The 57,671-nt window shown below is 66.2% G+C and carries 50 protein-coding genes (1 of these 50 running past the window's edge); 27 read left to right on the top strand and 23 right to left on the bottom strand.

The features are described from left to right. From FB600_RS06330 to FB600_RS06255, 16 genes are all read right to left on the bottom strand, one after another. A protein-coding gene (locus FB600_RS06330; protein WP_145756388.1) for an Ig-like domain-containing protein crosses the window boundary here: on the bottom strand, window positions 1-994 show its 5' portion. The gene continues 5,555 nt to the left of window position 1, outside the view; only the first 994 of its 6,549 coding nucleotides appear in the window; its start codon is at window positions 992-994; its stop codon lies off the left edge, out of view. A 104-nt stretch (window positions 995-1,098) separates the two neighbouring features. Beyond that, window positions 1,099-10,779 (bottom strand): Ig-like domain-containing protein, encoded by a 9,681-nt coding sequence (locus FB600_RS06325; RefSeq protein ID WP_145756387.1) that lies wholly within the window; start codon window positions 10,777-10,779, stop codon window positions 1,099-1,101. 342 nt (window positions 10,780-11,121) lie between these two features. After that, window positions 11,122-12,309: a tetratricopeptide repeat protein gene (locus tag FB600_RS06320; RefSeq protein WP_230676383.1), complete on the bottom strand. Its 1,188-nt coding sequence runs from the start codon at window positions 12,307-12,309 to the stop codon at window positions 11,122-11,124. A 219-nt stretch (window positions 12,310-12,528) separates the two neighbouring features. Continuing rightward, a complete protein-coding gene (locus FB600_RS06315; protein WP_244102685.1) occupies window positions 12,529-13,098 on the bottom strand; it encodes a lytic transglycosylase domain-containing protein in 570 nt (189 codons plus the stop codon). A 122-nt stretch (window positions 13,099-13,220) separates the two neighbouring features. Continuing rightward, entirely contained in the window at window positions 13,221-13,994 is a 774-nt protein-coding gene (locus FB600_RS06310; RefSeq protein WP_096752183.1) for a TadE family protein, read from the bottom strand. Then, window positions 13,991-14,341 carry a DUF192 domain-containing protein gene (locus tag FB600_RS06305; RefSeq protein WP_096752182.1) on the bottom strand — a complete coding sequence of 117 codons (351 nt, stop codon included), beginning with the start codon at window positions 14,339-14,341 and terminating at the stop codon, window positions 13,991-13,993. Before FB600_RS06305 ends, FB600_RS06310 begins: the two co-directional genes overlap by 4 nt. Beyond that, a complete protein-coding gene (locus FB600_RS06300) occupies window positions 14,338-15,219 on the bottom strand; it encodes a type II secretion system F family protein (RefSeq protein WP_096752181.1) in 882 nt (293 codons plus the stop codon). Before FB600_RS06300 ends, FB600_RS06305 begins: the two co-directional genes overlap by 4 nt. A 31-nt stretch (window positions 15,220-15,250) precedes the next feature. Next, the gene (locus FB600_RS06295) at window positions 15,251-16,099 is read right to left on the bottom strand and encodes a type II secretion system F family protein (RefSeq protein WP_096752180.1); all 849 of its coding nucleotides are present in this window, start codon (window positions 16,097-16,099) and stop codon (window positions 15,251-15,253) included. Then, a complete protein-coding gene (locus FB600_RS06290) occupies window positions 16,096-17,889 on the bottom strand; it encodes an ATPase, T2SS/T4P/T4SS family (protein ID WP_098151465.1) in 1,794 nt (597 codons plus the stop codon). The genes FB600_RS06295 and FB600_RS06290 overlap by 4 nt, the downstream gene beginning before the upstream one ends. A gap of 22 nt (window positions 17,890-17,911) precedes the next feature. Next, window positions 17,912-19,606 carry a type II and III secretion system protein family protein gene (locus tag FB600_RS06285; protein ID WP_098182350.1) on the bottom strand — a complete coding sequence of 565 codons (1,695 nt, stop codon included), beginning with the start codon at window positions 19,604-19,606 and terminating at the stop codon, window positions 17,912-17,914. A 25-nt stretch (window positions 19,607-19,631) separates the two neighbouring features. Next, window positions 19,632-20,624, bottom strand: coding sequence for a Flp pilus assembly protein CpaB (gene cpaB, locus FB600_RS06280; protein WP_244125081.1), 993 nt, complete (start codon window positions 20,622-20,624; stop codon window positions 19,632-19,634). Window positions 20,625-20,702: 78 nt separating this feature from the next. Then, complete coding sequence (locus FB600_RS06275; protein WP_096752176.1) at window positions 20,703-20,885, bottom strand: hypothetical protein; 183 nt, start codon at window positions 20,883-20,885, stop codon at window positions 20,703-20,705. Between the two features lies 1 nt (window position 20,886). Further along, window positions 20,887-21,591: a hypothetical protein gene (locus FB600_RS06270; protein ID WP_096752175.1), complete on the bottom strand. Its 705-nt coding sequence runs from the start codon at window positions 21,589-21,591 to the stop codon at window positions 20,887-20,889. After that, the gene (locus tag FB600_RS06265; RefSeq protein WP_145756385.1) at window positions 21,588-22,451 is read right to left on the bottom strand and encodes a hypothetical protein; all 864 of its coding nucleotides are present in this window, start codon (window positions 22,449-22,451) and stop codon (window positions 21,588-21,590) included. The genes FB600_RS06270 and FB600_RS06265 overlap by 4 nt, the downstream gene beginning before the upstream one ends. Before the next feature lie 11 nt (window positions 22,452-22,462). Then, complete coding sequence (locus FB600_RS06260) at window positions 22,463-24,031, bottom strand: hypothetical protein (protein WP_145756384.1); 1,569 nt, start codon at window positions 24,029-24,031, stop codon at window positions 22,463-22,465. 22 nt (window positions 24,032-24,053) lie between these two features. Further along, window positions 24,054-24,329, bottom strand: coding sequence for a hypothetical protein (locus FB600_RS06255; RefSeq protein WP_046581146.1), 276 nt, complete (start codon window positions 24,327-24,329; stop codon window positions 24,054-24,056). Window positions 24,330-24,743: 414 nt separating this feature from the next. On the opposite strand from FB600_RS06255, the gene FB600_RS06250 reads away from it, so the two are divergent. From FB600_RS06250 to FB600_RS06235, 4 genes are all read left to right on the top strand, one after another. Next, window positions 24,744-25,478 carry a prepilin peptidase gene (locus tag FB600_RS06250; RefSeq protein ID WP_052747508.1) on the top strand — a complete coding sequence of 245 codons (735 nt, stop codon included), beginning with the start codon at window positions 24,744-24,746 and terminating at the stop codon, window positions 25,476-25,478. Next, complete coding sequence (locus FB600_RS06245) at window positions 25,475-25,792, top strand: hypothetical protein (protein WP_126240135.1); 318 nt, start codon at window positions 25,475-25,477, stop codon at window positions 25,790-25,792. The genes FB600_RS06250 and FB600_RS06245 overlap by 4 nt, the downstream gene beginning before the upstream one ends. Further along, entirely contained in the window at window positions 25,789-27,174 is a 1,386-nt protein-coding gene (locus tag FB600_RS06240; RefSeq protein WP_046581147.1) for a hypothetical protein, read from the top strand. The genes FB600_RS06245 and FB600_RS06240 overlap by 4 nt, the downstream gene beginning before the upstream one ends. 407 nt (window positions 27,175-27,581) lie before the next feature. Continuing rightward, a complete protein-coding gene (locus FB600_RS06235) occupies window positions 27,582-29,972 on the top strand; it encodes a glycosyl hydrolase family 95 catalytic domain-containing protein (RefSeq protein ID WP_145756383.1) in 2,391 nt (796 codons plus the stop codon). A gap of 88 nt (window positions 29,973-30,060) precedes the next feature. On the opposite strand, the gene FB600_RS06230 is transcribed toward FB600_RS06235, so the two are convergent. After that, window positions 30,061-31,143, bottom strand: coding sequence for a porin (locus FB600_RS06230; RefSeq protein WP_145756382.1), 1,083 nt, complete (start codon window positions 31,141-31,143; stop codon window positions 30,061-30,063). 503 nt (window positions 31,144-31,646) lie between these two features. Here FB600_RS06230 and andR point away from each other — a divergent pair. The 12 genes from andR to FB600_RS06170 all read left to right on the top strand — a co-directional run bounded on the left by andR (window position 31,647) and on the right by FB600_RS06170 (window position 43,161). Next, window positions 31,647-32,630, top strand: a complete 984-nt coding sequence (andR, locus tag FB600_RS06225) for an anthranilate 1,2-dioxygenase regulatory protein AndR (RefSeq protein ID WP_025099751.1) — start codon at window positions 31,647-31,649, stop codon at window positions 32,628-32,630. A 105-nt stretch (window positions 32,631-32,735) separates the two neighbouring features. Further along, window positions 32,736-33,689, top strand: a complete 954-nt coding sequence (locus FB600_RS06220) for a PDR/VanB family oxidoreductase (protein WP_046581150.1) — start codon at window positions 32,736-32,738, stop codon at window positions 33,687-33,689. Window positions 33,690-33,712: 23 nt separating this feature from the next. After that, window positions 33,713-35,065: an aromatic ring-hydroxylating dioxygenase subunit alpha gene (locus FB600_RS06215; RefSeq protein WP_145756381.1), complete on the top strand. Its 1,353-nt coding sequence runs from the start codon at window positions 33,713-33,715 to the stop codon at window positions 35,063-35,065. Then, window positions 35,065-35,595 carry an aromatic-ring-hydroxylating dioxygenase subunit beta gene (locus tag FB600_RS06210; protein WP_145756380.1) on the top strand — a complete coding sequence of 177 codons (531 nt, stop codon included), beginning with the start codon at window positions 35,065-35,067 and terminating at the stop codon, window positions 35,593-35,595. The genes FB600_RS06215 and FB600_RS06210 overlap by 1 nt, the downstream gene beginning before the upstream one ends. After that, window positions 35,595-36,230 (top strand): cysteine hydrolase family protein, encoded by a 636-nt coding sequence (locus FB600_RS06205; protein ID WP_145756379.1) that lies wholly within the window; start codon window positions 35,595-35,597, stop codon window positions 36,228-36,230. The genes FB600_RS06210 and FB600_RS06205 overlap by 1 nt, the downstream gene beginning before the upstream one ends. Continuing rightward, on the top strand, window positions 36,227-37,036 hold the full coding sequence (locus tag FB600_RS06200; protein WP_096752165.1) for a glucose 1-dehydrogenase: 810 nt from the start codon (window positions 36,227-36,229) through the stop codon (window positions 37,034-37,036). The genes FB600_RS06205 and FB600_RS06200 overlap by 4 nt, the downstream gene beginning before the upstream one ends. Window positions 37,037-37,089: 53 nt before the next feature. Then, entirely contained in the window at window positions 37,090-38,313 is a 1,224-nt protein-coding gene (locus tag FB600_RS06195) for a dienelactone hydrolase family protein (RefSeq protein WP_096752952.1), read from the top strand. 60 nt (window positions 38,314-38,373) lie between these two features. After that, window positions 38,374-39,177, top strand: a complete 804-nt coding sequence (locus tag FB600_RS06190; protein ID WP_096752164.1) for an alpha/beta hydrolase — start codon at window positions 38,374-38,376, stop codon at window positions 39,175-39,177. A gap of 136 nt (window positions 39,178-39,313) precedes the next feature. Beyond that, the gene (locus tag FB600_RS06185) at window positions 39,314-40,786 is read left to right on the top strand and encodes an aldehyde dehydrogenase family protein (RefSeq protein WP_096752163.1); all 1,473 of its coding nucleotides are present in this window, start codon (window positions 39,314-39,316) and stop codon (window positions 40,784-40,786) included. A 223-nt stretch (window positions 40,787-41,009) separates the two neighbouring features. Then, window positions 41,010-41,342: an IS110 family transposase gene (locus FB600_RS37640; protein ID WP_244102691.1), complete on the top strand. Its 333-nt coding sequence runs from the start codon at window positions 41,010-41,012 to the stop codon at window positions 41,340-41,342. Window positions 41,343-42,014: 672 nt separating this feature from the next. After that, complete coding sequence (locus FB600_RS06175; RefSeq protein ID WP_036055151.1) at window positions 42,015-42,734, top strand: Crp/Fnr family transcriptional regulator; 720 nt, start codon at window positions 42,015-42,017, stop codon at window positions 42,732-42,734. Between the two features lie 247 nt (window positions 42,735-42,981). Then, complete coding sequence (locus FB600_RS06170) at window positions 42,982-43,161, top strand: hypothetical protein (RefSeq protein WP_096752162.1); 180 nt, start codon at window positions 42,982-42,984, stop codon at window positions 43,159-43,161. Between the two features lie 699 nt (window positions 43,162-43,860). Here FB600_RS06170 and FB600_RS06165 read toward each other — a convergent pair. After that, the gene (locus FB600_RS06165) at window positions 43,861-44,313 is read right to left on the bottom strand and encodes a type II toxin-antitoxin system HicB family antitoxin (protein WP_098151450.1); all 453 of its coding nucleotides are present in this window, start codon (window positions 44,311-44,313) and stop codon (window positions 43,861-43,863) included. Between the two features lie 207 nt (window positions 44,314-44,520). Here FB600_RS06165 and FB600_RS06160 point away from each other — a divergent pair, with 207 nt between their 5' ends. From FB600_RS06160 to FB600_RS06150, 3 genes are all read left to right on the top strand, one after another. After that, a complete protein-coding gene (locus FB600_RS06160; RefSeq protein ID WP_036055157.1) occupies window positions 44,521-44,757 on the top strand; it encodes a hypothetical protein in 237 nt (78 codons plus the stop codon). A gap of 109 nt (window positions 44,758-44,866) precedes the next feature. Beyond that, window positions 44,867-45,670, top strand: coding sequence for a transglutaminase-like domain-containing protein (locus FB600_RS06155; RefSeq protein ID WP_036055160.1), 804 nt, complete (start codon window positions 44,867-44,869; stop codon window positions 45,668-45,670). 393 nt (window positions 45,671-46,063) lie between these two features. Further along, the gene (locus tag FB600_RS06150; RefSeq protein WP_013688848.1) at window positions 46,064-46,267 is read left to right on the top strand and encodes a cold-shock protein; all 204 of its coding nucleotides are present in this window, start codon (window positions 46,064-46,066) and stop codon (window positions 46,265-46,267) included. A gap of 1,270 nt (window positions 46,268-47,537) precedes the next feature. Here FB600_RS06150 and FB600_RS37485 read toward each other — a convergent pair. Continuing rightward, on the bottom strand, window positions 47,538-47,744 hold the full coding sequence (locus FB600_RS37485) for a hypothetical protein (RefSeq protein ID WP_124076838.1): 207 nt from the start codon (window positions 47,742-47,744) through the stop codon (window positions 47,538-47,540). A gap of 1,020 nt (window positions 47,745-48,764) precedes the next feature. On the opposite strand from FB600_RS37485, the gene FB600_RS06145 reads away from it, so the two are divergent. The 3 genes from FB600_RS06145 (at window position 48,765) to FB600_RS06135 (ending at window position 50,829) form a co-directional block, all read left to right on the top strand. Next, complete coding sequence (locus FB600_RS06145) at window positions 48,765-49,412, top strand: PadR family transcriptional regulator (RefSeq protein ID WP_098153134.1); 648 nt, start codon at window positions 48,765-48,767, stop codon at window positions 49,410-49,412. A 31-nt stretch (window positions 49,413-49,443) separates the two neighbouring features. After that, window positions 49,444-50,271 carry a siderophore-interacting protein gene (locus tag FB600_RS06140; protein WP_096752158.1) on the top strand — a complete coding sequence of 276 codons (828 nt, stop codon included), beginning with the start codon at window positions 49,444-49,446 and terminating at the stop codon, window positions 50,269-50,271. Window positions 50,272-50,589: 318 nt separating this feature from the next. Further along, window positions 50,590-50,829 (top strand): hypothetical protein, encoded by a 240-nt coding sequence (locus FB600_RS06135; RefSeq protein WP_096752157.1) that lies wholly within the window; start codon window positions 50,590-50,592, stop codon window positions 50,827-50,829. Window positions 50,830-50,850: 21 nt separating this feature from the next. Here the strand turns inward: FB600_RS06135 and FB600_RS06130 are convergent, their stop codons facing one another. Further along, complete coding sequence (locus FB600_RS06130; RefSeq protein WP_098182345.1) at window positions 50,851-51,432, bottom strand: undecaprenyl-diphosphatase; 582 nt, start codon at window positions 51,430-51,432, stop codon at window positions 50,851-50,853. A gap of 90 nt (window positions 51,433-51,522) precedes the next feature. Here FB600_RS06130 and FB600_RS06125 point away from each other — a divergent pair, with 90 nt between their 5' ends. The 5 genes from FB600_RS06125 (at window position 51,523) to FB600_RS06105 (ending at window position 55,191) form a co-directional block, all read left to right on the top strand. Continuing rightward, window positions 51,523-51,771, top strand: coding sequence for a hypothetical protein (locus tag FB600_RS06125; RefSeq protein WP_127837727.1), 249 nt, complete (start codon window positions 51,523-51,525; stop codon window positions 51,769-51,771). A gap of 97 nt (window positions 51,772-51,868) precedes the next feature. Continuing rightward, on the top strand, window positions 51,869-52,609 hold the full coding sequence (locus tag FB600_RS06120; protein ID WP_145756378.1) for an acetoacetate decarboxylase: 741 nt from the start codon (window positions 51,869-51,871) through the stop codon (window positions 52,607-52,609). 48 nt (window positions 52,610-52,657) lie between these two features. After that, entirely contained in the window at window positions 52,658-53,443 is a 786-nt protein-coding gene (locus tag FB600_RS06115; RefSeq protein WP_096752154.1) for a 3-hydroxybutyrate dehydrogenase, read from the top strand. Next, the gene (locus FB600_RS06110; protein ID WP_164467697.1) at window positions 53,440-54,651 is read left to right on the top strand and encodes a patatin-like phospholipase family protein; all 1,212 of its coding nucleotides are present in this window, start codon (window positions 53,440-53,442) and stop codon (window positions 54,649-54,651) included. Before FB600_RS06115 ends, FB600_RS06110 begins: the two co-directional genes overlap by 4 nt. 75 nt (window positions 54,652-54,726) lie before the next feature. Next, window positions 54,727-55,191 (top strand): hypothetical protein, encoded by a 465-nt coding sequence (locus FB600_RS06105; RefSeq protein WP_096752153.1) that lies wholly within the window; start codon window positions 54,727-54,729, stop codon window positions 55,189-55,191. A gap of 22 nt (window positions 55,192-55,213) precedes the next feature. On the opposite strand, the gene FB600_RS06100 is transcribed toward FB600_RS06105, so the two are convergent. From FB600_RS06100 to FB600_RS06095, 3 genes are all read right to left on the bottom strand, one after another. Next, window positions 55,214-56,041, bottom strand: a complete 828-nt coding sequence (locus FB600_RS06100; RefSeq protein ID WP_036055175.1) for a GSU2403 family nucleotidyltransferase fold protein — start codon at window positions 56,039-56,041, stop codon at window positions 55,214-55,216. Beyond that, window positions 56,038-57,171 (bottom strand): RpiR family transcriptional regulator, encoded by a 1,134-nt coding sequence (locus FB600_RS37095; protein ID WP_186234347.1) that lies wholly within the window; start codon window positions 57,169-57,171, stop codon window positions 56,038-56,040. The genes FB600_RS06100 and FB600_RS37095 overlap by 4 nt, the downstream gene beginning before the upstream one ends. Window positions 57,172-57,393: 222 nt before the next feature. Then, on the bottom strand, window positions 57,394-57,671 hold a 278-nt coding region (locus tag FB600_RS06095), incomplete at its 5' end, for a dihydrodipicolinate synthase family protein (protein WP_186467849.1).

Below are 57,671 nucleotides of genomic sequence, written 5' to 3'. Positions count from 1 at the left end.
TGTCGTAAGCCAGCACGACGGTGCCGATTTCCCCGCGTCCTTTCAGCGTCGGTGTCGCGTCATTGGTCGCCTCGCCCCGATTCACGATGCCGATGCTCGGCTCGACGTCGTCGATCACCCAATCGAACAGCGGACGGCTCGGCACCGCCGGCCCGATCACCACGGTAAAAGGATCGGAGGCCAGACCGCCTTTGCCGTTCTCACCGACCTCGATCGCGCTCAGGCTGTGCTCGCCGGCCGTCAGCGGCTGCCCGGCGGGAATCGGGAATGACCAGCTACCGTCGGGCGCCACCGTCGCCGCGCCGGCCAGGCTAGCGTCGACATAAACGAGAATCGCATCCCCCGGCATGTTTCCCGTGCCGACCAGGGACGGGCGCGGATCGTTTGTCATGCCCGTGCTCTCGATACGACCGCCACCTTCCGCATCGGCAAGCAGGTAACGGATCACGGGAGCGCCGGCCATGTCGTCACGCGCCGCCGCGTCATGCGGGATCGACCGCACCGAGTTCGAGGATCCCGACGATGCCACCGCCACACCGGCAGCCACGGCAGCCAGGCCGAGCGCGCCCATCCCGAGCGGGGTCCAGTCAGGCCCGCCGACGGCATTGCCGGCAGCGGCGTCGGGCACCGTCGCGCCCGGCAAGGCAAGCGTGGCGACGGCATCGTCGGCCAGCGTCGACACCCCGATCGACGCCCCGTCGTACGAGTAGTACTGCCCGTCCGCGCCTTCGGCGAGCAGGCTGCCGCCCGATCCGTAGTAATCCGCTATCTGGATCGGCGGCGATGCATCGCCATCGGCACCGATCCACAGATCGTCGCCGTGCCGCCGCACCACCGCTTCGAGCGGTGCCTTGCCGGTTTCCGCATCGACGAGGATGTAGCGCGCGTTCGGCATCGCCTCGATTCTGGCGATTGCGTCTGGCGCCAGCCGACGGGGATCGACGACACGCGTCACGCCCTGGTCGTCGGCAAGCAAAATCTTGATCACGCTCATGTGAATACCCTGGGATTCGAAACAGAGGAGAAGGCCATGCAAAAAGACGCCCCGAGCATCCGAACCGGCTTGCGATTCGAACGCTCGGGGCGTCGTGCCTCCGCTTACATCAGATGCGTGGTCACACCATGCTGGACCAGCAATTCAGCGTTCTGCGCGCTGTTTTCGTAGACCGTGTAGGCCACGCCGTCGACGGTGGTCGCGCCATGCTCGACCCAGGCATCGCCATCGCCGCCGGAGGTGCCGGACAAATCGACTATGTCGTGGGCGCCGCCCTTCACCATCAGTTGCGTGCGACCGTCGTCCATGAACAGGTCCTTGCCGCCGTGTTGCAGCACGTCGTCGAGCGACAGCTTCAGCGGGCTGCCCGCCGATGCGTCCAGGCCGATCGCGCCACCAGCGGCATGGGCTCCGTCTGCCGACAGCCTCGACAGGTCAAGCGCCCAGGCGTCGCCGGCTTCGGGTTCGCCATGCGGCTCGGCGGACGGGGCCGCGTTTTCGGCCTGCCCGGAAACACGTGCCTGGGCTGCTGCCCCATCTTCGCGCGGCATCTCGCGCGGTGCCTCGTCGGCATGCGGCGTCGCGTTCGCACTCTGCTGCGAATCGCTCCCGCCGACATGCGAGGCAAGATCATGCTCGCCACCGAACAGCGAATCGGCCGTGGCCGATGGGTCGACGGCATCCGGTGAAGCGCTCGATTCGGGCTCGATGGTGACCGTCACCTTGCCCGAGCGGGCGCTGGGATTGCCAGCGGCATCGGTTGCCATCACCGAGAACACATGGAGCCCGTCGTCGAGTGCCTTGTCCGGGGTGAAACGCCACTGCCCGCTCGCATCCGCATAGGTGCTCCCCAGCACGCCCAGGTGCTCCGAGGTGATCGTGACCAGGGCACCGCTCTCGGCCGATCCGACGATCTGCGGACGATGGTCCGTGGTGATCCCGCCTTGCTGGCCAAGCGATCCGCTTTCGCCGCCGACGTTCTCGATCACGTCCGTGATCGTCGGCATGGCGGGCGCCACGGTATCGATTTCGAGCAGGTATGGCGCCGACGGCGCACCGACATTGCCGGCCTGGTCCGTCAGTACCATCGTGATGCGATAGACACCGTCATCCAGGTCGTCGGCCGGCACGAGCGACCAATCGCCATTTTCCGAAACACGGGTCGAGCCCAGCAACGTGCTGGTGCCCTCGAACTCGGCATAAAGCATCACCATGCTGCCCGCATCGGCCTTGCCGGTGAACATCGGGATCGTGTCGTCGGTCACGCCGATCTCGTGAATGTCACCGACGATCGGGCCGACGCTGTCCATCACCTGGGTGATGTGGGCCTCGCCCGGCGCGGCCGTGCTTACATGAACCCGATAGGCGGAACCGGCCTCGCTGACGTTGCCGGCGGCATCCTGCGCGGTCGCCGTGAAGACATGCTCGCCATCACCAAGACGGGCGGCCGGGGTGAAGCTCCACCGGCCGTTCGCGTCCGAAACGGTCGAACCCAGCACGGCGTCGCCATCGCGAATCGTCACGATCGCACCCGCTTCCGCTTGGCCTGCCAGGCTTGGCGTGGTGTCGTCGGTGTACCCGCCGTCGGGCACCGGCGCCTGGATCGGGCCGACGTCGTCGGCCACCGATTCGATCGTCGGAGGCGACGGCGGCGTGATATCGACGACGATGTCGAACGGCTTGGTGGCGTCGCTTTCCCCGGACGCGCCCGTCGATGTCGCGGTGATGGAATGATGGCCCTCGGCGAGCGCGGCCTCGGGACGCCAGGACCACCGGCCATCCGCATCCGCCGTCGCCGAGCCCGCGAGTTCGCCGTCCACGTAGACCTTGAGCAGCGAGTCCGGCGTCGCCTTGCCCTTGATTTCCGGCTGCGTGTCGTCCGTGGCTTGCCCCGGCTGCAGCACACCCGTGATGGCGCCGGCATGGTCGATCACCTGATCGATCGAAATGTCGACCTTGCCGCTTTCCACCGTGAAAGCGATCGATTCACTGCGTTCGCTGGTATTGCCGGCCGGGTCAGTCACCGTCGTCGACAGGCTGTGCGCGCCTTCCGCGAGCGGCTCCGTCAGACGGAAATGCCAGGTTCCATCGGACTGCACGAGAGTCGAACCGATCGCCTGGTCACCGTCGTAGATCGTCACGATCGCACCCGGCTCGGCCTTGCCGCGATAGGTCGGCGTGGCGTCGTCGGTAACGCCGCCGGCGACGATCGGCCCGGTCGCCGTGCCCACGCCGTCGATCAGCGACAGGTCGGTCGCGACAGCCGGCGGTGTGGTATCGACGACGATCGTGTATGCCCCCGTCTCGTCGCTCAGCTTGCCGTTCGACACTTCCGCAACGGCCGTGTAGCGGTGCTCGCCGTCGCTCAACGGCGTCTCGGGACGGAACGACCAGCGGCCATTCGCGTCGGCCTGGACCGTTCCGATCTCCTTGCCGTCGAGACGCACATGGACCAACTGCCCGGCGGGCGCCGTACCCATCACGGTCGGCCGTGTGTCGTTGGTCACGCCCGATTGCTCGACATGGCCGACGTGCGGTGCCACGGCATCGAAGACGCCCGAGATCGCCGGGGCAGTCGGCACGCCGCCTACCAGCACGGTGAAATCGAAGCCGTCGCTCGGCTCGCTACGGTTCCCCGCCTCGTCGGTCGCCACCGCGCTCAGGTGATGATCGCCATCGACCAGCGGCGCATACGGCGCTTGCGGACGGAACGACCAGTTGCCGTCGGCATCGGCCCGTGCGCTGCCGATCAGCAGCTTCGCCCCCATCACGGTGTCGTAGATCAACACCACGCTGTCGCGTTCGGCCAGGCCTTTCACAAGTGGCTGGGCGTCGTCGGTCGTATCACCCTGGTGCAAGGGGCCGGTCACATCCCCGACGGCGTCGATCACCTCCGCGATGCTCGGCTGCTGCGGCGCCGAGGTGTCCAGCAGCATGACGAAGGCCTCGCTCGGCTCGCTCAGGTTACCGGCGGGATCACGCGCGGTCACCGTGAAGCGATGCTCGCCGTCAGCCAGCGGCCGGCCCGGCGTGAACGACCAGTTGCCGTTCGTGTCCGCCAGGGTCGAGCCGATCGGCTGCCCGCCGTCGCTGATCGTCACCAGGGCCCCCGCTTCCGTGCGCCCGCTCAGGGACGGCGTGGCGTCGTCGGTGGCGCCGCCGTTCGCGATCAAGCCCTGCACGGCGCCCACGTCGTCGCGCACGGCATCGATGCTCGGACGATCCGGCGCGGTGATATCGACCGTCAGATCGAACGGAGCGGTCGGCGGACTCACGACGCCGTTCGTGGTTGCCGTCGCGGTGATCCGGTGGTCCCCCTCGGCGAGCGGGTTCGGCAAGGTCAAGGACCAATGGCCCTTCTCGTCGGCCTGTACCGACCCGACGACCTGCTGGTCGACCAGCACCTTCACGATCGCGTTGGCGCCTGCCTTGCCGCGAATTTCCGGCTGCCGATCGTCGGTCGTCTGCCCCGGTTGCAGGGCGCCCTGCACCTCGCCGACATGGTCGACCACCTGGTCGATCGCGATCGGCACCTTGCTGGTATCCACGCTGAAGTTGATCGGCTTGCCATGACCGCTGACATTGCCCGCGCGATCGGTCACCGTCGTCGAGAGGCTGTGGGCGCCATCCGCCAACGGCTCGCTGACACGGAACTGCCAACTCCCGTCGCTCTTCACGATGGTCGAGCCGATGAGCTTGACGCCGTCGTAGATCGACACGATCGCGCCGATTTCCGCGCGGCCGCTGTAGGCCGGCGTCGCATCGTCGGTGATGGTGCCGTTGCCGATCGGCCCGTGCAGCACGCCGACATCGTCATACAGCACTTCGTTGAGGGATACGGACGGCGCAATGGTATCGATCTGGATAGGGTACGGGCCGGTCGGCTCGCTGAGCTGGCCGTCGGCACCCTCCGCCTTGGCGCTGAACGTGTGCTCGCCGTCCCGCAGCGGCGCGGTCGGACGATAGGACCATTGGCCGGTGGACGTCGCGATCGCCGTGCCGACCTCCTTGCCATCGATCGACACATGCACGCTCTGCCCGGGCATGGCGGTGCCGTTGACGGTGGGCTGGGCGTCGTTGGTCGCGCCATTCGGCTCGACATGACCGATCTTCGGCTCGACCGCGTCGGTCACGCCCGTGATCGCCGGCGCGCTCGGCACGCCCTGCATCACCGTGATGCCATAGACCTCGCTCGCCACGCTTTCGTTGCCGGCCGCATCCTGCGCCATCGCCTCGAACTGGTGATCGCCGTTCTTGAGCGGCGTGTCGGGCCGCAACGTCCAATTGCCGTCCGCGTCGACCAAGGCCGAGCCCACGAAGGCGGTCGCGCCGTTGATCCGATCCTCGACAAACACGATGCTGCCCGGCTCCGCGGTGCCCTTCAGCGTCGGCCGTGTATCGTCGGTCGTTTCATCCCGGGCGATCGATCCGGTCACCGTGCCGACATCGTCGATCACGTCGACGATCGACGGCGCCTCGGGGGCGGTCGTATCGACCTTGACGAGATACGGCTCGGAAACCTCTCCTTCGGCGCCTTGCGCATCTTTCGACTGCGCGGTCAGCGCATGCTCGCCCTCGGACAGGGGGTGATCCTGGTCCGGCGTGAAACGCCAGTTTCCGAAGGAATCGGCCACGGTCGTGCCGAGCCGTTCGCCGTTGTCGAAGATCGTCACGGTCGAACCTGGCACGGCGGTACCGTGCAAGGTGGGACGCGTGTCGTTGGTATCCCCGCCATTCGACACGGACCCCGTTTGCGGCTCCTGCGCGTCGATCACGTCGGTGATCACGGTCAATTCCACCAGCGAGGTATCGATCCTCAGTTCGAACGGCGTGCTCGCCTGGCTCTCGTTGCCGGCCATGTCGCGCGCCGTCGCCGTGAAGCTGTGGTCGCCATCCCTCAGCGCAACCGCCGGCGTGAACGACCACTGGCCGTGGCTGTCGGCGAAGGTCGAGCCGATCGCCACGCCGCCGTCATGGATCGTCACGAGCGCGTTCGCCTCGGCCGTGCCCTTCAGCGTCGGCGTCGTATCGTCGGTCGCACCACGGTTTTCGATCGGCCCCTTCGACGAACCCACGTCATCGTATGCCGACTCGATCGCCGGCTGGCCGGGCGGCGTGATGTCCACATTCAGCATGAACGGCTTGGTCTGCCCGCTTTCCGTGCCGTCCATGGTCGAGCTCGCCGTGATCGCGTGTTCGCCTTCGGACAGCGCATCCGGCAGCTTCAGCGACCAGTTGCCATTGGCATCCGCCTGCGTCGAGCCGGCCACCTCTCCATCCACGTACACCTTCACCAGCGAATTCGCGCGTGCCGTGCCCATCACCTCCGGCTGCCGGTCGTCGGTCGGTTGGCCGGACTGCAAGGCGCCTTGCGACACGCCCACATGGTCGACCACCTGGTTGATCGTGATCGCCAACTGGCTGGTGTCCACCGTGAATTCATGCGCTTCGCCATGCGCGCTGCTGTTGCCGGCCCGGTCCGTCACCGTCGTCGACAGGCGATGCGGGCCGTCCGCCAGCGCCTGCGGGAAACGGAAGGTCCAGTTGCCGTCCTCGCCCGCCACGGTCGAGCCGATCACCTTGCCCCCGTCGTGGATCGTCACGATCGCTCCCGCTTCGGCTCGGCCGGTAAAGATCGGTGCGGCATCGTCCGTCGTTGCCCCGTTGGCGATCGGCCCCGTCACGTCACCCACGCCGTCCATCAGGGTCTCGCTCGTGGAGGCCGCTGGCGCGGTCACATCCACCTCGATCACGTAGCGCCCCGTCTCCGGGCTCTTGCCACCGTTCGCGTCTTCGGCGATCGCATGAAAGGCGTGTTCGCCCTCGCTCAGTGGCGATTCCGGCCGATATGACCAGCGGCCGTTCTCGCCCGCGATCGCCGTGCCGAGCGCCTGGCCATCCAGGTACAGATGCACGATCTCGCCGGCCTTCGCCGTGCCGTTCACGGTCGGCCGCGGATCGTTCGTCACGCCTCCCGGCGCGATATTGCCGACCTGGGGCTCGACGCCATCGAACACCCCCGTGATCGCCGGCACGCCCGGCACGCTTCCCACCTGCAGGACGAAGCCGAACCCGTCGCTCGGCTCGCTTTCATTGCCGGCCGCATCGCGCGCGAGCACCTGCAAGGCATGCTCACCCTCGGGCAGCGGCGAAGCCGGCCGGAACGTCCAGTTGCCGTCGGCATCGGCGCGCGCGCTGCCGAGCAGCACCTGCCTGCCGAATACCGTGTCGTAGACCATCACCAGGCTGTTCGACTCGGCCTGGCCCTTCAGTACCGGTTGCGCGTCGTCCGTGACGTCGTTCGGCTTGAGCAAGCCCGTTTCCTCGCCCGCCTGGTCGTGCACTTCCGTGATCGACGGTTTGCCTGGCGGGGTGGTATCGACATTCAGTTCGTAAGGCCCGGACAGTTCGCTTTTCGCTCCGGACGAGTCCTTCGAGTGAGCCGTCAGGACATGCCGTCCTTCGGACAGCAGGTGCTGCCGATCCGGCGTGAAGCTCCAATTGCCCGACGCGTCGGTCGTGGTCGAGCCCAGCACGGCGCCGTTGTCGAGAATCGTCACGGTCGAGCCCGGCTTGGCCGTCCCCTGCAATGTCGGGCTGGTGTCGTTGGTATCACCGCCGTCGGGCACGGAGCCCGTCTGCGGCGCCTGATCGTCCAGCGCGCCGGTGATCACGACGCGCCCGGGGCCCGAGGTATCGATGTTCACCGCATAGATGTCGCTCGCCACGCTCTCGTTGCCGGCCGCGTCGCGCGCCGTGGCCGTGAAACCGTGCTCGCCGTCGGACAGGCTCACCGGGGGCGTGAAGGACCAGTGGCCGTTGTTGTCGGCAAAGGTCGAGCCGATCGCCGTGCCGCCATCATGGATTGTCACCAGCGCGTTCGCCTCGGCCGTGCCTTTCAGCGTCGGCGTCGTGTCGTCCGTCACGCCATGGTTCTCGACCGGGGTCTGCACGGCCCCGACGTCGTCCTGCACCGATTCGATCGCCGGCTGCGCCGGCGGCGTGATGTCCACATTCAGCGTGAACGGCTTGGTCTGTTCGCTTTCCGTGCCTTCCGTGGTCGAACTCGCCGTGATCGCATGCTTGCCTTCGGACAGCGCGTCTGGCAGCTTCAGCGACCAGTTGCCGTTGGCGTCCGCCTGCGCCGAGCCGGCCGCCTCTCCATCCACATACACCTTCACCAGCGAATTCGCGCGTGCCTTGCCCATCACCTCCGGCTGCGGGTCGTCGGTCGGCTGACCGGACTGCAAGGCGCCTTGCGACACGCCCACATGGTCGACCACCTGGTTGATCGTGATCGCCAACTGGCTGGTGTCCACCGTGAATTCATGCGCTTCGCCATGCGCGCTGCTGTTGCCGGCCCGGTCCGTCACCGTCGTCGACAGGCGATGCGGGCCGTCCGCCAGCGCCTGCGGGAAACGGAAGGTCCAGTTGCCGTCCTCGCCCGCCACGGTCGAGCCGATCACCTTGCCCCCGTCGTGGATCGTCACGATCGCTCCCGCTTCGGCTCGGCCGGTGTAGATCGGCGAGGCATCGTCCGTCGTCGCGCCGCTGGCGATCGGCCCCGTCGCTTCACCCACGCCATCCATCAGGACCTCGTTCATCGCGGCGGCAGGCGGCGTCGTGTCGACCACGATCGCGTATTCACCGGTCTGCGAGTTACCGCCGCCGTTGGGCGCCGGCGCGGATACCGCGAACATGTGCGAGCCATCCGCGAGCGGAGCCTCGGGACGGTACGTCCAGCGGCCCAGTTCGTCCGCGGTCGTGCTGGCCACGTTCCTGCCGTCCATGAAGATCTGGACGATACTGCCCGCCGCCGCGGTACCGATCACGGTCGGCTGCGAATCGTTCGTCACGCCGAATTTCTCGACGTTGCCGACGTGAGGCTCGACCGCATCGAACACGCCGGTGATGGACGCCATGACCGGCACGCCGCCAACCTGCAACGTGAAGTCGAACCCGTCGCTGACCTCGCTTTCATTGCCGGCCGCGTCGCGCGCGATCATGGTCAGCCGATGGTCGCCCTCCGGCAACGGCGACGAAGGCTGGAACGCCCAGTTGCCGTCAGCATCGGCCACCACGCTGCCGAGCAGCACCTGCTTGCCGAATACCGTGTCATAGATCAGCACGAGGCTGCCAGCCTCGGCCGCGCCCTTCAACTCAGGCTGCGCGTCGTCCGTGACGTCGTGCGGATTCAGGGGGCCCGTCTCGGTCCCGACCTTGTCGATCACCTCGACGATCACCGGCGGTGCAGGCGGCGTCACATCGACTTCGAGGACGAAGGGCTCGCTGGGCACGCTAACGTTGCCCGCCTCGTCCTCCGCGCTCACCGTCAGCACATGCTCGCCCTCGGTCAGCGGCACGCGCGGCGTGAAGGTCCAGGCGCCGCTGAAATCGGCGACGACCGATCCGATTCGGGTGTCCCCGTCATATATCGCCACGATCGAGCCGGCCTCGGCCTGCCCCGACAACACCGGCTTCGGATCGTCGCTCACCGCGTGATTCTCGAGCGTGCCCTGGATGGAGCCGACATGGTCGACCACCTGGAGTATCGTCGGCTGGCCCGGCGGCGTGGTGTCGACATCGACCGTGTAGAGCTTCGACATGCTGCTCTTGCGGCCCAGATGGTCCTGCGCCTGCGCGGTGAAACCGTGGCTGCCCTCACTCAGTTCGTCCGGCACGCGGAACGACCAGGTACCGCTCTCGCCGATCTTCACGCTGCCGATCGCCTCGGAACCCCCGTTGTCGTAAACGTAGACGATCGAGCCGATCTTGCCGCGCCCCTCGATGGTAGGACGCGTATCGTTGGTTGCCTCGTTGCGGTTGACGATGCCGACGTGCGGATCGACGTCGTCGACCACGCGATCGATCAGTGGCCGGCTCGGCGGCGAGGTGTCGACCGTCATCGTGAACTGGGTGGGATCGCTCGCGTGGCCGAGCGGGTCGACCTCGACGATCGAGAACGTATAGGTGCCGCCGACCAGCGCGTCGTCGAGGGACAAGGACCAGTTGCCATCGGCGTCGACGGTGGTACGGCCGAGCCGCTCGCTGCCGTTCCAGATTTCGATCGAATCGCCGGGCGTGTGCCCTTGCCCCTTGAAGACAGGCGTGATGTCCTCGGTATAGCCGCCGTCCGGAATCGCCTTGAGTTGCGGGCCTTCGTCGTCGTAGACGCCGGTGAGCAGCGGCGCGGCCGGGCCGGCCTTCGTCTGCGGATGTTCGGTCAACCGATCGTCGACGGCGTCGTCCTTGCCGCGGGCGCTGTCGACCAGGCCGCCGGCGAGCACCGCCACCGGCACCGCGAAGGCCGCGCCGATGGCGCCGAGCGTGCCGAGACCGAGGGCACCCGCTCCCGGCGCGGCCGCCATGGTGTCGGCGAAGCCAGGCAGCAGGCTCGATTGACTCAGCTCGACCGACGCGCCGGCGTCCTCGGCAAGCGACGACAGGGCCGCGCCCGAATTCGCGTTCGACGACACCGCATATTCGTAGTACTGCCCCCCTTCCGCCTCGCCGACCAGCTGGGAGCCCGAGCCGTAGTAATTCTCGATGACGACCTGGGGCTGATCCGCGCTCGCGCCTTCCAGGCCGATATGCAGATCCTGGCCGACGCGCTTCACGGCGACCTGGCGCGGAGCCAGGCCGGTCGATTCGTCGATCAGCACGAACTTGCCGTTCGCCACCGCATCCAGGCTTGCCGGCGCACCCGCCACGCCCGGCTGCAATTCGATCGTTTGGGTAATGGTCTTGCCGCTGACTGCGGCGAGCTTGATGACATGATTACTCACGGTCAATTCCTTGATTGATTGTCGAACATCGACTGAATAACTCACAAACACAATTCCACTGGATATTGGATTTTTTATTTATGAATTCAGCGGCCTTCCCGTAAAAACGACAACAAATTCTCGATAGAAACGCCGTGTCTCAACAAGCTGACTCGTCAGAGCAGGAAAAATATCGACAACCCCTCTTCATGCTTTCCGCAGCAATGCCGAATCGATGATTGATAGCCAACAAAATCGTAAGGAAACGTCTTAATCCGCCATTCTCAAGATTCAATCCATTTCTTATGAATGGTTATTGGCATTTTTTATTATGAGATTTATGAAAAATTACCCTTGCCGATATCAGGCAATGATTGGCACGGAGACTGACAAGTCGCCTCTCTCGAAAGCCTCGATCAGGAAGAACGGCAACTCGAGAGACCATTGGCCATCGCGCACGATCGCGTCGTAACGAAACGATCCATTCGTGCCGTCATCGAGGGTCACCGTCTGCATGGCGCCGTCGGCAAGCGCACTGGGGCCGCCGACAGCGCGATAGCTCGCATTGCTGCCCACATGGAATTCGACGTCGCGCCAGCGCACCGGCGGATGCGCAGGAAAGGGGCGCGCATCGTGGAATCCGAACAGCTCGTCATGATTGAGCACGCTGTCGCGGATCGTCGGCCACAACACGGCGCGCAGGAAGTACTGGTCGGTGAACCTGCGCTCGTCCGGGCAACTGCGCACGAAGTCGGCCATCAGCGGCGCGATCGGCGGAAACACGCCGCGGCAGCCGGCCCACATGCCGGCCAGCAACAGCTCGGTATGCGTGAAGTAATCCCTCATGTGGTGGAACCAGCGTCCGCTGTCGAGCCAGGCCTCGATCGCGGCGGGCTCGCGTTCGGACAAGAGCGCGTCCGCGTCGCGGATCATGAAGCGCGCTACCGCCGGATCGTCGAGCACGAGAAAGCGCCACATCGTGCCCGGCATGGCCAGGCGTAGCGCGTCGTCCACCCGGATCAGCGTCGTGCCCGCCGCCTTCAGTCGGCTGCGGACATGATCCGGTACGGTGTCGTCGTGATAAACGCGGCAGGTCCATGCCGGAAACAGCTCACCGACGATCCGGGCGTTCATGACCAGCGTTTCGCAATAGCGCGGCTTCGCGCCGTACAGGCTGTAGGCGATCACGTTCCGCTCGGGCTGCCGGGCGTCGAAAGGCGTTGGCCGACCCGGCGGTACCGCCCACTGACGACGGACGGAGAAGCGCGCGTCGGCGGCCGCCAGCGAGCGATATCCGTAGCGGCGCAATTCGTCGTGCTTGCCGAGCCACCCGCATGCTTCGGCGAGGCCGTCGATCCAGGTCGGCGCGAGTTGCTGCTGGCGCGCCGGTGCCAGCGCCTCGATGTCGCGATAGACACGATAGGCGTCTTCATGACGGCCTTCGCGCATCAGGCACAGTGCATAGTCGCCCAGCACGGTCGGGTTGCCGGGTGCCAGCGCCAACGCGCGCTCGGCCAACTGTCGCGCGGCGCGATAGCGGCCGGCGGCCATCGCGGCGCGAAATTCGCCGGCCAGCTCGCGCAGGCGCTTGCCGACCGCGCCGCCGGCGCGCGGCAGCGAAGCGCGACGCGGGTTGCCGTAAACGGGAAATCGTGAATTCATCTCAAGGCTCCGAAGAAGCGCCGGTGCGCCGATACGGCGCCTGGCAGGCAGGAAAGGCGAACGCCGCGGCAGCCACCGCCGCGACGGCGATCGGACATCAATGGACTATCAGGAGCCGCAACGGCCGGTGGACGCGGAACCCGCCCGCCACGCGACCTCGCCGCCTCGTGCATAACGCGCGTGAAGGCGGAGCACCTTCGCGACATAAGCCCGTGTCTCGTCGTAAGGTGGAATCCGTCCACCATGGCGGGCCACGGCGCCCTCGCCGGCGTTGTACGCGGCCAGCGCGAGTTCGCGCGCGCGATAGCGTTGCAGCAGGCCGCCGAGGAAACGGGCGCCGGCCAGGATGTTCTGCCTGGCATCGAACGGGTCGCTCAGACCGTATTGCGCCCCCGTGGCGGGCATCAACTGCATCAGGCCGACCGCCCCCTTCGGGGAAATCACCCGAGGGTCGCCCGCCGATTCGGCATGAATGACGGCCAGCAGCAGCGCCGCGTCGAGCCCGCAGGCGCGCGCGATATCGCCGACCAGCGGCGCGAGCGCCATCACGCGCAAAGAGGTGTGAAGATCCCGAGCGGCATCCGGCAGTGGGTTTCCGGTATCGAACGTCAGCATCACGCCGCGCGTCGGCGCGCTTGCCGAGCGCGGGGCGTCGCGCATGCCGCCGACGATCATCATCACGCCGCCGGCCCCCGCTTCCCCGGCTCCGCATGCAAGCGAGGCGATCATCACGAGCCGGACAAGCCGCCGCCGGCAACCCTTCCCGACCGCCGCCGACCGAAGGCCCACCCACCGCCGACTCATCGCTCCATGTCCTGCCCGCTCGCGCCGCGATAGGCGGACTGCATCCGCACGACGACCTCGGATTCCAGCGCGATTGGCCAGCGCCCCGTCATGCGCCCGTCCTCGAGCTTGCGTCGACACAGGAAGTCGGGTTTGACGGGCGCGCCATAGGGATCGTGGTTCGCGTCGACCGGCTCGGTGGCGGTCAGGCCGTCGAGCCCGACCGCGCCGATGCCGTTGATCGCGTAGTACACGACACGATTCACGAACGGCACGACCATCTCATGGCAGTAGTGCACGCGGATCTTCAGCAGGTTGGCATCCTGGATGTTGGTGCCCGACTCGCGACCGATATTGGTCTTTCGATAGCGCAGCAGCTCGTTCGGAATCTCCCGCACGGTGCTGCGCGACTGCGCGTCGTAGCGGGTCTGTCCGAAATCGTCGAGCTGCGCGCGCGTCGGGTTGATGATGGCGATGCGGGCACGGTCGCGTACCGCCTGGTTGGCCCGCGCCAACGCGACGCTCGCGCCGGCTGCGTTCGCCTCGTACGCATAGAGGGGAGACAGGCCGCGAGCCAGGCCACGCTGCATCGCATCGAGTTCGGCGTGATTGACGGCCCCTTCGCGAGCCGCCTCCAGCGTGGCCGAATCGAGCGTCGCCCGGGCCTGGAACAGCAAGGCGTATTGCAGCAGCCCGAAGCAGAAGAACAGCAGCACGGGCGCCACGATCACGAACTCGACGAGCGACTGGCCGCCCTGGCGAATGCGCGCGCCTGCGCGACAGAGCTTCATGTCAGGTCCCCCAGCACGACCGTCGCCCCCGGGCCGATTCGATGACGCGCGGCGGCACCGGCCGCCATCTCCAGCGTCCTGGCGCCACGCCAGTGCATCAGGACGCGCCATGCCCGCACCTCGCGGTGCACGGCCAGGACGCGGCCCGCGCGATTCACGAACAGCACGTCGATCGGAAAACGCATCCCGAAGGTGTGCACGCTGGCGCAGCGCTCGAGCAACAGCGCCTCGTCCTCGGCTAGCGCGTCGCGCCCGAGCAGGCCTCGCAGCCGCTCGCGCGCCGATTCCGCCAGGGCCACGCGCACGCCGGTCGCCCGCCCGCTCACGAACAGCCGGCCATGCCTCACAGAAAGCCTCCCTGCACGAAGCGCATCGCGATCGGAAAACCGAGCACCACGAAGGTCACGGGAAAGATGAACATCATCAAGGGAAACACCAGCTTCACCGGCGCCTCCATCGCGAGCTTCTCGGCACGCTGGAAACGCTCGGCGCGCCGTTGTTCGGACTGGAAACGCAGCGTGCCGGCAAGCCCGGAACCCATGCGCTCGGCCTGGATCACGGCACCGACGAAGTTGGTGATTTCCTTGATGTCCTGCCGTTCGTCGAAACGGCGCAGCGCGTCGGCGCGGTTCAGGCCGGATTTCAGGTCGCGCAGCACATGTTCGAACTCGCTGCGCAGCGCGCCGTCCGGCCCTTTCTCGACCGCTTTCTGGATCGCGCCGTTGATGTTGAGCCCGGCCTCGACGGCCAGTGTCAGGAAGTCGAGATAGACCGGCAGCTGCTTGCGGATCGCCACCACCCGGGCGCGTCGTACGTCGCGTACCCAGATACGGGGGTAGCTGTAGCCGAGCAGGGCGGCAAGCGGCAGCACCAGCAGCGAAAAGCTGTCGAGCGCGAGCATCGCGAACACCGCGATCAAGCTCGCGATCGCGGCGGACAGGACGCTCAGGGCAATGAACTGTCGCGCCGTCATCAGGAAGATCAGGTGCGTGAGCCGCAATTGAAGCTCGACCCGGGCGACATAGGCGTCGGAGAGGCGTTCGCCGATCCCGTGCTCGACGAGGTTGACCAATGGCCACACCAACCGCAGCCAGCGCGGCAGGGGATCGGAATAGGCGCGATCCTCCTTCGGCACCGCCCGTCGCAACTGCACGGCCGAGCGCAGCAGCAGGCTCAGCACCAACACGGTGCCGCAGCCGACCAGCGTGGAGACCATGAAAATCATCGATACCCTCCCGAATTCCCTTGCCCGCGACTCAGACGTCGATATTGGTGATTTTCGAAATCGCCTTGTAGCCCAGGAATTCCATCACCGCGATCACGGCCAGCGTCAGCCAGCCGACCCGCTCATGAAACAGCGGCGCCATCGCTTCGGGCTCCATGAAATTGAGCACGACCATCAGGCCCAGCGGCAGCAAGGTCATCACGATGCCCTGCATGCGCCCCTGCGACGTCAGGGCCCGGATCTTGCCTTCCATCTGCAGCTTGGCGCCGAGCGTGCGCGCCACCGATTCGAGCGCTTCCGCGAGATTGCCGCCGACTTCCCGCGAGATGGTGACGGCGGCCGTCACCATCAGGAAGTCGGGTACGGGAATGCGCCGCTCGATGTTCTGCATCGCGATATCGAGGTCGATGCCCAGACGCAGTTCGCGCATGAGCAGCTCGAGCTCCCCCGAGATCGGCGCGGGCGCTTCCGATACGACACTTTCCATGGCCACCGCGAAACTCGCGCCGGCACGCAGCGCGCCGGCCGTCATCAGCAGCACGTCCGGCAACTGGCGTTCGAGCATCGCGATGCGGCGCTTGCGCATCATCGCGAGCACGCGGCGCGGCGCCATCAAGGCCCCGACCAACGCGACACCGGCGAGCAGCACGCTGTCGAACAGGAAATAGGCGAACAACGGAAGCAGGATGATGGCCAGCAGGGACAACAGCGCGCTCTGCTGGCGATTCACGAACACGTACATCTCGGCGAGCGAGGCCTCGATCTCGCCCGCGACGCGGCGCGACCGAGCCGTCATGGCAACGCGCCCCAGCTTGAACACCACGACCAGGAGGACGATCGTCCCGGCGAACATCAGCGCGAGCAGCACGAGGAGGTTCATGCATGCCCCGCCTCGGCCCCGCCGGTGAAGATCGAGGTGTCGACCGGAATACGCCGGCGTATCAATTCCTGATAGAAGTCCGGCACATAGGACGTGGGATGGAAGACGCCCTGCACCCGGCCATCCTCGCCGAAGCCGTCCTGCCGGAACACGAATACGTCCTGCAGCTGGATCACGCCCGATTCCATCCCGCTCACCTCGGTCACGTGGGTGACGCGCCGCGAGCCGCACGAGAAACGCGTCTGCTGGACGATGATGTCGACCGCCGAGCAGATCTGCTCGCGAATCGCCTGCACCGGCAGGTCGAGCCCGGCCATCAGCGTCATCACCTCGAGGCGGGCGATGCAGTCGCGCGGCGAGTTCGCATGAGCGGTCGTCAGCGAGCCGTCGTGCCCGGTATTCATGGCCTGCAGCATGTCGAGCGCCTCGCCGCCGCGGCATTCGCCCACCACGATCCGGTCGGGCCGCATGCGCAGGCAGTTCTTCACCAGATCGCGGATCGGCACCGCCCCCTTGCCCTCCATGTTCGGCGGACGCGCTTCGAGCGCGACCAGGTTCGGCTGGGACAGTTGCAGTTCGGCGGCATCCTCGACGGTCACGATCCGCTCATCGTCGGGGATGTAGTTGGACAGCACGTTGAGCAAGGTGGTCTTGCCCGAACCGGTGCCGCCCGAGATGATGATGTTCGCGCGCTGCTCCACCGCCGTGCGCAGGAAGGCCAGCATGTCGGCCGACATCGAGCCGAAATCGATCAGGTCCTCGCCCGTCAGCTTGCGCTGGGAGAACTTGCGGATCGTGATGCTGGGCCCCTTCAGGGCCAGCGGCGGGATCACCGCGTTGACGCGGGAGCCGTCGGACAGGCGCGCATCGACCATCGGCGAACTCTCGTCGATGCGCCGGCCGATCGGCGCGACGATGCGCTCGATCGCGCCGAGCACCGCGCGGTCGTCGGTGAAGATCACCCGCGAGCGGGTCAGCTTGCCGCGTCGTTCGACGAAGATCTCGTCGTGGCAATTCACCATGATTTCGCTGACCTCCGGATCGGCGATCAGCTCCTCCAGCGGCCCGAGCCCGATCACTTCGTCGAACACGCTCTTGCGCAGCGCCTCGAGCGAAACATCGGCCGAGCGGAACGCCGCGTCGTTGCCGAGGATCTCGTCCAGCGCGCCGCCCACCGTGCGCCGCAATTCGTCATCGTCCATCCGCGCCACGTTCAGGCGGCGCAGATCCAGCTCGGCGATCAGACGCATATGCACCGTCTTGCGCAGTTCGATGCCGATTCGGTTGTTGATGGCCGGCGTCGGCAACTCGGGAACGGGAGTCGCGCGGCGAGCGGGCGGGGGATCGCTGCGTGCCGCCGGCACGGACAAGGCGGGCTCCGCGGCGGTCCCGACCAGGGCCGTGGCGGGCGCGGCCGCGACCTTGGCGCCGTCCTGCGCAGACACGCCAGGGGGCGCGGCGGGCATCGCCAGCGGGTCCGCCGCGGCCTGCGCGGGCGACGACGGCTCGGCCACGATGCGCAGCTTCGCCGTGCCGATCTCGATTTCGTCGTTCGCGGTCAGGGGCCCGAAGGTCTCGATGGGTGCGCCATTGACCAGCGTGTTCGCGATCCCGCCCTGATCCTCCAGATACCAGGCATTGCCTCGCGCAACGATGCGCGCCTGGATCCTGCCGACCAGCATGCCCTTGATCACGACATCACACGCCGGCGACTTGCCGATCGTGCAACCATCCTCGATGCGAACGACCTGCGGGGCGCCGTGGCGCAATTGCACTTGCAGACTCAGCACGGTGCTGTCTCCTCTGGCTGGCTCATCGTGACTCGGTGCCGGCGGCGCTGTCCGGCGTCGCGACCTTGGTGGGGCGCCATTCGATCGGCGTGGCGGGAATCGTGACGGGCTCGGCGACCGGGGGCGGTGGTGCGCCGTTGCGCGGCAAGGAACCCTGAGCCGGCGCGTCGATGCCATCGAGCAGGCGACGCTGCGCCGAGGGCGAGGCAGAACCGAAGGATGCCGCCTCGCCCCGCGCCGGCCGTGTCGGCGTCGGCGCCTGGCGAGGCGGTACCCGGCTGGACAACGGATTGCCCGAGGCGTCGCCACGGTCGTCCTGCATGGCCTGCGCGCGCAGCGGGCCGACCGGCTGCGCTCGGGTCGGTCCTATCGCCTGCCGCGCCTCGTCCTTGCCGCGAGCCCGATCGCGTTCCGCGAGCGGACTCGGATCGCCGTGCCGCTCGTGGAAGCCGCGATCGATCCGGTCCGCGCGCGCGAGCAGGTCCGTATTCGGCGCGAGCGTGGGATCGGAAATCATCGGCGTCACGAAGATCACGAGATCGCTGCGTTTCGAGCGGAATTCGTCGGAGCGGAACAGGCGGCCGATGATCGGCAAGCGGCCTAAAAACGGCAGGCGGCTCATGTTGCCGATCGCATCGGCATTGACCAGGCCGGAAATCGCCATCGTCTCGCCGGCGCGCAGGGAGATGTCCGAGCGGGCGCTACGCGTCAGGAAACCGGGGTAGCCGCCATAGGACACGGAAGGATCGATCTGGCTGATCTCGGTGTCGATCTGGGCGGAAATCACGTTGTTCGCGTCCACCACCGGCTTGATGTCGAGCTTGATCCCGTAGTCCTTGTATTCGACATCGGTGGTGCCGAGCGCGCCGGCACGCGGAATCGGTACCTGCCCGCCGGCCAGGAAACTCGCCGTGCCGCCACTCTTGGTATTCAGCTCGGGCGCCGCGAGGACATACGCGTCGCCCCTGGTGATCATCAGGTTCAGCGTCGACGCGATATGGGTCGAGATCCCCGCGATCACCATGCCGGGCCCCGCCACGGCCTTGCTGCCGATGTAGCCCTGCGCGCCCGCCTGTGGCCCGGCGATCTTCCGGTCCCACTCGATACCGAGGTTTTCCTGCGCATTGCGCGTGAGCTCCATGATCCGCACCTTGAAGTGGATCGTCTTCTTCAGGGCATCGCCCTCGTCGACCGCGATCGCGTTCACCAGGTTCGGCACGCCCGCGGTCGCAGCCTTGATGCGCCCCAGCATGTCGCGATGCACGGTGCCGGTCAGCAGGATGTTCGGCCCCGACTCGATCACCTTCACGTCCGGCACGATGGCCAGCACCTCGCGCAACTGCGCGGCGGTTTCCCGGACATTGCCCTTCGCCACGCGCACGGTGGTATTCAGCGCAATGCCGTTGGCGGTCCAGGCCACCAGCGAGGTGACGCCCGCCTTTTCGGCCAGCAGCATCAGCCGGCCGTCCACCACGTTGGCCGTCACCAGGCTGCCGTCGCCGATCGCGATACGCTTGATCCGGCCCGGCACGTCGATCAGGCGGATCTCGCCTCGATAGAGATCGAGCAGCGCGTGTTGCGCCGGCGTCGCGTTTTCCTCGTGTTCGGCCTGCCGCGCGGCCAGGACCGGCGGCGCGCCAGGAATGAGCAGCGCGCCGAGCAGCAGGCAGGCCGCGAAGCGGCAACCGCGGCAGGCCGCGCGATATTGGTTTTCCATGAACGACTCGTATCCGTTTCGACGCTCAGCGCGACGCATCGGCTGCACCGGTTTCCGCCTGCAATCTGCGGGCAATCGCATTCGCCTGCCGATAGGCACTGCCCGCGGCGGACGCCGGGGCAACCGGACTCGGCGGCTCGCCGGCAGGCGAGGCGGCGGACCGGACGTTGACGTCGACCGGATCGATCGCCACCTGCACGGTCGTGCCCTTGCCGCCGCCGGTGATGATCTCGACCCGTTCGCGATCGTCGGCGGGCGCGTCCGCCCTGGCCGCGAACAGCTCGGTTTCGTCGAGCCCTCGCTGCACCGGATCGCCCGGATCCCTGCTGTTGCGCAGGACCAGCCGCAAGCCGCCTAGCTTCTGCGCGAGCGCGATGCGCGCCGCTTCGGCGACCGGCACCTGCAAGGTCACCGTGCCATAACCATCGCGCCGCGCTCCATCGGCCATGTCGCGCGCCGCCTCGCCCGCATCGCGCGGACGAACGTCGTGACCGGTCGCCAGCACCAGCACGCCGGGCATCAATAGCCGGATCGATTTCGTATCGCCTGCCGGATCGCCGCCCCGCGTGACGAAGGAGAGGGTTCCCACCCAGTAGAGGTCGACGCGGTTGCCGGGGCGCAGCATCGAATCGGTGGAGTTGATCGCGTCGATCGGCAGGGTCAGCGCGCGCATGCCAGCCGCAAGCGTGTCGGAGAAATCGCGGGCGCGCGTGACGTCGACATCCTGCAGGCGCAATGGACGACCACGGCGTACCGGCTTGACCAGCACGGCATTGCGATGATGAGTGAAATCGTCCACCTGCAGCATGTCGTCGTAGACGAGATCGGCGGAGATCTCGCGCGCGACGAACACCGCGCTGTCGAGCGGCGTGCCCGCCGGCACGTCGGCGCGCGGCACCACCACCGACACGCCGGGCCCCTCGCGACGCTCCGCTGCCTCCGCCTTGATACGGGCCTCGCTCGCGAGCATGTAGCGATACGTGGCCCAGGTGATGCCGCCGGCCGCCGCCACGGCCATGCCGATCAGCAGCCAGGTATTGGCAAGCAGGGAACGATAGTTGATTCGATTGAAGATCACGATGCCGTCCCGATCCGGTCAAGACAGCGACAGCGCATAGCCATATGCGTCGAAGAACGATTTCAAGGACACCAGCAGCGTGTTCATCACCGACGTGTCGCCGCCCGCCACCAGCGCCCCAACGAGCAGGCCCAAGGCCACCACATACTCGACGTAGGCCTGTCCTCCCTGATGCCGTGTCCGGCGCTTCAAACCTTGCATGTCAACGGCTCTCCATTACATTGATCACGGCAGTCGTCTGCCCCATCTGTTCGGTGAACACGGCATCCAGCCGGTAGGCGCCTCGTTGCATCGCCAGTGCGGCATCCGAGGAGCGCGCACCTCGCGCGGGCGGCGGCGCCATGCTCACCATTGTTTTCCAGCCTTCACGCCGCAATTCGCCGCGATAGCGGCTGGCGCCATCCTCCGCGCGGCCGCCCAGCGCAATCACCCACGTGCGCCCGGCACGGCCGGGGTCGCGGCTTTCGATATCGGAGAGGATCCGGCCGGCGGGGAGGACCGCGGCCGACTCCGGAATCGAGCGGCGCGCGGCGGCGGGCATCAGTTGCATCGCGCTCATCAGGCCGTGGGCGGTATCGCCGGATGCGCCCGGCTGCAGTTCGAGCACGTACTGGCATGTCTCGTCGAGCCCGCTCAGGACGCGGCCGCGCGTTCCCTGCGTGCCCATCGACGGCAGCCCCTCGCGGTCCCAGTAGGCCTGGAACTCGCGCTCGACCTGCCGCGCCGACCGGTCGAAACGCAGGGCCCGGACCACCATGGCCCTCCCGTCCAACTGCATGTCGTCACCGATCCACACCGTGCTTGCCGCGGCTACCGGTTCCCGTTCGCAGGTGCCTGCTGCCGCGTTCCAGGCCCCGCAGGCCGTCAACAGAAACACCGCCGGATACCGCCGCCAGGACGCGCTCACTTGAGTGCACCCAGCGGTACGGATTCCGTGTCGACGTAGCCCGGCTTGAAGTAGCTCGGGCCGAGCACATTGCCGACTCCGTCGATGGACCGCGCCAGCGTCTGCCGGTCGCGCGCCGTCAACATCGCGTCCGGAATGGCGGTGGGCGTCGCCAGTTTCTGGCCGATCGCCGCTACCACGCCCAGCCGGCCATCCGGTGTCCAGGTGTTGGTCGCGAGCGTCGCGGTGCTCTGGAACCGCAGGCGCGACAGCGAGGGCCACAGGCGCTGCGCGAACGCGCCGCCCAGGTCGACATCCACCGCCACGCTGCCGTCCTGCATCGTGCGCGACGCCATCAGGAGCGAGACTTCCTGCTCGACGTGTGGCGAGCGATAGACGCCGATCGGCCGATTGGCGATCTTGGCGAGACTGCCGAGCATCCGGTCGGTCGCGCGGGTCGACACCATCACGTCGCGGCGATCCCGGACAAAGGCCGTGCCGCCGGGATCACGCCATGAAGGCGGCAAGGCGGCCGAAAGCGGCATATCGGCATCCGTGCCGGAAATCGAGGTTCGACGCGGCGCCACGACACGGGCCAGGAATTCACGCCTGAGCACCTCGTCCGTTTTCGTCACGGTTTGTGCCCCCGCGCCGAATTTTTCGTACCACCAGCCATCGGTGCCGGTGCCGGTGTCGTCGGGGTTGATCCACACCGTGCGCTCCCAGGCGACGTAGCGCGAACCGATCAGCGCCTTGTTGCGGACGTCGTTGAGCCGGCCGAACATCGCCATCGCCAGGAACCCGATGACGAACACCAACGCGAGCCCGGCCACCATCTCGACCATCGCCTGGCCGCCCTGCCGGCGCACGATGCTTCGCATTCCACATGTTTTCATCTGGCTTCCCCGCGGCTTGACGCATCGCTCGCGGAAGCACGCATGGCATCCGGCACCGGCGCCAATCGCGCCTCCCAATACGGATTGAACAGGCTGGGATACTCGGTGCGTCCATCGGCGCGCGACCATCCTCCGGAGTAGCGCAGCAGGCCGTATACGTAGCGCAGCCCCTTCTCGTCGGGCCGCGCGAAATAGGCCTGTCCCGACGCGAGCGCCGTCAAGGGCGGCCCGGACATCGATACCCCGACCCGGCCTTCGCCGAGCAGGCGTTGATCGCTGATCGTCGAGCCCTGATCCCGCACCAGGCGGATGGTGATGCGTGGCGCGATCTGGTCGGGACCCTGCCCGGCCAGGTCGCGATACGGTTGCAGCCCGCCGTCGACGTTCATCGAGACGCCCGACCCGGCCCGATACTGCGCCCGCATCGACGGCATGACCGTCCCCGGCGAGGGGCTCGGATAGCCATAATTCACGTAGCCGCCGTAGCCGTACCAGCTCTGGTAGCGGCTTTTCCGGCCGTTGCCCGCGCCGCCGCGGCCTTCCTCGCTCGTATCGTCGACGCGGGGCTCGATCTCCCGCACTTCCCGGAGCTCCCAATGTCCCTTCGCGCCCCCGTCGCCCGCTGCTCCAGCCTCGCCGCCGTCGTCGTCCCCGTCCTCGACCCACACCTGGATCACCTTGGTCGTGGCGCAGTCATGCCTCGTCTGCACCCGGGTCGACGTGCCGTCGATGGCCTGCCAGCCCTCGCGGCGGGGCCGCAACTGCGTGCCGCCGACCAGGTCCGCTTTCCGGCTGACCGCCCCCCAGCACCCGTCCCCGATCACCGTTTCGTCTTCCTTGATCCAGCGCCTCGTCGTGAAGCCGCCGAGCGTGGAAGCCGCGGTCACGGCTTCGGCAAAGCGGTCCGTCGGCCGCTCAAGCGGCTTGAATTCCACGGAATGGTCACGCCAGGCCGACAATTCCTGCTGCGATCGAGGGTCGTCGAATGCGCCGTCGGCAAGCCGCGTATCGGGCTGGTTCGCGCGCGCGACCTGGCCGGCCAGGCTCGGCACGCCCATCAGCGTGGCTTCGTGATAGCTGCGTTGCGCGTTGCTGAGCGCGGAGATGATGGTGTCGAGACTGCGCGTCATGCGCGGCAAATCGACGTCGAGCCGCTCGCGCACCGGATGAATCAATGCCCTCGCCTCGCGCTTCTTCCTGATCCACTCGTCCACGCCGTTCCGGCTGATCTGGCTCGCGACCCGATCCGCGAGCGAGTTTTCCGCGACGTGCTCGTCGAGCATGTCGACGAAGGATTTCAGGCCCACCATCTGCGCGACGGCGGCCTGGTTGGCGATCATCGCGCGGTTGGTGTAGGCGGAAAAGTTGTAGTCGCGGGCCTGCAGCAAGGCGGCCGCGTAGGCGCTCGCATCCGCGGTGTTCTGCAACTGGATTTTCGCGCTGGTCAACTGCAGCGAGCCGAACGCGAGCAGGAGCGCGGCGCAGCCGACCGCCAGGAACAGCAGCGCGGGCAGCAGCGCCTGCCCACGTTCATCGGCGTGCCTTGTGTGGGCGGGGGCCGTCATGATCTACGATGCGCCGCCTGGATTACTTGCCTTCGACGCTCTCGTTCGAGTAGCTACCCAAGCCCTTCTTCTTCGCTGCATCGGACGTCGCATTGCCGGCTTCCTGCTGTGCCGCACTGATATTTGCCTGCGCGCTCTTGCCCGACATTTCCTCGGCCAGGCCCGCGGTCTGGGTGCGGACAGTCTTGCCGAAGAAGGCATAGACCCCAATCGACGATACCGCGATCAGCGCGACGATGATGATGTATTCGGTCATGCCCTGACCCAACTGCTTCCGAAGATTTTTGCGATTTTTCATTTTATTTCGACTCCCGAGTTGTAAAAGACAAACCGCAGCCGGAAACGAAAAAGCCAACGCACACGACATCCCGCACCGACATGCGATATGCCGACGACATTGACTTGATGGTTTTCAACCAGGTTGTGAGTCAGCCTTGATAGGGGCGCATACAGGCCCCTTGCTGCCGACCGAGGGAAATTTATCAGCCGGGTTTCCGTGCCGCGACTTGACTCGTCAGATTAGAATTTTCCATGTTCAATCGGATATTTTTCTCGATAAGATACCGAAAAAAGTTGACATCCCGATATCACAAGCTCATCTCAAGATTAATTCTTAATCAATAGGCGATTCGTCAGGTCGGAAAATAAGAAATTGAGGCTATTTTCCAGATCTTGATCGTCGAGCCTGCCATCCTTCGAACGACGTGCATTCATGACATGGCTGTGGTTCCTCCTGCTGGGCAGCGTATCGGGCATCCTGTCGACGCTCGTGGCCCTTCATCTGCCGGCGGCGATCGAGCGCGACGCCGCCGCCGAGCACGCGCGGTTCGACCCACGCAGGGCACGCCGGAACTGCGCGTATCGCGGCCGGGCGATCGCCTGCCTGGCTGACGCGGGACACATCGCATTCCTGCTGCCGCGTCTCGTTGCCACCTGCATGATCGCGGCCCTGTGCGCATGCGCGGCATTCGGCCCGACCCCGGCCGGGTGCGCGGCGAGCCTGCTGGGCGCCTGCCTCGCCACGGCGGGCGCGATCGACCTCGAGCACCACCTGCTGCCCGACGCGATCACGCTGCCGCTGCTCTGGGCGGGTCTCGCGCTCAACCTCGCCGAGGTATTCGCACCGCTGCCCGATGCGGTGATCGGCGCGATGGTCGGCTACCTGCTGCCCTGGACGCTCGGCCAACTGTTCCGCATGCTGCGCGGCCTAGAAGGCATGGGATACGGCGATTTCAAGCTGCTCGCGGCGCTCGGCGCATGGCTCGGCTGGGAAGCCGTGCCCTGGATCATCGCCATATCCTCGGTCGCCGGCGCAATCGTCGCCATCGCGCTGATCTCCAGCGGATGCAAAAAGGCAGCAGAACCCATTCCGTTCGGCCCGTTTATCGCGTTCGCCGCCATTGCAGTGATTTATTGGCCTTTCGCCTCGCCGCATCTATTGCAATGAAAATTGCAACTCAATGCTTCATTGTTTCAAAAAAGCGCGCATACGATTCTCATGACATTCCGCAATATCCGTTCAATCGTGATTCAACTCCGATCTTCCATTTCCCTTGCCGGTCAAGGATTCTCGCCGCTCCTGATCGACCCCGGAGCGACATCGCCTCGTCAATGAACGGCATTCACCCTAAAAAACAGATGAATTATTCCGTAATCAACATGGCGGCAGCGGGATTCAGGGCTGCGCGTCGCGCCTCCTGTGCCGTGGAGTGCGATTCGCATGCTGCCGTTCACATTTCAATCAAGGCCAAACCCTCATGAAAAAGAGACATCAATTGATGAGCCTGCTGGTCGGCGCGGTAATTCTGCCGATGCAGTCCTATGCTGCGGAAAGTCTCAACGCGGAATCCTATGTTCCCGGTATCACCCACAACGACGGCGCGCCGGTAGCGGGCCGGCTGGGCAAGGTGGCAGGCAAGACCACGCCGATCAAGCCGCAGGGCCTGGCAACCAGCCGCCTGCAGTCGCTGCGCACGCTGCGCGCCGCGGCCGTCACCACCCAGGCCGCCACCGCGGCCACGGTCGCGCCGCCGGTGGCCGGCTGCGCCGATATCCAGGTGGGCGCCGCCTACAACGCGAACACGGCACCGTCGGGCCAGACCGACTGCTTCGAGTTCGTCGCCGCCGACCTGACCAAGACGGTCGCCTACGTGGTGAATCTTCCCGCCAACGAGCAGCACGACGTGCATCTCGTGCAGGTCAACAACGACGGCACCCTGACCTATCTCGACAACGAAACCGGCACCGCGCAGAGCAAGGTCGTCGAGGGCATTCCGCCGGGCCCGGTGCGCCTGCTGCTGCTGGTCGATTCGCAACAAGGCACCGGCGGCGCCACCTTCCAGTTCCAGGTGACGGGCACCACCGGCTACGACAGCTACGAACCGAACGATTCGATCAACCGCCCGAGCCAGCTGACCGGCAACCAGTTGATCAGCGCGAACCTCGACACCGTCAGCGACGTCGACTACTACACGGTGCAGGTGCCGAGCACGCAGAGCGCCAACCTGATCACCTTCACGGGCACCGGCACGCAAACCGCGCAACTGCTGACCGCGCCGAACACCTGGGCGACCCTGGCGAGCGGCACGACCTACAACGTCAGCTCGTCGGCGGGCGCCACACTGATGCTGCGCGTCTACAACACGGGCACCTCGGCACCGGCATCGCAGCCGTATACGCTGCGCGTGTCGGATGGCGCGGGCACGGCCGGCTTCTACCGCTTCCTCGACAACGAGAACATCACTCACCTCGCGCCGTCGCACGAGAACGTCGCGCGCACCGTCACGCCGGGCGTGATCGCGTGGGACCACACCGGCAATGTGCGGTTGCCGGCCGGCGAGCATGTGACGATCCAGGCCTACGACCGCAGCACCACCAACCAGCTGACCCTGCTGACCACCACCTCGGGCTACACGGGCGCGGACGGCAGCCTGTCCCTGCCGCTCAATGTCGGCACCTGCCAGGGCTCCGGTACCTTCACCGGGGATTTCCAGACGCTCTCGACGCCGGCCGATCACTGGCGCATCACCTACAACCCGAACTCGTTCGCGGTGGCTTATACGGATAGCGGCGCGCTCAGCGCCAACTCCTCGTATTCGTACTTCACGCATATCTGCACGGAAACGTATCTCGGGCGGTATTGACCAGATGACCGCCTGAGCGGTTGAACACACGAGCCCGGCAATGCCGGGCTTTTTCTTTGACCGCTGCCGCGGGCGCCTCGCCACAGTGTGGGACGTCCCTAGCCATCTATTCACCAAACAGAAGATCGCTCGACGCATTGAACACAAATACGAAACGAATCCCGCGCCAGGACCGGGAAAACACGGAGTTCAGGAGCCGTGACAGGGCGGATGTCGCCACGTACTATTGGCTGGACCTTTGATCCGGTCACCAACGAGGGCGGAATACCGCCGTGGCGGACCGAAGGCACCGTGGTCGCATCGACGAATCGTGCTGAATCGCATTCAATAATTCGTATTCCTACCAAATCGCACCGATGCGGCGTCCTGCGTATTGATGACGTGGATGCATCTTTCAGGAGGGGGCAATGAGCGGCATCGAGAATGAAAAACGACGCATGTTTCTGAAGTGGGGGGCGGCAGCCACCATGATCCCGATCGCGGGATGCGGCGGCGACGGTAGCGACGGCGGCCCCGGCGCGGTGGCCAACGCCGCCAGCACCCTGGCCTCCACGGCCACGGCCGACACCGCATCGGCACGCGTGCCCGACGGCGCCGCGCTGCGCCTGAGTTACAGCCAGGCAGCCGGCGAATCGAACATCCTGTTCGAAGGCCTGCCGCTCGGCAACGGCCGGCTCGGCGCATTGACCGGCGGCTCGCCCGCGCGCGAGGCGCTGTACCTGAACGAAATCACCCTGTGGTCGGGGCAAAAGGATGCGGTGGATCTCGCCTATACGGCCGCCGGCATGGGCAGCTACCAGATGCTCGGCAAGCTCTATGTCGACCTGCCAGGCCATGCCCAGGCAAGCGGCTACTCGCGCTCGCTGGACATCAGCAACGCCGTGGCCCGCACGCAGTATGTGGCGGGCGGCCATACCTATCGGCGCGAGGTGTTCTGCAGCCATCCCGACAAGGTCCTGGTGATGCGCCTGTCGTCGGATGGCGGCAGCCATGACGGCACGATCTCGCTCGTCGACGGACAAGGCGCGAGCGTCACGGGCTCGAACGGCATCCTGCTCGCGCAGGGCAAGCTGGACGGCGTCGGCGAACGCTACGCGACGCATGTCCTGGCGATGCCGGATTCGGGCACGGTCAAGTACGACGCGAGCAAGGGCGTGCTGACGATGTCGCGCTGCCCCGCGCTCACCCTGATCATCGCGGCACGGACCAACTACTCCGGCATCGAGGCCGAGGGCTATCTCGGCGCGACGGATCCCGCGGCGCTGGCCCCGGCGGACGTTTCCGGCGCGGCCCACCTGCCCTATCGGAACTTGCTGGAGCGCCATCTGAGGGACTACACGGCGCTGTTCGGCCGCTTCTCGCTCGACCTCGGCAAGTCGAGCGACGCGCAGCGTGCCATGACGATCCCCGATCGGCTCAAGGCGCGCACGGCCTCGCCGGACATAGCCGATCCCGAACTGGAGGCGCTCTATGTCCAGTTCGGCCGCTACCTGACCATCGCCTCGTCGCGCGGGCCCTTGCCGGCGAACCTGCAGGGCCTGTGGAGCGTGAACAACACCCCGCCGTGGATGGCCGACTATCACACCGACATCAACGTGCAGATGAACTACTGGCTGGCCGATCGAGCCGGGCTGCCGGAATGCCAGAAGCCGTTCGCCGACTATGTGCTGAGCCAGTTGCCCTCCTGGGAGCGCTCGACGCAGGCCCATTTCAATGACGCCGCCAATAGCAACTACAGCAATTCGAGCGGCAAGGTGGCGGGCTGGACGATCGCGATCTCCACCGGCATCTATGGCGGCATCGGCTGGGACTGGAGCCCGCCCGCCAGCGCCTGGTATTGCCGGACGCTGTGGAACCACTACCAGTACACGCTCGATCGCGACTACCTGCGCGCCATCTACCCGGTGCTGAAATCGGCTTGCGAGTTCTGGCAGGCGCGCCTGATCGTGGATCCGGCCAGCGGCCTGCTGGTCGACGATCGCGACTGGTCGCCCGAGCACGGCGATCACCAGGAACTCGGCATCACCTACGCGCAGGAACTCGTCTGGGACCTGTTCACCAACTACGGCACGGCCAGCGGCACGCTCAATCTCGATACCGATTTCGCGGCGACCATCGCCGGCCTGCGTTCGCGGCTCTACCTGCCGAAGATCAGCCCGACCACCGGCCAGCTCCAGGAATGGATGGAGGACAAGGTGGATACGGGCGATCCGCAGCATCGTCACCTGTCGCCGCTGATCGGCTGGTTCGAGGGCGAGCGCATCGCCTATGACGGCGATCCCGCGCTGGTGGCCGCCGCCAAGGCGCTGCTCACCGCGCGCGGCACCGATTCGTTCGGCTGGGGGCTGGCGTGGCGCATCGCCTGCTGGGCCAAGTTCCGCGATGCCGCCACCTGCTATTCGATGGTGCAGAAGCTGCTGCGATTCGCGAGCGGCAGCGACAGTACCAATGGCACCTTCACCAACATGTTCGACGCCTATGGCGGCAACATCTTCCAGATCGACGCGAACTTCGGCGGCCCGGCCGCGATCCTCGAGATGCTGGTGCAGAGCAGCATGGATTCGATCGTGCTGCTGCCGGCGCTGCCCCCGCAGTGGAATACCGGCAGCGTGAAGGGCGTTCGCGTGAAGGGCGGCTTCTCGGTCGACCTGGCCTGGAAGGACGGCAAGCTGACGTCGGCCGCGATCACCAGCGTGGGCGGTACCGGCACGACGCTGAAGTATGGATCGATCAGCAAGCCGATCGTGGTGAGGAAGCTGGGCCGGAGCCGCTTCGATGGAGCGTTGGGCACGGCTTGAGCAGGATGCCGCGTCGTCGCCCGGACTTTCGGGCGGTGACACGGCATTGTCGTCATGCGATCCCGGTTCCCGCCTGCCTATCGGAAGATCAAAAGAAGTGCCGCATGCCGACTCGCGCGATCACCTGGTTGCCGCTCGACGACGGCCCCGCCGTGAACAGGATCCAGGCACGCGCGGTATTGCTGTCGCCGCCGGCATGCTGGTACGCCGCGCTCACATAGACATCGCTGCGCTTCGACAAGGCATAGTCGAGCGTGAGATTCAGCTGATGCGCGCGGCTGTCCTGCAACACCGCGTTGCCTGCCATGTACTGGTAGGCGGCATAGAGGTGGACGGCATAGGAGAGCGGAACCGTCCCGCCCACCTCGAACACGTTGATCGTCGCGCCGCTGAAGGTGTTGCGCGTATTGGTATAGAGCAGGTCGGCCCAGCCCCGCATGATCGCGACGCGGCCGCCCACGCCGAAATTGCGTATCCCGTCCGCGCCGCCGTTGATCTGCGCGTACTTGGTCATCGTGTACGCCGCGTCGATCGAATACGACGGCTGCTCGTAGTCGATCCCGAAGCTGTAGGCATTCTGGTTCGAGAAACTGCCGGCCAGGTTGCTGAAGCCGTACATCGCGCCGAACGTCAGCCCGCCGATCGACGGCGACTGGTATTTCACCGAATTCGAGATCCGCGAGGCGCCGGCCGTGCGATCGAAGTCGAAGTCGCCGCTGAACGGCCCGGGCTTGCCCAGCGCATCGAACGGCCCCTGCCGGAGATTCGTCAGCGACACATACGGCAGTTCCGGCCCGAGCCGCCGCATCGACAGCGACATGAACATGAATTCGTACTGGTTGCCGAGCGTGAGCGTGCCCCAGCGCGCATCGTCGAGGCCGACCCAGGCCTGGCGGCCGAACAGGTCCCCATCGAGCGCGCCGGTGCCGACCTCGAACTGGCCTTCGAGCTGGAACACGGCACGCGTGCCGCCGCCGAGATCCTCGCTGCCCTTCAGGCCGAACAGGTTCGGCACCAGCACGCCGCTGTCCATCACCGCCGTGCGATGACCGCCGTCGTTCGACAGCGCGGTAATGCCCACGTCGAGCATGCCGTAGAGCGTGACCGCGCTCTGTGCATGGGCGGTCGTCACGACAGCGGCGCATAGCGCGCCGGCAAACAAGGCTTTCATCCGGGTCTCCAGGCAGTGGGGCGCGGCGCCTCGATGAGCGTCGCGTGTCGAGGTCGGGCAAACCGCAAGCACGTCGCATCGTCACGACGGCCGGCGCCTTCACATTCGCAGTGCGAAATAAATCGAAAACGAAATCGAAAAGGATTCGATACGGGCCTGGTTTACATCCATCGGCACGTGGCACGGCACCGACCCAATGCGCCATCCGGCATGCCGGCGCCCCGACATCGAAAGCAAAATGAAAACTGATTCGAGGGAATTCGCCGGAGCGACAGGGCCAACCGGCAGGCGGAGTATTCGAGGGCCGAAAATCGCGATCTATCCACTCCACGCAAGCGCCGGCCGAAGCCTGTCCAGTTCTCGCAAGCGCATCGCGGCCCCCATTCCGGGCCTTTTTGACACCGCTCGCGAACGTGTACAGTGGGCACGGCTTCGGGACGCGAATGCCGGCGTTCGACCGTGCGCCGTCCCCTGCCGTCCCCATAACGCATCGAAGACCTGCCATGCCGCCCACTTCCTTGCTGATCGAATCGACGTCGCTGAGGCAATACCGGTATTTCGAGTCGAACGACGTCGACGACACGCGCCAGCGCATCGCCGCCGTGCTGCAGCCGCACCGGCTCACGCCCGGCGCGGCGCGCGGCGGCCAATCCGCCTACATGAACCACGTGCGGATCGACAGCCTGGCGTTCGGCACGATCGGCTATGCGGGGACGATGGGCGTCGATGCCGGCGAGATCGAGGACTATTACCTCGCGATCCTGAGCCTCAACGGTTACGCCGACGTCACCGTCGGCGGCAGGCGGATGATCATCGGGCAGACGCAGGGCATGGTGGTCGGACCCTCGACTCGCTTCAGCGGCACTTTCTCGGCCGACTGCGAGCAGTTCTTCGTGCGGATCGACAAGCGCGCGATGCTGGCGCATACCGGCTACGATCATCTGCACATCGAGCCGGCACTCGACCTCTCCCGCCCCGAGCTCGCGCCCTGGCTGGCCCAGCTGCGGGTGCTGACCTCCTCTCCCGAGACGATCGCGCTCGCGCAGCGCGACCGGCGCGTCGCGCTCGAATTCGAGCGGCTGCTCGTCACCCTGCTGCTGGCCAGCCAGCCGCATCATTCGCAGGCGCGGCCGGCAACGGCGGCGCTGGTGCCGCGCACCGTCAAGCGCGCGGAAAGCTTCATCGCGGAACATGCCTGCGAGCCGATCACGCTGGCCGACATCGCCGACGCGGCCGAGGTGCCGGTGCGTACCCTGCTCGACGGCTTCCGGCGCTACTCGCACGCGAGCCCGATGCAGCTGGTGCGGGAGGCACGGCTCGAACGCGCCCGCGAGATGCTGCTGCGCGCCCGCGATACCGAGCGCGTGGCCGACATCGCGCTCGGCTGCGGCTTCGCGAATCTCGGCCGCTTCGCCAGCGCCTACCGCGAAAAGTTCGGCGAACCGCCCTCGGACACGCTGCGTCGCGTGCGGCAGCGCAGCAGCTGAGTCCGCCGAAACCTGCGCGCGCCGGACAGGCGCTGCGTTCGGTGGATATCCCCGCCCATTTCCGCGCCATACAGTCGAAGCGTCCGATCTACACGGAGCCTCTGTATGACCCCGCTCAGGATGCGCGTCGCGCGCATCGATTCCCTGACGCCCACGATCCGCCGCCTGCACCTGGTTGCCGCCGACGGCAGGCCCTTGCCGCCGTTCGAGGCGGGCGCGCATCTCGGCGTGCATGTCCCGCTCGGCGAGCGCAGCCAGCGGCGCGCCTATTCGCTCGTCAACCCGGGCGGCGAGGATGCGCATTACGAAATCGCGGTGCTGCTCGAACCCGCCGGCAGCGGCGGCTCGCGCTGGATGCACGCGCTCGAGGTCGGCCAGCTTCTCGAAGTCGACCCGCCGCGCAACGATTTCCGCCTGGCCACCGATGCGCGCCGCCATCTGCTGATCGCGGGCGGCATCGGCATCACGCCGATCCTCGCGATGGCACGCACGCTCGCCGCCGCCGGGGCGCCCCATGCGCTGCATTACGCGGCGCGCGACGCCGCGGCGATGGCCTATCGCGACGAGGTTGCCGCGTTGGCCCATGCCCGCTGCTGGTTCGACGGCGGCGACCCGCGCCGCGGGCTGCCGCTGGCCGACACGATCGGCGCGTTCGAAGCCGGCGCGCATCTCTACGTCTGCGGCCCGGCCGGCCTCGTCGCGGCCGCGCTCGATACCGCGCGCCGCCTCGGCTGGCCCGATGACGCGCTGCACAGCGAGCTGTTCGCGGCGCCGGCCGCGCCCACCGATGCCGATGCGGCGTTCGAGGTGCACCTGGCCGCCTCGGGCCGCGTGCTGGCCGTCCCGGCCGGCACCAGCGTGCTCGACGCGATGATCGCCGCCGGGCTCGACCCGCTCTACGACTGCCGGCGCGGCGACTGCGGCGTCTGCACCGCCCAGTTGCTCGACGGCGAACCCGAGCATCGTGACATCTGCCTGACCGGCGACGAGCACGCCGAGGGCCGCTTCTGCCCTTGCGTGTCGCGCGCGAAAAGCGCCCGCCTGGTCCTCGACCTGTAACCCTCATCAAAAAAGGAAGCAGCATGAGCCTGACCAATGCGAGCCTCGCCGATCTCGTGCGCCCGGACAGCGTCCACAAGCGCGTCTATACCGATCCGGCGATCTTCGCGCTCGAGATGGAGCGCATCTATGGCCGCGCCTGGATCTACGTCGGCCACGAAAGCCAGGTGAAGGCGCCCGGCGACTATCACACCACGCGGATCGGCGACCAGGACGTGGTGATGGTCCGCGCCCAGGACGGCCAGGTGCATGTGGTCTACAACCGCTGCCCGCACAAGGGCGCCAAGCTGGTGGCCGACGGCGACGGCTCGACCGGCAAGTTCTTCCGCTGCCCCTATCACGCCTGGACCTTCAAGCTCGACGGCACGCATCTGTCGGCGCCGCTGCGCAACGGCCTGCAGAACACCTGCTTCGACCCGAAGCACCCGGATTTCTCGATGCGCCGCGTCGCCCGCGTCGACAGCTATCGCGGCTTCGTATTCGCCAGCCAGGCCGCCGACGGCCCCGACCTGAAGACCTTCCTGAACGGCGTCGCCTCGTCGATCGACAATCTGTGCGATCGCTCGCCGGTCGGCGAGGTCGAGGTCACGGGCGGCGTGTTTCGCGTGCTGCAGCGCTCGAACTGGAAGGTGTTCTACGAGAACCTCCACGACACCATGCACGCGCCGGTCACGCACGAATCCTCGGTGGTTTCCGCCCGCGCCCAGGCCGACGAACTCGGTGCGATGCCGTTCGAGCTGCTGATCATGGACGGCAACGGCGAACCCTACGCATTCTGGGAAAAGCTGGAGCTGCGCGCCTACGAATACGGGCACGGCTACATGGAAGGCATCTTCGACCCGGCCGCGGCCGAGCGCGACCCCGTCTCGCACGCGCACTTCAGGACCCTGGCCGAGGTGCATGGCGAGGCGCGCGCCAGGCAGATCCTCGGCATGAACCGGCACAACACGGTGATCTACGGCAGCGGCTCGCCGCACACGGTATTCCAGCAGTTCCGCGTGATCCGCCCGATCGCGGTGGACCAGACGCTGGTCGAGATCCAGCTGTTCCGGCTCAAGGGCGCCCCCGATGCCGTGTTCGACCGCGCGCTCAGCTATGCCAACGTGATCAACTCGCCCTCGTCGAACGTGATGCCCGACGACGTGGAGGTCTATGCGCGCTGCCAGCAGGGCAACAACACGCGCGGCGGCGAATGGGTCAGCATGCATCGTTATGCGGGCACCGATCGCGCGGTCGAGGACGGCTACGTCTCGATCAACGGCACCAGCGAACTGCCGATGCGCAACCAGTTCGCCGCCTGGCACCGCTTCATGCTCGACGACAGCGGCTCGGCCGCCGGCCCCACGACGAAGCAGCCGAACGGAGGACAAGCCTGATGCTGCGCGATCGGACTTTCGATCTGTCCACCGAGCCGGTTTCCGCGCTCGCCGCCGAGGACATGGCACTGCGCGCGCAGGTGGAGCAATTCCTGTATCGTGAGGCGCGCCTGCTCGACACGCGCGCCTTCGACGCCTGGCTCGAGCTCTGGACGCCCGACGGCATGTACTGGCTGCCGCACGAGCCGGGGCAGGCCAGCCCGCACGACCATATCTCGCTGTTCTGGGAAGATGCGACGCTGCGCGAGGTGCGCGCGCGCCGCGTCAGCAACGCGCGCAACTGGTCGCAACAGCCGCCCACGCGCACCGCGCGGCTGGTCGGTAACGTGATGCTCGGCGGGCGCGACGCGCAAGGCCGGCTGGTCGTGCATTCGACGCTGGTGGTCCATGAATGGCGGCTCGGTCAACGCACGCTCGCCGGGCTCGTCACGCACAAGCTCGACACGCGCGAGGGCTGGAAGATCTACCTGAAGCGCGTCGACCTGGTGAATTCGACCGACGCGTTCGCGAATCTCGAGGTGTTCGTCTGATGGCCGGCATCGCTCGCTTCGCACGCAGCGCCGTGATCGCGCTGCACTACCAGAACGACGTGCTCGATCCCGAAGGCCGGATCCGCGTCGGCTTCGAGCGCGCCCAGCCGGAGCGCGCCGCCGTGATCGAGGCGGCGCGTGCCCTGCTGGCCGGCGCGCGCTCGCGAGGCTTGCCGCTGATCCATATCCGCATCGCGTTCCGCGAGGATTACGCGGATCTGCTGCGCAATGCGCCGATCTTCGTTCGCACCGCCGAATCCGGCGCGCTGCGCGAGGGTAGCTGGGGCGCGGCATTCCACCCCGCGCTGGGCCCCGATCCCGATCGCCCGCTCGATTACGTGCTCCATCATCGTCGCACCAGCGGCTTCATCGGCACGCCGCTCGAACAGATCCTCGCGGCGCACGACGTGCGGCACCTGATCGTCGCCGGCGTCGCCACCCATTCGACCGTCGAGATGACGGTGCGGCACGCGGTCGACCTCGGCTATACGGCGACGGTGGCCGCCGATGCCTGCTCCTGCGCGGATCGGCAACAGCACGCGGCCTCGCTCGAATCGATGCGCCTGCTGGCAAGCATCTCGACCGTCGCCGAGCTGTTCGGCGACAGCGACGCCTCGCCGGAGCCTGACGCATGACCCTACCCGCCGCCGCTCCCGCCCGCCTCGCCGGCAAGGTCGCGATCGTCACCGGCGCCGGCCAGGGCATCGGCGCCGACATCGCGCGCGGCCTCGCCGCCGACGGCGCCTCGGTGCTGCTCGCGGGGCTCGGCGCGGCGGCCGGCGAAGCGGTCGCCGCCTCGATCGGCCCGGCCGCGCGCTTTCTCGAAACCGACGTGACCGACGACGCCCAGCTCGACCGCGCGCTAGCGCTGGCCCTCGACACCTTCGGCGGCCTCGACATCGTTGTCAACAACGCCTGCAGCTATGACGACGCCGGGCTCGCCTCGACGCGCGCGCAATGGGCCCGCCTGCTCGACGTCAACCTCGTGTCGGCCGCGATCCTGGCGCAGAAGGCCGCCCCGCTGCTGCGCCGCGACGGCGCGATCGTCAACCTCGGCAGCACCGGCGGCAAGTTCGGCGCGGCCGGCCGCGCGCTCTATCCGGCCTCGAAGGCGGCGCTGCTGCAACTCACGCGCAACCTGGCGGTCGATCTCGCGCCGAGCGGCATCCGCGTCGTCAGCGTATCGCCGGCCTGGACCTGGTCACCCTCGCTCGAACGCCTGGCGGCCGGCTCGCTGGAGTCGGCCGATCGCGTCGGCGCCGCCCTGCATCCGCTCGGCCGCGTCGGGCGCGGCGAGGAGGTCGCGCGCGCGGTCGCCTTCCTGTGCTCGCGCGAGGCATCCTGGATCACCGGCGTCGATATCCCGGTCGACGGCGGCTTCTCGATGCTCGGCCCCGACCAGGGCCGCTCGCCGCGCGACTGGTTCGAACGACAAACGTGACGCGCCAGGCACGCGCGCCTTTCATCCCCATCGTCCCCAAGGAGTTCATCAGCATGTCGAAGCAGATCAGGATCACCGCCGACGGCGCGTCGTTCGACGCCACCGTCGCCCTGCCGGAAGCGGGCCGCGGCCCCGTCGTCGTGCTGCTGCAGGAAATCTTCGGCGTGAACGCCGAGATGCGCGAGGTGGCCGAGCTGTACGCGGCCGAAGGTTACGTGGTGGTCGCGCCGGACCTGTTCCACCAGTTCGCGCCCAACATCGAACTCGGTTACGACGACGCCGGCCACGCCCAGGCCTTCGACTACTACGCGCGCTTCGACGTCGAGCGCGCCGTGCGCGACATCCGCGCGACCGTCGAGCACGCGCGGACCATGCCGGAATCGACCGGCCAGGTCGGCGCGCTCGGCTTCTGCCTGGGCGGCAAGCTGGCCTATCTGGCGGCAGCCGAATGCGACGTCGATTGCGCGGTCGCGTACTACGGCGTCGGCATCGAGCAGTCGCTGGCGCTGGCATCGCGCATCACCTGCCCGATCACCCTGCATTTCGGCGAGACCGACCCGCTCAATCCGCCCGAGGCGCTGTCGGCGATCCGCGCAACGCTCGGCGGCATGCCGAACGTGAGGCTGCACGTCTATCCGGGCGCGGGCCACGCCTTCAGCCGCGGCGGTCCGACCTTCGTGAAGACAGCCGCGATGCCGGCCCACACGCGCAGCCTCGAGACCTTCCGCAAGACGATGGGCCCCGACTACGATCTCGGCGCGCTCGCGGACCGTCACTTCGAGCTGGAATTCGCCGCGCGCGACCCGGAAGCGACAATGCGCACGATGGTGCCCGAGCCTTACGTGAACCACGTCCCGACCATGACCGGCGGCACCGGCTACCAGGAGCTGAAGCGCTTCTACACGCATCACTTCATCCACAACAATCCGGCCGACATGCGCATGACGCCGATCTCGCGTGTGATCGGCGTGGATCGCATGGTCGACGAATTCATTCTCGGCTTCACGCACGATCGCGAGATCGACTGGCTGCTGCCGGGCGTGGCGCCGACCGGCAAGCGCGTCGAGATCCCGATGCTGGTGGTGGTCGCCTTCCGCGGCCCGAAGCTCTACAACGAGCACATCTACTGGGACCAGGCCAGCGTGCTCGCGCAGATCGGCCTGCTCGACCCCACCGGGCTGCCCGTCGCCGGCGTGGAAGCGTCGCGCAAGCTGCTCGACGAAACCCTGCCGTCGAACACCTTGATGGCGCGCTGGAAGGAAAGCGCGCCGCGCTGAACCGCGAGGCGAACGATCCGCTGTTCGCGCAGCCGCCCGCCACGAATCTGGAAAACGCACATGAACCTCACGCTCGCCCAACCGCGCCGCTACGATGCGCGGGGGATCGCCGTCGATCATTACCCCGCCTCCCTCGACGGGGCCGCCGCGTCCCGGCCCGTCATCCTGGTTCATGGCGGCTGCCAGGCCGCCTGGTGCTGGGCGCTTTACGCCCCGCTGCTCGCGCAGGCGGGCTTCGATGTGCACGCGCTGAACTGGCGCGGCCGCGGCGGCTCGGCGGCGCTCGACACGGCGGATTTCGTCTCGATGTCGATCGCCGACGTGGTCGACGATATTCGCTGCGTGGCGCTCGGACTCGAGGCCGCGCCGATCCTGGTCGGCCACTCGATGGGCGGGCTCGCCGCCCAGCTTTATGCGGCGCGATATCCCGTGCAGGCCCTGGTGGCACTGACGCCGGTGGTGCCCTCGAACGTCGGTGCCGAGCCCGTCGCGCTGCCCATCGCGGACATGGCCGCGCCCTGGGGACCACCGCCGCTCGAAGCGACGCGCGAGCTGTTCTTCCAGGGGCTCACCGATGCCGAGTGCCGCCGCTACCAGGCGATGCTGGTGCCGGAATCGCCGCGGCGGGTTCGGGAGGCCACGCAATGGAGCCTGCCGATCGAGGTCGACCAGCTCAGCGCGCCCACGCTGGTGATATCCGGCGCGCTCGACATCCTCACGCCGCCCGCCACCGGCGCGGCGCTTGCCGGGCTGTATGGCTGCGAGCACTGGCTGGAGCCGGCGCATGGCCATAACGTGCTGCTCGGCGAGGGCGCGGCCGGCATCGCCCAGCGGCTGATCGACTGGCTGCAAGGCCGCGCCTGAACCGCTCGCCGATGCCCTCGCCAATGCGCTTCCGGATTCGGCCAAGGCTTGCGGCAATCGGCTAGCCCGCCGAGCGGGATTGGTCGACGATCGCCGGGATCGCAGCTCATTCCCTCGTCCCGACAGGAGTCCTCCCATGAACGCCACGCCCCTGGCCGCGCGCGAAGTCCGCGAAGGCAAGCTCTTCATCGACGGTCACTGGACCGCCGGTTCCGAACGCGAAGTCCGCCCCGATTTCAATCCCGCCACCGGCGAGCTCTTCGCGCAGGTCCACCAGGCCACGCGCGCCGACGCGATCCGCGCGATCGACGCCGCGCATCGCGCCAAGGACGCATGGGCGAACCTGCTGGTCGGCCGCCGCGCCGAGATCCTGCTGTCCTGCGCCGACGCGCTCGCCGCCATGGCCGACGAGGTGCGCGACGTGCTGATCGAGGAATCGGGTTCGACCTACCCGAAGGCGATGTTCGAGGTGATGAGCGGTATCGACCTGCTGCGCAGCGCGGCCGGCGACGCGCGCCATGTGTTCGGTGAAACCTTGCCGCTCAGCATGCCGGGCCAGCTCGGCATGACGATCCGCCGGCCGCTCGGCGTGATCGCCGGCATCGCGCCCTTCAACGCGCCGTTCTGGCTCGCCATGAAGAAGGTCGTGCTGGCGCTGGCGGCCGGCAATACCTTCGTGCTGAAGCCTTCTGAGGAAACGCCCGTCACCGGCTTGAAGATCGCCGAGCTGTTCGAGCGCGGCGGCCTGCCCGCCGGCGTGCTGAACGTGATCCCCGGCCCGGCCGCCGAAATCGGCGAGGTGCTGCTGTCCGATCCGCGCGTGCGCATGCTGACCTTCACCGGCTCGACGCGCGTCGGGCGCCACCTGGCGGTGGAAGCCGCCAAGCAGATGAAGAAGGTCACGCTGGAGCTGGGCGGCAAGAACCCCTTGATCGTGCTGCGCGATGCCGATCTCGACTACGCGGTGCGCGCCGCCTGCTTCGGTATCTTCTTCCACCAGGGCCAGGTATGCATGGCGAACTCGCGGATCCTGGTGGAGGCGCCGATCTACGATGCCTTCGCGGAGCGCTTCGTCGAGCGCGCGTCGAGCTATGCCGTAGGCGATCCGCGCGATCCGGCCACGGTGATCGGCCCGCTGATCCGCGGCTCTCAGTGCGGGGTGATCGATGGGCAGATCGAGGACGCGGTATCGAAGGGCGCGCGGCTGCTGCTCGGCGGCACCCACGAAGGCAATTTCTATCGGCCGACCGTGCTGGCGGACGTGACGGCGGGGATGCGCATCTACGACGAGGAAAGCTTCGGCCCGGTCACCTCGCTGATCCGCGTGGACAGCGCCGAGCACGCGCTGCAGGTCGCCAACGACACCTCGTATGGCCTGTCCTCGGGCGTGATCACCAACGATCTGCAGAAGGCCTTCGATCTCGCGCTGCGGCTGGAGGCGGGCATGGTCCATATCAACGACTGCACCGTGTCGGACGAGGCACATGTGCCGTTCGGCGGCACCAAGATGAGCGGCGTAGGCCGCGAGGGCGGCCGTTATTCGATGGAGGAGATGACCGAACTGAAGTGGATCACGATCCAGATGGGGCAGCGGCAGTTTCCGCTGTGAGCGAAGGGGGTACGTCGGCGGAATCCTCTTTCAGCAGCCTGAAGAAAGAGCGAATCCGCAAGCGTATCTATAAAACCCGGGATATGGTGCGTGCCGACGTCTTCGACGTAGGGTTGGATTTTTCGCGCTCCGTGGCCGAGATCGCATATCTCGAAGACGGTGTGCTGCATGCCGGCGGTCGTGCCGGGCTCAAACGCGATGAGCTGGAGCGCTTTGCCGAAAATTGCGTAGCACCGATCATGTGGTGCTTGAAGCGGCGGGCAACACTGCTGCCATCGTCAACGTTCTGCGCCCAAACGTGGCGCGTGTTGCGATCGCGGATCCACTATTGGGGCGGCTCATTGCAAAGGCACGCGTCAAGACAGATAAGATCGATGCGACTGTACTGGCACAACGATATGCGAGCCATTTTCTACCAGAAGTCTGGATGCCGGACGAGAACACGCCGGCACTTCGCCAGCAGCTCAATCCAGTGATGTCCCCTTACGGGGATACTGCTCGCGTCGGCATGCATTCGACACGAACAGGTTCCGGGCGAATCAGTCAGGCTTCTTGACCGATTCCTTCACGTCGCCGAGGTTTTTCCGCGCCTAGCCCGCCGCCTGCTGGACATCGCCCTTAACTCACGCTTCGGATTGCTCGTGGCCTCGCCCTCCATCAAGATGTCGGGCAAAAAAGATTGGACGCAAGCGGCGTCCGGTGCAGCCGATGCCGGCTTGCTTACACGGGAATGGGGTGATATCGCAGCCAGCGAAGCCCGCGTCGGGGCGCAGTCCGGAGATCGAGCGCCACCAGAGTGCATGCCGCGAATATAAACAGGAAAAGAGGGGTCATCTGAGCGTGTCCAGGAAACTTGCAAGCAGGTTGTGCCGGAAACTTCGGGCATGGCGCAATGTCGACGGCCGGTAGCTGCCGGCATCAAGTGCGCGCCATCCCATCCTGCCTTTCGCGATCCGACAAGTCCGTCCGATCCCGTACAAGGTTCGTGAAAGCCCGTCACTTGACCTCGCCGCGCGCCGGGAGCGCACCTTGCGGCGAGGCGTTCAGCATCCTTCTTTCCGATGCTTGGTTGTGTGCAACATCCACCCGGATCAATCCGGGACGACAAAATCCCGCGCCTTTGCCACCCGCCGGCGCCAAGTGAGATACGATGCGTGGCTCGGATTACCGATATCCCGGTTCGAGCGGCCCATTCATCGTCAACCAGGCGCCAGCCCAGGAGCGACGCATGCAAGTCCTCTCACCTCTCAATCAGAACCAACTGCTGGCCGCCTTGCCAGAATCCGAGCGTGCTGGACTGATGCCCCATCTGACACTCGTGGACATGCCGCTCGGCAAGGTGCTGTACGAATCGGGCGGCCAGCTTCATCACGTTTATTTTCCGACCACCGCGATCGTTTCACTGCTGTACGTGATGGAAGACGGCTCTTCCGCGGAGATCGCCATGGTCGGCCACGAAGGCATCATCGGCGTGTCACTGTTCATGGGTGGCGAAACCACGCCGAGCCGGGCACTCGTGCAAAGCGCGGGGCAGGCCTACCGCCTGGAAGCGAGTATCCTGAAAGCCGAATTCCGGCGCGGCAACGCGATGCAGCGTCTGTTGCTGCGCTATACCCAGGCCCTGATTACGCAGATGGCCCAGACCGCCGTGTGCAATCGCCATCACTCCATCGATCAGCAACTGTGCCGCTGGCTGCTGCTCAGTCTCGATCGCCTGCCGTCGAACCGCTTGAAGATGACGCAGGAGCTGATTGCAAACACACTAGGCGTGCGCCGGTCGGGCGTCACGGAAGCAGCATTGAAACTGCAGGATGCCGGCCTGATCCGCTACAACTACGGTCATATCGAGGTGCTGGATCGGCCAGGGCTCGAGAAGCGGGTGTGCGAGTGTTATGGCGTGGTCAAACGCGAATTCGACCGCCTATTGCCTGATCTGCATCGTTTGTAGGCATCTGTGCGCGGTAGCGTACCGACTTCACGCCGCACCGCATCCATTCTGTCAGCGGCACCGCCGACGCCGCGACGGAATCCCTCACGACGCGCAGCAGTCTGTTCGCGCGCGACACCACCACTCCACTCGCGCCGGTCGCCCATCATGGGCGTCAGGATGCGCCACACGGCAGCGGGGCACGATCGACCGAACCAGACTCGACGCGATCTATCGATGCCCAGCCTGCCATCCCCAAAGAGGAATCATGAAATCCTACACACCCACCACACCGGATCAACGCGATCGGGAAACACGCAAGAAGCAGCGAGACGCCCTGACCCGTGCCGATATCGAACGGGCCGAACAGCGCCTCATCAATGACGCCGACATCGACTCCAACGCCAGCAAGTGGCGCTATTCACCACCGGACCAGCAGGGCAAATGAACGGCGCTACGGCGATCGGTCCAGCACGCGGGCCTGCCGTGGGCTCGGCCACACGACATTCGCGAGCGGCGGTTCCTCGCCCGGCGAAGGAGACCGGCGCTCGCAGGATTGCCCTCTCATGGCAGCACCGGCTGCGCGATGCCCAGACTCACCTGGCGCCCCTGCCCCTCGTCCACCAGTCGCAGCATGCAGGCACCCGGATCGAGCCTCACGTTGTCCACCACGATATGTGACATGCCAGTGGCGACCGGTGCGAAATTGTCAATCACGATGTCGTAGTGCGCTGCCTCGTGACGAAGCGTGGCGCGAAAATCCGGCCAGGCATCGCGGGATGCAGGGGCGTATCGTCAGCATGCCGCCCTGCTCGCAAAGCCCGAGCAGTCCCTCGACCCCGGCCCGATACAACCATCCCGCCGAATCCGTGTACCAGGCCAGCCGCCGCGTCCGACAGCACGCTCCAGGACTGCGCGATCGGATCGATCGCACATCCGCGGCGTGCCGTCATCGAAATAGCCACGCCGATACCAAGCGCCATCCCAGCCCGCCTTCTCCAGCGCCTCGTACAGGGCCGGGCGCGCGCATGCCAGCGCCGCGCGCCGCTCGTGCTCGCGGCGCGGGCAGCGAACGGCTGGGACACACCTTGCGCGGTGGCGACCCGATAGCCCGCCTGGACAGTTCGTCATCTGGTCGGGCGGCACGTCACATGAGCGGCAAGGCAGGCAAGGCGGCCGGTGCCAGGCGATCGGGTCCGACGCCGCACGCGGGATGGCCGCCGCGCTCGCACATCAGGGACAAGGCCGCCTCGCGCGTGGAGCCCAGCGCATTCGCCATCCGATCGATCTCGTGCACGAACTGCCTCGACAGGCACAGCTCGATGCGCAGGCTGGTCGACCGCACCCCGCCGATGTCGATATCAACGAATCGCCAGATTCCCTTGCCGGTATCGAGCGCCGAGGCTTGCAGAATCACCATGTCGGTGGTGGGAGGAGGAATGAGACGTGCTTGCTCGTCGTAGCAAGTGACGACCGCCTTGGCGGCAAGGGCGTGCAATTCTGCATAGGAGCCGCCTGCGGCCTGCACCGCCGGGAAATCCGGAAGCGCGCCGTGATAGCGGCGCATACCAAGGCGCGTGATGTAGATCGGGTATTCCATGTTTTTCCTGGAGACGGATTCGCTGGACCTCAGGGTGCGGTACAACCCATCTCCAAGTCGGTACGATAGGGCACCATCGTTCGAGCCGGTATAGCGCGCGAGCCTGCCGGCAAGCCGATGGTCACGGCCATCGAGACGCGACGCCGGGCGGGACGAACCGCTCCGGGCGGCCCGTGTTAGTCTGCGAAACTCACGAGGAGGCATGTCATGAATCGGGTCATCGCGTATCGCGGCTTCGAGATCCACGTCGAATTGACCCCAGCCACACCGGAAACCTTTGACGTGACCTTCCAGGTAAAAAGCCGTACGAATCTCGAAGTGCTGGGCGCACGGGGAGGTCGCATCCCGCTGCGTCACGGCCCCTTTACCGAACGATGGGCCTTTCTGGTCGCCGAAATCGCGGGCCAGGCCGCCATCGATGTCCTACTGGGCCCGACCGACTGACTCCCTTTCTTCGTTTCCTCGCTCCCCCTACCGCTCCGCCGATCATGTTCGAGCGCGCGCTGCCAAACAGCGAGGCGCGGCCCACGATCAATCTGGTTAAGGAGACTTCATGAAGCTGCGCGTCGGATATGAACTGTCATACGAGTGCCCACAGCCCACGCCGATGATGCTGATGCTGCACACACATTTTTCCCATGCGCGGGATATCGTGGTGGCAGACATACTCGTCACCGATCCGCCACTGCCGATCAGCCAGTATCGCGATTCGTTTGGCAACCTATGCAGTCGCACCGTTGCCCCCATCGGACGCGTCAAGTTTCATACGACCGCCATCATCAACGTACCCGATGTCATGGAAACCCGGCCCGCCGGCGGTCGAGGCCATCCAGTCGAGCAATTGCCCGACGAGACGCTGATTTTTCTATTGGGAAGCCGGTACTGCGAAACGGACCTCCTGGTCGACACCGCGTGGCAGTTGTTCGGCCATTGCGCGCCCGGGCGCGAGACCGTGCTGGCGATCTGCGATTTCGTGCATCAGCATATCGAATTCGATTACGGGCACGCACGCCCCACCAAGACTGCCTGGGAAGCGTACCGCGAACGCAAGGGTGTCTGCCGGGACTTCGCGCACCTGGGCGTCGCGTTGTGCCGTGCCATGAATATCCCCGCGCGCTACTGTACCGGCTATATCAGTGACGTGGGCTTGCCGCCCGCAACGGCGCCGATGGATTTCGCAGGCTGGTTCGAAGCCTACGTGGGAGACAGTTGGCAGACCTTCGACCCGAGAAACAATGCGCCACGTATCGGGCGCGTACTGATGGCATACGGCCGCGATGCGGTGGATGTCGCGATCAGCAATGCATTCGGGCCAGCCGTGCTGACTCATTTCGAGGTGCATTGCGATCGGGAATAGTCGTGGCGGCCGTGCTGTCGACACGGGGATAGTCAGTCACCGCCAGCCGACAATGGTCCTCGCCATGTGGGCTATGGCACGCTTCCATAGTTGGTAGGCATCGCCTTGGCGACACCGCCGTTCAGGACCACGCCACTGATCTGATGGGGTCGGTGCGCAGCCAAGCCGTGTTGCATCGCTCGTCGGCAGGACGGTCCGCCTGGCGAAACAGTTACAAGATTGGCATTGACCGCGACGGCACCCAACAGATACCGTGTCGACTGAAGTTCAAGAAGTTCGAGTGCTGTTCATCAATTGTCCGCTTTTCAGGCGGTATTCGTTGTCCTCTCCCTCCTTGATGCTTCACATGCCCATCTACAGGGCGAATCTTTTTACTTTTCTCAAGGATTTTTCATGGATACCGGTATCGTCAAGTGGTTCAATGACAGCAAGGGTTTTGGCTTCATCACGCCGGACAACGGCGGCGACGATCTGTTCGCGCACTTCTCGGAAGTGAGCGGCGACGGCTTCAAGACACTCGCTGAAAATCAGAAAGTCAGCTTCGAAACGAAGCGCGGCCCGAAGGGCATGCAAGCAGCTAACATCAAGCCGCTGTAAGGGTTGAAGAACCGGCACCTGGCAACAGGTGCCGAAAGTGCGGCGACACCCTCGCGACGCTGTCTCCCCGAGATCAGGGCGATCGCATATGGCTGTGCCTGTTCATTCAGCCATTGCCCGAGCGCTACACACCTCATTTCCCTACCTCTGGCCTCAAGGCCATTTCTTCGCGTTTCGGCTGCTTCGGATTTAGCTTGCAAGGGCCATGGGCCCTATCGCAAGTCAGCCGCGACCAGATCCGTCAACCAACTCTGATCGCACGCGCGAACGCTCGCCGCGATTGCGCTTCGGTTAAGGGTCCCAAATGCACCGAGCGTGGCCGCAAGCGCAGCCTCGATGATCCCCTCCAGCGAAAGTCCGCTCTCTTCATTGCCCTACTGCTCCGTCAACATCGAATCGGGCAGCGCTGTGTCACTGGCGCTTTGAAGCCTCCTTCTTCAGTTTCCTCGCATCCCTTTTTTCCTTCGGTGTTCTAATCGCCACTTTTTTCTCCGATTTTTTGGCATTGTGGGCTTTGCTCATGATTACCTCCTTCTAGGGAACTCTCACAGAGTATGTCGTGATGCATCTTGCGACGTAGCGGAAACCACGCCTATTCAATCACGTGACGGTTACGATCAGCGTTTCGCATTTGACGGCGATTACCTCCATCTGAACGTGAAGGATGCAGTGATCCACGCCTACACTAGTCGAGTGGCGCATCCATCCATAACAAGCGTGGGCAAAGCTACCTGTCACTTTTCCTATCCTTTCGTGGCAAGCCTTGTTTCGTTGACAGTCTCGCCGTCATTTTCCCAACGTCGCGCGAAAGCTCAAGCCTGTCATGGAGCCCAATCCAGCACCCTGGTGGCGCGAGGCCGCGCCTTCCGGCTTATGCCCTGGCTGACGCGCTACTCATCGGCAGATAGACGATGCACAGTGCGGCAACGTACAGATTTTCCGCACCGACGAAAGCACAATATCGGCACTATTTGCTGTGCATTCCGGCATTCACCGCCTCCGCGAACAGAGTGTCAGCGCTCGTGAGGAATGCGACAAGTAACTTCAGTTCGTGGTCCGAGGATAGAAAATGACAAGCGCAATGTGGGGCATCGTGATTGGGATGGCACTGATCGTCGGATTTTCCTTGCATCGATCTAGGTCAGGCGGGATAGAAGCCATCGCAGCTTCCAGTCGCATCTTTGAAGAGCCGCCGGCTTCGACATCCGCCTTGTAGTGACGCTCTACGTTCTGTCTGAGAGAGCAGAGATTGGGCCCCGACTCAGACACATCAGAGATCGGGCAGAACATGCATGCCAAGACGTTTTCGGCTCTGGGACATGCGTTGTCTAGGCGTATGGATCTTTGTGGCGACCACCAATTCGGCCCACCACTCAGGTGGCGCCACAGGCATTCCGTCATCAGCGGTGCGCGCGTTAGCACGCGGTTGCTGGGCCGTTTCCTCTAGCGTCAGTGGCGTTGTCCAGTTATCGCTCATTAAGGCACTCCTTCCTCGCAAGCTGTCTGCATCACAATGCGCGCGGCTGGGACAGTATGTCGGTACGTTGCCGTACGGATTCTCGAGGAGGGGACGCTTGCCCCCGAACCAAGGGAGGATGTAGTTGACAGTGTCTAAGGGGATGGACCGAACTCGACCTCGCATTGATGGTCCGGCACGGGCGCCCGATCGGGCGAGCACCACCTGGGACAGGGCGACGTGGTGTGGGCCTCGCCTCGCATCTGGACTTCACACTGGCGGACAGATTATCGGTGCCGCTCGCGTCGCCTCCCGAAATCCGCTGCTGCCGCCAGCGCGGGCTGGCCAGGCCGGGCCGCCCATATCACGGATCTACATGAGCCAGAGGCAACCACCGCGTGTAGCCTGCTGTCACGGCATTTGTGCTGTCCGATCGCACCGCGTCGGCGGCTAGGTTAGTCAGGCACCTACCGTTTGGCCTGCCAGTCCAATCGACTGCCACGTCGTCGTATCGTCGTAGGCCACGGCCAGGGAGATGCCGCCTCCTTGATCGGGCAAGCCGTACACGGAAGTCGGGAGCTCGTTGGAATTTTCGATGGTGCGGCAGTCGAGATTACGCAGCGTGTCGCCCACGTTATGCAGCACCGCACCGCCGAGCTGGTAGGCCGGTGCCGAGATCGCGTCATCGGCAAAACTCCGAGCCGCGCCACGCTACTACGCGCCGTTGATAACGTCTGAGCTGGCGCTGCCGACCTGGCCCGCTGCTAGGTTACGGATCGCCACCAGCTCGCCCGCGCCCTTGATCCTCCCCTCAATTTCCTTCTTGACGATATATCTTTCGATATATATCTTTCGATACATCTTTAGACATGTACGAAGGAGAACACGATGCGTCGTTCCCATCATCACGGCCGTTTCCGCGACGGCGTCGAAGGCGGCTGGTGGCAAGGCCCGGGCTGCGACCCGGATGCCGAGCGCCACGCGCGCGGCCATGAGCATGGCGATTTCCGCCGTCACGGCGGCCTGGCCAGGTTGTGGGCCATGGCCGGCGGCCGGCGCGGCGGCGGCCGCCACGGCTTCGGCGGCTTTCCGGAAGGCTTCGGCGGCCCCGGCGGTTTCGGCGGCTTCGACGATCCGCGCATGCCGCGTGGCCGCCAGTTCAATTCCGACGACCTGCAACTGATGCTGCTCTCGCTGCTGGCCGCCCAGCCGAGCCACGGCTACGAGCTGATCAAGGCGCTCGACACGCGCTCGCAAGGCTTCTACGTGCCGAGCCCCGGCATGGTCTACCCAGCGCTGACCTACCTGGAAGAAGTCGGCTACGTGACCGTCGAGGTCGACGGCAACCGCAAGCGCTACGCGCTCGCCGAAGCAGGCCGCGAGCATCTCGAAGCCCAGCGCGAGCGTGTCGAACTGCTGTTCGCGAAGCTCGAGCACCTCGGCCGCAAGATGGAATTCATGCGCCGTGCCTTCGCGGGCCAGGGCCAGGGCGAAGCCGGCGAGGACACGCCGGAAGGCGGCTGGCTGCCCGAGTACGTCGAGGCACGCCTGGCGCTGAAACACCTGCTGTTCCGCAAGAGCGCGGTCAGCCCGGACGAGCAGCGCCGCATCGCCGCGATCCTGCGCCGCACGACGGCCGAGATCGAAGGCAAGCCCGAAGCCGCGCCGAACGCCGCGCCCGACGCCTGAAGCGCCTCCACCCAACCCGGAGAATCGATTGATGCAGAATCCGACTGAACGCGCCGTGACGCGCGTGCGCCATACGCTGAAACGCCGCGAACTGACCGTCAGCCGCATCACGCGCGTGACGCCCCATCTGCTGCGCGTGACGCTCACGGGCGAGGATCTCGACGACTTCGTCAGCGCCTCGTTCGACGATCACGTGAAGGTGTTCTTCCCCGCGCACGGCGAAACCGAAGCACCCAGGCCGGTACTGGGCCCGAACGGGCTCGAGCTGCCGGAAGGCGCGCCCAGGCCGATCATGCGCGATTTCACGCCGCGCCGTTACGACCGCGAGGCACGCGAGCTCGACCTCGAGTTCGTGCTGCACCACCCTGGCCCGGCCTCGCAGTGGGCCGAGCAGGCCGCCGTGGGCCAGACGCTGGCGATCGGCGGCCCGCGCGGATCCTTCGTGGTCCCGACCGATTTCGACTGGCACCTGCTGATCGGCGACGATACGGCGCTGCCCGCCATCGCGCGCCGCCTGGGCGAACTGCCGGCCGGCACGCGCGCGGCGGTGGTGGTGGAAGTCGCCGATGCCTCGGCGCACATCGAGTTCGAGTCGCGAGCCGAGGTCTACACGATCTGGCGATATCGCGACGACCCGGCCGCCGCCGGTGCCGAAGCGGGCACGCAGTTCGTCGAGGCCCTGAGCGAGCTGCCGCTGCCGAATGGCGACGGTTATGTCTGGGCGGCCGGCGAGGCGGCGGCGATGCGCGCGGTGCGCCAGCATCTGTGCGACACGCGCGGCGTCCATAAGTCGCGCATCCGTGCCTCGGCCTACTGGAAACGCGGCGCCGAAGGCGTGCACGAATCGCTCGACGATTGACCGGCGGAAGGTGCCGATCGAAGCGACGCCGCTCGCTGTCGACGCCGAAAGCTTGTCAATTTTCGATAAGCGAAGCGCTTGCGGGCTTGCACCCGCGCTTGGCAGTGCCATCGCGCGTGGTATATATCCGACTGAATGGCCTGCGGGGCGCCTGGCGTCCAGCGGGCCATTCGCCGGTCCGGCGGCGGGCAAGCAGCGAATGCCCGCGCGCGACGGCCGGCTCGACCGTCGCGATGCGGCGCAACACGGTCGCGACGATGCGGGAGACCACGCGCGGTCCGTCCCATGGACACGCGCTCATCGTTTCAGCGCACGACCATGAACGCCGACCACAATACGCATACCACGCTCGCCCGCTCGCTCCGGATCGTCGCCTACTGCTCGCTCACGGCCATCGTGATCGCGCTGTTCGTCGCGATGTGCGCGATCCTGCGTGACAGCGCGATCGACCGCGAAGTCTCGCAACGCGGCGCCACCGATACGCTCGAACTGCATGGCGGCACGGGCGCCTCGCCCGACGTCGCGCCCGACGCCACGGCCGGCAAGTCCCCAGGCTGACGATCGATCGCCTCGCGCGGCCTAGCGGCCGCGCAGATTCCCCGATACCACCACCCTCAGCGTCTCGCCGATGCGTTCGAGGCGTGCCACCAGCATGCCGCCGTAGCAACGCACCAGCAGCGCGCCGGCGGTGCCCGTGAACACCCCGCCGAGCATGTCGAGCGGCCAGTGCACGCCCGCGTAGACACGTCCCCAGGCCACCAGCAGCGCGTCGATCGCCATCGCGATGCCGAGCGCGCGCGTGCTGCGCGACAGCCACAGCGCGCTCGCCACGCTCCAGACGAAGGTCATGTGATTGCTCGGGAACGAGCCGTCCGCCGCATGCGGGATCAGCTGCGTGCCGAGGCCGATCGCGAACGGCCGCGGCGAATACCACACGCTGGAGATGAGTTGCGCGAGCAGCAGCGCGACGCAGGCGGCCAGGCCGGCCGCGATCGCCTGCCGGCGCACCGGCCGCGTGCCGGCGAACCAAACCGCCAGCAGCAGCGCCGGCACGATGAATACCAACCAGACCGCGGCGAATATCGCCAGATTGGCAACCGCGGGTTGGGGATGGGAGCCGGCATTGAGCGCCGCGAACGCGGTGAGATTGAGATTGAGCATCGGGGACGAGCGGGACGAAGCGCGATCGGCAGGGATCGCGCAGCGCCGACATTACGAAGGATTGACGTCGGGACCGCCAATGAAAGCGGATTGAAACGCCTTGCTGCAGCGCGGCACTTTGATGGTGGTGCGGCGCAAAAGTTCAATGTCGGTATCGATGCGATCTTCGATGCAAGCCGCGGCGCGATCCCGTATTCTCTCACCCTGAATCCCGAAAACACTCACCCAGGATGCTCACACGAGCGTCATCGGCGCGCGGGAAGATGCGGATTCGCCGCCGTCATTAGGTCGATTTCGCGCATCGATTTCACGATTTCTGAAGTTCAGGCTACGAATTAAGCAATAAACTCTTCCGCTTGCGGCAGCGCACAATCGATCTGCAACAGCATTAGGATATCGGCACTCTTCCCTCAGCAGCGATCAACAAGGAGTCCGCATGAACCCGAGTCAAGTCCTGTCGAATGCGTTCGCGATGCCGCTCACGAGTCCCGCGTTTCCGATGGGACCGTACCGCTTCATCAATCGTGAGTTCCTGATCATCACGTACCGCACCGACATGGACCGCTTGCTCGAGATCGTGCCGGAGCCGCTGAAGGTCACCCAGCCGCTGGTCCACTACGAGTTCATCCGCATGCCGGACTCCACCGGCTTCGGCGACTACACGGAAAGCGGGCAGGTGATTCCGGTCGAATTCGAAGGCCAGCCGGGCGGCTACACGCTCGCCATGTACCTCAACGACCACCCGCCGATCGCCGGCGGTCGCGAGCTGTGGGGCTTCCCGAAGAAGCTCGCGCAGCCGACGCTCGAAACGCATACCGACACGCTGCTGGGCACGCTCGACTACGGCCCGGTGCGCGTGGCCACCGGCACCATGGGCTACAAGCACAAGGACCTCGATCTGGTCGAGCAGCAGCAGCGCCTGGCCGGCGCGAACTACCTGCTGAAGATCATTCCGCACGTCGACGGCAGCCCGCGCATCTGCGAGCTGGTGCGCTACTACCTGCAGGACATCAAGATGAAAGGCGCCTGGACCGGCCCGGCCTCGCTGCACCTGGCGCCGCACGCGCTGGCGCCGGTGGCCGACCTGCCGGTGCTCGAGATCGTCGAGGCGCGCCACCTGATGGCCGACCTCACGCTCGGCCTCGGCGAAGTCGTCTACGATTACCTCGCGAAGTAAGACCTCGCCTCACCTGAACGCATCCACCAACAACACGGGAAATCGATCATGAGCAATCTGACTGGCAAGACCGCTGTCGTCACCGGCGCCGCGAGCGGCATCGGCAAGGAAATCGCGCTGGAACTGGCCAGGGCGGGCGCCGCCGTGGCGATCGCCGACCTGAACCAGGACGGCGCGAACGCCGTGGCCGAGCAGATCAAGGCGGCCGGCGGCAAGGCGATCGGCGTGGCGATGGACGTCACCAACGAGGACGCCGTCAATGCCGGCATCGACAAGGTCGCCGCCGAGTTCGGCTCGGTCGACATCCTGGTCTCGAACGCGGGCATCCAGATCGTCAATCCGATCGAGAACTACTCGTTCTCGGACTGGAAGAAGATGCAGGCGATCCACGTCGACGGCGCCTTCCTGACCACCAAGGCCGCGCTCAAGCACATGTACAAGGACGATCGCGGTGGCGTGGTGATCTACATGGGCTCGGTGCACTCGCACGAGGCCTCGCCGCTGAAGTCGGCCTACGTGACGGCCAAGCACGGCCTGCTGGGCCTGGCGCGCGTGCTGGCAAAGGAAGGCGCGAAGCACAACGTGCGCTCGCATGTGGTCTGCCCGGGCTTCGTGCGCACGCCGCTGGTCGACAAGCAGATCCCCGAGCAGGCCAAGGAACTCGGCATCAGCGAAGAGGAAGTGATCAAGCACGTGATGCTGGGCAACACCGTCGACGGCGTGTTCACCACGGTGGAAGACGTCGCCAAGACGGTGCTGTTCCTGTCGGCCTTCCCGAGTGCCGCGCTCACGGGCCAGTCCTTCATCGTCAGCCACGGCTGGTTCATGCAATGAAGCCGCACGCCCGTACCGAGAAACAGGCGAGCGACCCCGACCTGCAAGCCGAGGCCGGCGCGCCGGCCGCGCGCGGGCTGCCGTACGAAACGATCGCGCTCGTGCTGCAAGGTGGCGGCGCGCTCGGCTCGTATCAGGCGGGCGTGTTCGAAGGGCTGCACGAGGCCGGCGTTCCGCTGAACTGGATCGCCGGCATCTCGATCGGCGCGCTGAACACCGCGCTGATCGCCGGCAATGCGCCCGAGCATCGCGTCGAGCGGCTGCGCGAATTCTGGAACACGATCTGCCAGCCCGCGTTCTTCCCGGCGCTGCCGACCGCGATCGAGTTCGCGCTGTTCAACAGCATCGAATCGGTGCGCCAGGCCTTCACCGCCTCGCAGGCGGCCAGCGCGATCCTGCAGGGGCAGCGCGGCTTCTTCGTGCCGCGCTTCCCGCCGCCGCTACCCGGCGTGCGCGAGGAAACCGAGCGTGTCAGCTATTACGACACCTCGCCGCTGCGCAAGACGCTGCTCGAGTTCTGCGATTTCGATCGCATCAACTCGGGCGAGATCCGCGTGTCCGTCGGCGCGGTGAACGTCGCCACCGGCAACTTTACCTACTTCGACAACACCAAGATCACGCTGCGCCCCGAGCACTTCATGGCCTCGGGCGCGCTGCCGCCCGCCTTCCCGCCCGTCGAGATCGACGGCCAGTTCTACTGGGATGGCGGCGTGGTGTCGAACACGCCGCTGATGGAAGTGCTGCGCGCCTCGCCGCGCCGCGACACGCTCGCGTTCCAGGTCGACCTCTGGAATGCGCGCGGGCCGCTGCCGGCCACGCTGGCCGATGTCTCGGAGCGAACCAAGGACGTGCAGTATTCGAGCCGGACGCGTTTCGTGACCGACACGCTGCAGCGCGAGCAGCGCTTCCGCAACGTGCTGCGCCGCGTGCTGGAGCTGGTGCCGGAGGACGTCCGCAACAACGATCCCTGGTGCCAGCAGGCCGGCGTGCTGTCGACCGGCAAGCGCTACAACGTCCAGCACCTGATCTACCAGCAGAAGTCCTACGAGCACGACTACAAGGACTACCAGTTCGGCCTCTCGACGATGCGAGACCACTGGTCGGCCGGGCTCACCGACATCCGCAACACGCTGGCGGTCAAGGACGCGCTCGCGCTGCCGACCAACGACGCCGGCTTCATCACGCACGACATCCACCGGCCGCGGTGATGCCGTCCTCGCGCGGCCGGTGCCGTTCCGGCCGGTCGCGCGATGTCTTTCCTCCCTCCCGATCCCCGCTCCCTCATGCCGATCCTGATCGTCCTGTTCGTGCTCGCCTCGCTTGTCTGGGGCGCGATTGCCGCGTTCCATGCCCTTGCCGCGCAGTTCGGCACGGGCGTCGCGATCGCCGCCGCCGTGGTGGCGGCCGCGTTACTGGCGTTCGCCGTGTCGGCGTGGCTGCGCAGCCGACGCGAGATCGCGCCGAATACCAGGGAAGGCGGCTGGACGCATGTGATGCGGCAGGGAACGGCTTCGCTGCAACTGTCGTCGACGCAGGGGCTGCTGTGGATGTCGCTGGATGGCGTGGAAGGGCGTTATACGCTGACCGATATCGTCGATTGCCAGGCGCGGCAGGTCGGCGGGCAATGGTGCCTGGTCGTGACGGTGCGCGACGCACGGCAACCCGAATGGCAATTGCCGATGGCCAGCCAGCGCGAGGCGCGGCGCTGGGCGCGCGTGGTGACGCTGGGGCGGACGGGAAGCTTGTGAGCTTGGGCGGCGCGCCGCAAGCTCAAGCCGAGCGCCCATAGAGATCGCCCAGCCATTGTCGGCAGATCGCCTGCATCTCGCGCGGCACGAGCAGACGATCGACGGGAATGCGCGCCGCCGCGCGAAGCTCGTCGGTCACTTCGCCAAACAAAGCCTCGATTCCCTCGACGATCTCGGCTCGTTCGCGTGCTGAAACATGGTGGGCGACGTCATCTCGCCAAAGCACCGCGAGCCGGCTTGCACGATCGGCAAACAGCACGATGGCATCGTGAATATAGAGGATGTCCTGGGCGAGCTTGCGCTGCCGCCGCCGCTCGTCGCGGATCAGGATTTTCTGCGCGATGAAGCTCACGGGATTCGGAATGCGCAAGCCATGGAGCGGAACCGGGAGCCCGGCCGTGCCGGCCGCGATGGATACCCGCCACGGCAAGGCCATCAGCAGGCTGAAACGGCGCAACTTCTGCGCGCTGATGCCGGAAGCATCGAGGGTGACGCTGGGCGCACCCTGGCGGGTGCGGCCGCTCCCCGACAGGGTGGTGAGGAATTCGGCATAGAAGCCGTGCCGCTCGTCGCCCAGGGTGTATTTCGCGACCGGCGGCCGATACTCGCCGCATAGCTGTTCTCGAAATCCCGCCGCGAGCAGCGCGTCTTTCATGCTGCCCTGGAACCGGGTGTGTTCGTCGAAGGCGATATCGGCGTCGAGCGTCGCGATCGGCCTGAACCGAGGGTCGGCCGTCGCGAGCGGATGCAGGCGATAAAGCCGATGCGCCCATCCGCCGACATAGACGATCTGGTCGCGCCAGGGTGCAAGCGCCGCGGCCAGCCGGGCAAAGGGTTCGAGGTCGTTCACGAGGTATCTCCGACGAGGTCGCGAAGTACCGTATTCTCGATGTGAAGCGACTGCTCCGTCCCGCGCGAAGGATGCGACACAGTGTCGAGCCAGACCTGGATCACATCGGCGACGACCAGGCCCTGCCGGCGCACGCTGCCTCGCAACAGCGAATTGGGCGCCGAGGCCTGCTTGAGTATCACGAGGCGCTCGGCATCCGCCGATGCAGGCGCCAACCCGGGCCAGTTTGCCGCCTGCTCGAGATCACGCACGTAAAGATAGGGCGGAACGCCGTGGACATGCCCGACGCCAAGCGCGTCGGCGGCCCCGAACAAGCCTACGCAGCCCTCGTGCTCGCCCAGCCAGCCGGCGATGCGCGCACGCGGATCGCCCGGCATCACGAAACGCATGCGGGCCTCGGGCGTGGTGGATCGGTAATAGGATTTCCAGCGCTCGGCCAGCTCGCGGCGCCTGACGATGCGCAGCTCGCCGCCCTCGTCGAGGAAACCCTGCTCGTGCATCGCGGCGACGAAGCGCGATGCCGTCATCACCGAGACATCGGCCGCTTTCGCCAGCTCGCTGATCGTGCGATAGCCAGCTCGCGGCGCCGTCAGCATCGCGGCGGGCACCTGGGGGGCGAACAGCACCTTGAGCAGCCACTGGTTCAAGTCGGAAAACAGGTTGGCGCCCCCGCGAATTCGCGCGCTGGCCACCCGCCGCGGCGTCGATATGGGCTGGTCCGTCGACATCGGCTCCAGGCCCGCGCCGCGAAAATACCGCGTGCCGCCCGGCGAGGCGACGCCAACCGCCACGTCGGCCGCGTAATTCGCGCAGAACTCGCCGATCCGGCGCAGCAGGGCACCCTGCAGTTCGCGCACCCAGATCAGCGCGAGCGGGCGCGCGCGGCCATGCGCACGCGCATAGGCCTGGGCCTGCAGGATCGCTTGCGCGAGCAAGGCGATGACGCGATCCGCGCGGCTTTCCGAGGCAGCCTTGACGTCAGCGACATACGACACCTTGCCCTTCCTTAGCAGCAGGTCGGGCTGGTAGCGCAAAGCCTGCGCGGGTGCCGCCACGACCTCCCAGCCCGCCGCGCGAAACAGCGCGGCGAAGGCGTGATCGGTGGATTGCTCGGATTCGATAATCATCATGCCCCCTTTCTAACACGGCCATGTTATTTACCATGGCCGTGTTAATTAACGTGGCCATGTTAAATCAGGGAATCCCGTCACGACAAATTCGGTGCCCATGCGTTTGCGACCGGGCAAGATTCGCTGCATCGGCCAGGCTCGAAAGCGACATGGCCGGCACCAAGGTGCCGGCCATGCGTGACGCCGTTCGCCGACTGAATGCGGCGCCACGAATATCGAGGCTTACTGCGCGCCAAGCTTCTTGATCAGCACATCGAGCTCGGCCAGTTCGGCTTCGTTCAGGTCCGTCAGCGGGGCGCGCACCGGGCCCGCGTCGTGGCCGACCAGCTTGGCGCCGGCCTTCACGATGCTGACCGCGTAACCCGCGCGGCGGTTGCGGATCTTCAGGTAGGGCAGGAAGAACGTGTCGATCAGCTTGCCGACGGTGGCGTGATCGTCGGCCGCGATCGCGCGGTAGAAGTCCATCGCCGTCTTCGGGATGAAGTTGAACACCGCCGACG

It is taken from the genome of Burkholderia sp. SJZ089 (genome assembly GCF_007828315.1).
GTDB classification, from domain to species: Bacteria; Pseudomonadota; Gammaproteobacteria; order Burkholderiales; family Burkholderiaceae; genus Burkholderia; species Burkholderia gladioli.
The sequence above is the reverse complement of the archived record's forward strand: the minus strand, read 5'-3'. Positions and strand labels throughout refer to the sequence as shown.

Bases quoted from the DNA above. Each gene is read 5' to 3' on its own strand.
- FB600_RS06320 (WP_230676383.1), bottom strand. From the start codon at position 12,309: ATGGCCGCCGGCCGCTATCGCGCCGCGCGACAGTTGGCCGAGCGCGCG.
- FB600_RS06315 (WP_244102685.1), bottom strand. From the start codon at position 13,098: ATGATGATCGTCGGCGGCATGCGCGACGCCCCGCGCTCGGCAAGCGCG.
- FB600_RS06310 (WP_096752183.1), bottom strand. From the start codon at position 13,994: ATGAAGCTCTGTCGCGCAGGCGCGCGCATTCGCCAGGGCGGCCAGTCG.
- FB600_RS06300 (WP_096752181.1), bottom strand. From the start codon at position 15,219: ATGATTTTCATGGTCTCCACGCTGGTCGGCTGCGGCACCGTGTTGGTG.
- FB600_RS06295 (WP_096752180.1), bottom strand. From the start codon at position 16,099: ATGAACCTCCTCGTGCTGCTCGCGCTGATGTTCGCCGGGACGATCGTC.
- FB600_RS06285 (WP_098182350.1), bottom strand. From the start codon at position 19,606: ATGGAAAACCAATATCGCGCGGCCTGCCGCGGTTGCCGCTTCGCGGCC.
- cpaB (WP_244125081.1), bottom strand. From the start codon at position 20,624: ATGGCCGTGGCGGCGGCCGGCGGCATCACCTGGGCCACGTATCGCTAC.
- FB600_RS06275 (WP_096752176.1), bottom strand. From the start codon at position 20,885: ATGCAAGGTTTGAAGCGCCGGACACGGCATCAGGGAGGACAGGCCTAC.
- FB600_RS06265 (WP_145756385.1), bottom strand. From the start codon at position 22,451: ATGCGAAGCATCGTGCGCCGGCAGGGCGGCCAGGCGATGGTCGAGATG.
- FB600_RS06260 (WP_145756384.1), bottom strand. From the start codon at position 24,031: ATGACGGCCCCCGCCCACACAAGGCACGCCGATGAACGTGGGCAGGCG.
- FB600_RS06255 (WP_046581146.1), bottom strand. From the start codon at position 24,329: ATGAAAAATCGCAAAAATCTTCGGAAGCAGTTGGGTCAGGGCATGACC.
- FB600_RS06250 (WP_052747508.1), top strand. From the start codon at position 24,744: ATGACATGGCTGTGGTTCCTCCTGCTGGGCAGCGTATCGGGCATCCTG.
- FB600_RS06245 (WP_126240135.1), top strand. From the start codon at position 25,475: ATGAAAATTGCAACTCAATGCTTCATTGTTTCAAAAAAGCGCGCATAC.
- FB600_RS06240 (WP_046581147.1), top strand. From the start codon at position 25,789: ATGAAAAAGAGACATCAATTGATGAGCCTGCTGGTCGGCGCGGTAATT.
- FB600_RS06235 (WP_145756383.1), top strand. From the start codon at position 27,582: ATGAGCGGCATCGAGAATGAAAAACGACGCATGTTTCTGAAGTGGGGG.
- FB600_RS06230 (WP_145756382.1), bottom strand. From the start codon at position 31,143: ATGAAAGCCTTGTTTGCCGGCGCGCTATGCGCCGCTGTCGTGACGACC.
- andR (WP_025099751.1), top strand. From the start codon at position 31,647: ATGCCGCCCACTTCCTTGCTGATCGAATCGACGTCGCTGAGGCAATAC.
- FB600_RS06220 (WP_046581150.1), top strand. From the start codon at position 32,736: ATGACCCCGCTCAGGATGCGCGTCGCGCGCATCGATTCCCTGACGCCC.
- FB600_RS06215 (WP_145756381.1), top strand. From the start codon at position 33,713: ATGAGCCTGACCAATGCGAGCCTCGCCGATCTCGTGCGCCCGGACAGC.
- FB600_RS06210 (WP_145756380.1), top strand. From the start codon at position 35,065: ATGCTGCGCGATCGGACTTTCGATCTGTCCACCGAGCCGGTTTCCGCG.
- FB600_RS06205 (WP_145756379.1), top strand. From the start codon at position 35,595: ATGGCCGGCATCGCTCGCTTCGCACGCAGCGCCGTGATCGCGCTGCAC.
- FB600_RS06200 (WP_096752165.1), top strand. From the start codon at position 36,227: ATGACCCTACCCGCCGCCGCTCCCGCCCGCCTCGCCGGCAAGGTCGCG.
- FB600_RS06195 (WP_096752952.1), top strand. From the start codon at position 37,090: ATGTCGAAGCAGATCAGGATCACCGCCGACGGCGCGTCGTTCGACGCC.
- FB600_RS06190 (WP_096752164.1), top strand. From the start codon at position 38,374: ATGAACCTCACGCTCGCCCAACCGCGCCGCTACGATGCGCGGGGGATC.
- FB600_RS06185 (WP_096752163.1), top strand. From the start codon at position 39,314: ATGAACGCCACGCCCCTGGCCGCGCGCGAAGTCCGCGAAGGCAAGCTC.
- FB600_RS06175 (WP_036055151.1), top strand. From the start codon at position 42,015: ATGCAAGTCCTCTCACCTCTCAATCAGAACCAACTGCTGGCCGCCTTG.
- FB600_RS06170 (WP_096752162.1), top strand. From the start codon at position 42,982: ATGAAATCCTACACACCCACCACACCGGATCAACGCGATCGGGAAACA.
- FB600_RS06165 (WP_098151450.1), bottom strand. From the start codon at position 44,313: ATGGAATACCCGATCTACATCACGCGCCTTGGTATGCGCCGCTATCAC.
- FB600_RS06160 (WP_036055157.1), top strand. From the start codon at position 44,521: ATGAATCGGGTCATCGCGTATCGCGGCTTCGAGATCCACGTCGAATTG.
- FB600_RS06155 (WP_036055160.1), top strand. From the start codon at position 44,867: ATGAAGCTGCGCGTCGGATATGAACTGTCATACGAGTGCCCACAGCCC.
- FB600_RS06150 (WP_013688848.1), top strand. From the start codon at position 46,064: ATGGATACCGGTATCGTCAAGTGGTTCAATGACAGCAAGGGTTTTGGC.
- FB600_RS37485 (WP_124076838.1), bottom strand. From the start codon at position 47,744: ATGAGCGATAACTGGACAACGCCACTGACGCTAGAGGAAACGGCCCAG.
- FB600_RS06145 (WP_098153134.1), top strand. From the start codon at position 48,765: ATGGCCGGCGGCCGGCGCGGCGGCGGCCGCCACGGCTTCGGCGGCTTT.
- FB600_RS06140 (WP_096752158.1), top strand. From the start codon at position 49,444: ATGCAGAATCCGACTGAACGCGCCGTGACGCGCGTGCGCCATACGCTG.
- FB600_RS06135 (WP_096752157.1), top strand. From the start codon at position 50,590: ATGAACGCCGACCACAATACGCATACCACGCTCGCCCGCTCGCTCCGG.
- FB600_RS06130 (WP_098182345.1), bottom strand. From the start codon at position 51,432: ATGCTCAATCTCAATCTCACCGCGTTCGCGGCGCTCAATGCCGGCTCC.
- FB600_RS06120 (WP_145756378.1), top strand. From the start codon at position 51,869: ATGAACCCGAGTCAAGTCCTGTCGAATGCGTTCGCGATGCCGCTCACG.
- FB600_RS06115 (WP_096752154.1), top strand. From the start codon at position 52,658: ATGAGCAATCTGACTGGCAAGACCGCTGTCGTCACCGGCGCCGCGAGC.
- FB600_RS06110 (WP_164467697.1), top strand. From the start codon at position 53,440: ATGAAGCCGCACGCCCGTACCGAGAAACAGGCGAGCGACCCCGACCTG.
- FB600_RS06105 (WP_096752153.1), top strand. From the start codon at position 54,727: ATGCCGATCCTGATCGTCCTGTTCGTGCTCGCCTCGCTTGTCTGGGGC.
- FB600_RS37095 (WP_186234347.1), bottom strand. From the start codon at position 57,171: ATGATGATTATCGAATCCGAGCAATCCACCGATCACGCCTTCGCCGCG.